Raw genomic sequence first — 52,610 nt, forward strand, 5'->3', positions numbered from 1 at the left:
TGATGTAGGCGGCGCCGATCACGGTCAGGCGGGTCAGGACATAGTCCAGATATTCCGCCGTCCGCTTGCCCGGCCGGATGCCCGGCAGGAACCCGCCGTACTTGCGCAGGTTCTCGGCCGTGTCCTCGGGGTTGAAGGTGATCGAGGTGTAGAAGAAGCAGAAGAAGACGATCAGGGCGGCATACAGCGCCATGAACAGCGGCTGGCCGTGCGTCAGCTGGGCGGCCACGGTCGGCAACCAGTCCAGCCAGGCCGGCAGGTTGGCGGTCGCGGCGAAGTTGGCCACGGTCGACGGCAGCAGCAGCAGCGACGAGGCGAAGATCGGCGGGATGACGCCGGCCGTGTTCACCTTCAGCGGCAGGAACGAGCGCTCCCCTCCCGCCATCCGGTTGCCTTCTTGGCGCTTGGGATACTGGATCAGCAGACGGCGCTGGGCCCGTTCCATGAACACGATGAAGACCACCACGGCGACGACCATCGCCAGGATGAAGAGCAGGGCGAACGCCGACAGCTGACCCTGTTGGGCCAGGCCAAGCAGACGGCCGATCGTGCCCGGCAGGACCGCGACGATGCCCGCGAAGATGATCAGCGAGATGCCGTTACCGACGCCGCGCGCCGTCACCTGCTCGCCCAGCCACATCAGGAACATGGTGCCGCCGGTCAACGAAACGACCGTCGTCGCGATGAAGAAAAGCCCCGGATTGTCCACCAGGCTTGCCTGGGCGTTCAGGCCGGCGGCGATGCCGAACGACTGCGCCAGGGCCAGGACCACGGTCAGATAGCGGGTGTACTGGTTCAGCTGCTTGCGGCCGCTTTCGCCGCCTTCCTTCTTCAGCTTCTCCCAGGGCGGATACACGCTGCCCATCAGCTGGACGATGATCGAGGCCGAGATGTAGGGCGTCACGTTCAGGGCAAACACCGCCATCCGCTCCACCGCGCCGCCCGAGAACATGTTGAACATGTCCAGGATGCCGCGCTGGCCGTCGGGATTGTTGAAGAACTGCAGGAAGGCTTCGGAGTTGATCCCCGGGATCGGCACATAGGTACCGATGCGATAGACCAGCAGTGCGCCCAGCGTGAAGAGCAGACGCTTGTGCAGCTCGGTCGCTTTCGCGAACGAGCCCATGTTCATATTGGCGGCGAGTTGTTCGGCGGCCGAAGCCATGTGTCGTTACCCCGACTGATCAGTACGCGGCCGATCGAAACGAATCCGGGGCCAACGTCCAGATAGGCGAAGGGCGGCCTCTTAGCGAGACCGCCCCCCGAGCTTTATTGTTACGCCTTGGAGGCGGTGCGGGTCGTGCGAGCCGAAATCTTGTTGGCGTCGCCACGCGGAGCCTTCGGTGCGGGGGCCTTGCCCTTGGCGGCGTTGCGCTTCTCGACGCGCGCGGCGGCCTTGGCTTCGGCTTCGATCCGCTGTTCGACGATCGAGCCGCCAGCGGCCTCGATGGCCTTCTTGGCGCCGGCCGTTGCCGACCAGACGACCAGGTTCAGCTTGGCCTTGATCTCGCCAGTGCCCAGCAGGCGCACGCCGTCCTTGGAACGACGGATCACGCCGGCGGCCACCAGGGCCTCGCCATTCAATTCCGACTTGGCGTCCAGCTTGCCCGCGTCGATCGCGTCCTGCAGACGCCACAGGTTCACTTCGGCCAGCTTCAGAGCGTTGGGATTGTTGAAGCCGCGCTTGGGCATCCGCATGTACAGCGGCATCTGCCCACCTTCGAAGCCGCCGATGGCGACGCCGGAACGCGACTTCTGACCCTTGACGCCGCGACCGGCGGTCTTGCCCTTGCCCGAACCCGGACCGCGGCCGACGCGCATGCGCTTCTTGTGGGCGCCTTCGTTGTCGCGGATTTCATTCAATTTCATGTGCCTGATCCTTTCGGGTTCTAGCGCCCGCTGCGAACAGCGGACTCGGCTTTGATTTTCATTTGGGGACGGACGGACCCGCCCCCGGAACGCGATGAAGGGCGGCCTATAGCCGCCCCCACCCTGTCACCGCAAGGGCGACACCCTCCCCCGTTGAGGAGAGGGCCATTTACAGGTTTACTTCTCGACGATCTCGGTCAGGTGGGCGACCTTGGCGATCATGCCACGGACCGAGGGGGTGTCTTCCAGCGTGGACTCGCGGCCCATGCGGTTCAGACCCAGGCCCACCAGGGTGGCGCGCTGGTCGTTCTTGCGGCGGATCGGCGAACCGGTCTGCTTGACGGTGACCGTCTTGGCTTCAGTCTTGGCCATTCTCAGGACTCCACGGCTTCGGGCGCGGCTTCCACAGCCGAGGCGCCGTCGTTGCGGCGGCCCATCAGGTCAGCGACCTTCTTGCCACGCTTGGAGGCGACCTGACGCGGCGAGGACTGGACCTTCAGCGCCTCGAACGTCGCGCGGATCATGTTGTAGGGGTTGGACGAACCCGTCGACTTGGCCACCACGTCGGCGACGCCGAGGGTTTCCAGGACGGCGCGCATCGGACCACCCGCGATCACGCCGGTGCCGGGAGGGGCAGCGCGCATCATGATCTTGCCAGCACCCCAACGGCCGTTGCCGTCATGGTGCAGGGTGCGGTTTTCGCGCAGGGGCACGCGGATCATCGTCTTCTTGGCTTCTTCGGTCGCCTTGCGGATGGCTTCCGGCACTTCGCGCGCCTTGCCGTGACCGAAACCGACGCGACCCTTGCCGTCACCGACGACCATCAGGGCTGCGAAGGAGAAGCGACGGCCGCCTTTGACGGTGGCCGCGACGCGGTTGATGTGCACCAGCTTCTCGACGATGTCCGAATCCGGACCGTCGACGGCGGGGGCGTTGCGGTTGTCGCGACGGTTGCGGTCGTTGCCGCCTTGTCCGCCACGTTGGGGTGCTTGGGCCATCTGTCGGTCCTTAGAAGTTCAGGCCGGCTTCACGCGCGGCATCCGCCAGCGCCTTCACCCGTCCGTGATAGATGTAGCCACCGCGATCGAAGACCACGTCCTTGATGCCCTTCTCGATGGCCCGCTCGGCGACCAGCTTGCCGATGGCGGCAGCGGCCTCCTTGTTGGAGCCCTTCGAGGTTCCGGCCTTGTCGCCTTCCAGCGAAGAGGCGGCGGCGACCGTGACGCCCTTGAGGTCGTCGATGATCTGGGCCGAGATGTTCTTGTCCGAACGGTGCACGGACAGGCGCAGGCGACCATTGCCCATCGCCTTGAGGCGGCGGCGGTTGCGCTCGGTGCGCTTCGCGGCTTTTTGCTTGAGGGTCGATGCCATGGCTTACTTCTTCTTGCCTTCCTTGCGACGCACCTTCTCGCCGGCATAACGGACGCCCTTGCCCTTGTAGGGCTCCGGCGGACGCAGCTTGCGGATGTTGGCCGCCAGTTCGCCGACGACCTGCTTGTCGGGGCCGGAGATCTTGATCTCGGTCTGCTTGGGCACCGCGAAGGTCACGCCGGCCGGAGCCTTGATGTCCACTTCGTGCGAGAAACCCAGTTGCAGCGACAAGTCGTTGCCCTTCATGGCGGCGCGGTAACCCACGCCGACCAGCTCAAGCGTGCGCTCGAACCCGTCGGTGACACCGACGACCATGTTGTCGACCAGGGTTCGCGACAGGCCCCACATCGCGCGGGCGCGCTGAGTGTCGGCACGGATGGCCAGGTTCAGTTCGCCGTCGTTCTGGGTCAGCTCGACCTCTTCGGCCAGGGTCCAGGACCGCTCGGCCTTGGGGCCTTTCACGGTGATGGTCTGGCCGTCGATGGTGACGGTGACGCCTTTCGGCACGGTGATGGGACGTTTTCCGATACGGGACATCTTTAGTAGACCCTGCAGAGGACTTCGCCGCCGACATTGGCGTCGCGGGCGGCGGCGTCGGACATGACGCCCTTCGAAGTCGAAAGGATCGAGATGCCCAGGCCGTTCTTGATCGGCTTCAGGTCGGAGATCGCGGAGTAGACGCGGCGGCCCGGCTTGGACACGCGGGCGATCTCGGCGATGACCGGCTGGCCGTCGAAATACTTGAGCTCGATCTCGAACTGCGGGAACTCGCCGGGGTTCTGAACCAGCGAATAGCCGCGGATGTAGCCCTCGTCCTGCAGCACGTCGAGGACGCGCTGGCGCAGGCGGGAGGCCGGGGTGAGCACTTTCGAACGCTTGCGCATCGCCGCGTTCTTCATGCGAGCGATCATGTCGCTCAGGGGATCGTTGATCATCATGTCTGTCGCTCCCCTTACCAGCTGGACTTCGTCAGGCCCGGGATCTGGCCCAGGTTGCCGAGTTCACGCAGCGCGATCCGGCTCATCTTCAGCTTGCGATAGAAGGCCCGCGGACGGCCCGTCACTTCGCAGCGGTTACGGATCCGGACGGCCGCCGAGTTGCGCGGCAGCTCGGCCAGCTTCAGGCGGGCGTCGAAACGCTCTTCCAGAGGCAGGCTCTCGTCGTTGGCGGTCGCCTTCAGGGCGGCCCGCTTGTCGGCGTATTTGGCGACGAGGGCTTTCACCATCTCGTTGCGGTTCACGGCGCTTTTCTTAGCCATTGTGCTTTTCCCTTCCCGCTCAGTTCTTCACGAACGGGAACTTGAACTCGGTCAGAAGCGCGCGCGCCTCGTCGTCGGTCCGAGCCGTGGTGCAGACGATGATGTCCATGCCCCACATCTGATCGATCTGGTCGTAGTTGATCTCTGGGAACACGATGTGTTCCTTCAGACCCATGGCGTAGTTGCCGCGTCCGTCGAACGACGTCGGCTTCAGGCCCCGGAAGTCCTTCACGCGCGGCAGGGCGATCGTGATCAGACGGTCCAGGAACTCGTACATCTGGTCGCCGCGCAGGGTGACCTTGCCGCCGATGACCATGCCCTCGCGCAGCTTGAAGCCGGCGATGGAGGTGCGCGCCTTGGTCGGGACCGCCTTCTGGCCGGCGATCTGCGTCAGATCCTTGAGGGCGGCGTTCGCCTTCTTGGAGTCCGCGACCGCTTCGCCGATGCCCATGTTCAGGACGATCTTGTCCAGCTTGGGCGTCTGCATCGGGTTGGTGTAGCCGAACTTCTCGGTCAGCACGCCCTTGATGCGGTCGTTGTAGTCGCCCTTCAGGCGGGGGGTGTATTTGGTATCGGCCATCAGATGACGTCTCCCGTCGTCTTGGCAAAGCGAACCTTCTTGTCGCCTTCCATGCGGAAGCCGACGCGCGACGCCTTGCCGTTGGCGTCGGCGATCGCGACGTTCGACAGGTGAAGCGAGGCTTCCTTGTTCTTGATACCGCCCTGGGGGTCGCCCTGGGACGGACGGGTGTGGCGCTGGACCATGTTGATCCCGGTCACCATCACGCGGTTCTCGGTCGGCAGGACCTTGGCGACTTCGCCGGTGCGGCCCTTGTCTTTTCCGGTCAGGACGACGACGCGGTCGCCCTTCTTGATCTTGGCGGCCATGGTTACAGGACCTCCGGGGCCAGCGAGATGATCTTCATGTGGTTCTTGGCGCGCAGTTCACGGGGAACCGGGCCGAAGATCCGCGTGCCGACCGGCTCGTTCTGCTTGTTGACGATGACCGCGGCCGACTTGTCGAAGCGGATGACCGAGCCGTCCTTGCGCTGGATGTCCTTGGCGGTGCGCACGACGATGGCGCGAACCACTTCACCCTTCTTCACGCGACCGCGCGGAATGGCTTCCTTGACCGAGGCGACGATCGTGTCACCCACCGAGGCGTAGCGGCGCTTCGCGCCACCCAACACCTTGATGCACATGACCCGGCGAGCGCCCGAGTTATCGGCCACCTCCAGGTTAGTTTGCATCTGGATCATATGATCAGATCCTTCTTGATTACGACGCCGAGGCCGAGGTGTCCTTGGACAGGACCTCCCAGCGCTTCAGCTTGGATTTCGGGGCGCACTCACGGATGCGGGCGACGTCGCCTTCCTTGAAGGCGTTCGCTTCGTCGTGGGCGTGGTACTTCTTGGACAGGCGCACGATCTTTTTCATGACCGGGTGCAGCAGCGTGCGTTGGACGACGACGACGACGGTCTTGTCGCCCTTGTCGGACACGACCACGCCTTCGAGAATACGTTTGGGCATGGGGTTTCCTTACGAAGCCGAACGCTTCTCACGCAGAAGCGTGGAGATGCGAGCGATGTCTTTGCGGACTTCACCGACGCGGTGAGTCTTTTCCATCTGACCGGTGGCGGCCTGGAAGCGCAGGTTGAACTGCTCCTTCTTGAGCGACAGCAGCTGGTCGCCCAGCTGGTCGTTCGTCTGGGAGCGAAGGTCGGCGATCTTGGTCATCAGGCAACGTGCTCCACGTGCGAGACACCGGCGTCCAGGCGGGTGACCACCTTGGTGCGGACCGGCAGCTTGGCGGCGCCCAGACGCAGCGCCTCGCGGGCCACGTCATCGGCGACGCCGTCGATTTCGAACAGGATCCGGCCCGGGTGGCAGCGCGCCGCCCAGTGATCCACCGCGCCCTTGCCCTTGCCCATGCGGACTTCGGCCGGCTTGCCCGAGACGGGAACGTCCGGGAACACACGGATCCAGACCCGGCCCTGACGCTTCATCTGGCGGGTGATCGCGCGGCGGGCCGCCTCGATCTGACGCGCGGTGATGCGTTCCGGCTCCAGCGTCTTCAGGCCATAGGACCCGAAGTTCAGCGAGAAGCCACCCTTGGCAGCGCCGTGGATGCGGCCCTTGAAGGCCTTGCGGTACTTGGTTTTCTTCGGTTGCAGCATCTCTTAGCCCTCACGGCCACGGCGACCGCCGCGGTCATCGCGGCGCGGGCCGCGTTCACGGCCTTCGTTGGACGACGGACCGGCGGCTTCCTGAGCCCAGCGCTTGTCCTGGGCCATCGGGTCGTGCTCGAGCACTTCGCCTTTGAACACCCAGACCTTCACACCGATGATGCCGTAGGTCGTCTTGGCCTCGATGAAGCCGTAGTCGATGTCGGCGCGCAGGGTGTGCAACGGCACGCGACCTTCGCGATACCATTCCATCCGCGCGATCTCGGCACCGCCCAGGCGGCCCGACACGTTGATGCGGACGCCCTTGGCGCCCAGGCGCATGGCCGACTGCATGGCGCGCTTCATGGCACGACGGAAGGCGATCCGGCGTTCCAGCTGCTGCGCGATGTTCTCGGCGATCAGCTGGGCATCGGTCTCGGGCTTGCGGACCTCGACGATGTTCAGGTGAACTTCGCCTTCGGTACGGGCCGAGATGTCCTTGCGCAGCTTCTCGATGTCCGCGCCCTTCTTGCCGATCACGACGCCCGGACGGGCGGCATAGATCGTCACGCGGCACTTCTTGTGCGGACGCTCGATGATGATGCGCGACACGCCGGCGGCGTTCAGGCGTTCCTTGAGCCAGGTGCGCAGCGCCAGGTCCTGGTGCAGCAGCCGGGCATAGGACGCGCCGTCGGCGAACCAACGGCTGTCCCAGGTGCGGTTCACGCCGAGGCGGAAACCGATCGGATTGATTTTCTGACCCATCAGGCGGCCTCGCCGGCTTCACGGACCACGATGGTGATCTCGCTGAACGGTTTCAGGATACGCGACGAGCGGCCACGAGCACGGCTCGCGAAACGCTTCATCACCAGGTTCTTGCCCACGAAGGCCTCGGCAACGATCAGGCTGTCGATGTCCAGGTTGTGGTTGTTCTCGGCGTTCGACACGGCGCTGTAGAGCACCTTGCGGACGTCGTCGGAGATACGCTTGCGGCTGAATTCCAGCTCGTTCAGGGCCTTCTGGACCGGCAGGCCACGGATGGACTGGGCGACCAGGTTCAGCTTCTGCGGGCTGATGCGGACGTTCGTCAGCTTGGCGCGCGCTTCGGTTTCGCCGACGCGGCGGGTGTTGTTGGTCTTGGGCATGTTACTTCCGCTTCGCCTTCTTGTCCGCGGCGTGGCCGGGGAACGAACGGGTGGGCGAGAACTCGCCCAGCTTCATGCCGACCATGTCCTCGTTCACGTGCACGGGGACGTGCTTGTGACCGTTGTGGACACCGAACGTCAGACCGACGAACTGCGGCAGGATGGTGGAGCGGCGCGACCAGGTCTTGATCACGTCCTTGCGGCCCGACGTCGAGACGGCGTCGGCCTTCTTGAGCAGATACCCGTCGACGAACGGGCCTTTCCAGGAGGAGCGAGCCATCTTTAGCGAGCCTTCTTGAGGTGGCGGCTACGGATGATGAAGCGATCCGTCGCCTTGTTCTTGCGGGTACGCGTGCCCTTGGTGTCCTTGCCCCACGGCGTGACCGGGGTCCGGCCGCCGGAGGTCTTGCCTTCACCACCGCCGTGCGGGTGGTCGACCGGGTTCATGGCGACGCCGCGAACGTGCGGGCGGAAGCCCATGTGACGAACGCGACCGGCCTTGCCGAGGTTCTGGTTCATGTGGTCGGCGTTTGAAACGGCGCCCACTGTGGCCATGCAGCCGTCCAGAACCATGCGCAGCTCGCCCGAGCCGAGGCGGATCTGGGCGTAACCCTGATCGCGACCCACCAGCTGGGCGTAGGCACCGGCCGAACGGGCCAGCTGAGCGCCCTTGCCCGGCTTCATTTCCACGCAGTGGATGATGGTGCCGACGGGGATGGAGCGCAGCGGCATGGCGTTGCCGGGCTTCACGTCCGTCTTTTCGCCGGCCACGATCGTGTCGCCCGCCTTCAGGCGTTGCGGCGCGACGATGTAGGCCTTTTCGCCGTCCTCATAGGTGATGAGGGCGATGAAGGCGGTGCGGTTGGGGTCGTACTCCAGCCGCTCGACGGTCGCCGTCTGGAACTTGCGACGCTTGAAGTCGATCTTGCGATACAGGCGCTTGGCGCCACCGCCGCGGAAGCGGACGGCGATGCGACCGCCCTGACCGCGTCCGCCCGACTTGGTCAGGCCTTCGGTCAGCGACTTCTCGGGACGGCCCTTGAAGAGCTCCGAGCGGTCGATCAGCACCAGGGCGCGACGGCCCGGCGATGTCGGATTGTAGGTTTTCAAGGCCATCGGTTCAGAGCCCCGTCGTGACGTCGATCGACTGGCCTTCGGCCAGCGTCACGATCGCTTTTTTGATGTCGACCCGACGGCCCATGATGCCGCGGAAGCGCTTGGTCTTGCCCTTCTGGACCAGGGTGTTGACCTTCAGGACGTTGACCTTGAACAGGCTTTCGACCGCAGCGGCGATCTCGTCCTTGGTCGAGGTGCCCGCGACGCGGAACACGACCTTGTTCTGCTCCGACAGGATCGTCGCCTTCTCGGTGATGATCGGCGACAGGATGGTGTCGTAGTGTTTGGCGGTTGGAGCGGCGGCCATTACGCGGCTTCCTTCTCGGCTTGCTCGCGACGCGAGAGCTTGTAGTCGGCATAGGTGGCCTCGATGGCCTCCACGGCGGACTTGGTCAGCACCAGCTTGTCGGCGCGCAGGATGTCATAGACGTTCAGGCCGGCGTTCGGCAGCACGTGGATCTGCGGGATGTTGCGCGACGCCAGGGCGAAGTTCGCATCCACTTCCGGACCCGCGATGATCAGCGTCCGGGTCCAGCCCAGCTTGCCGAAAGTCTCGCGCAGGGCGGAGGTCTTGGCTTCCTTGACGGTCAGGGCATCGACGATGACCAGATCACCGGTCTTGGCCTTGGACGACAGGGCGTGACGCAGGGCCAGGGCGCGGACCTTCTTGGGAAGGTCGAAGCCGTGATCGCGGACGATCGGGCCGAAGGCGCGCGAACCACCGACGAACTGCGGGGCACGACGCGAGCCGTGACGGGCGCCGCCGGTGCCCTTCTGCTTGTACATCTTCTTGCCGGTGCGAGAGTTCTCGTTCCGGGTCTGGACCTTGTGGGTGCCGGCACGGCGCTTGGCCAGCTGCCAGTTGACGTAGCGGGCCAGCAGATCGCCGCGGATGTCGGTGATGCCGAAAACGACATCCGACAGCTCGACGTCACCGGCGGCCTTGCCGTCGAGTTTGATGACCGAGAGTTTCATTACGCTTCACCGCCTTCGACGGTTTCGACCGCGGCCGGCTCTTCAGCGGGCGTTTCGGCCGGAGCGGCTGCAGCGCCACCCTTGGTCTTGAACGAGCCAGGGAACGGCAGGTCGGCGTGCGGCTTCTTGTGCGCGTCGCGGACCTTGACCCAGCTGCCTTCGTGGCCGGGGACAGCGCCCTTGACCAGGATCAGGCCGCGCTCGGCGTCCACGCGGACGATGGTCAGGTTCTGGGTGGTGATGGTCTCGACACCCAGGTGTCCGGCCATCTTCTTGCCCTTGAAGGTCTTGCCGGGGTCCTGACGGTTACCCGTCGAACCCAGCGAGCGGTGCGACACGGACACGCCGTGGGTCGCGCGCAGACCACCGAAGTTCCAGCGCTTCATACCGCCCTGGAAGCCCTTGCCGATCGTCTCGCCCTGGATGTCGACCTTCTGGCCGGCGACGAAGTGGTCGGCCGACAGGGTCGCGCCGACGTCGATCATGGCGTCGTCCGAAACATGGAACTCCATGACGACGTGCTTGGGCTCGACCTCTGCGTTCGCGAAGGTCGTGCGTTGAGCCTTGTTGGTGTTCTTTGCCTTCTTGGTCCCGGCGCCCAGCTGCAGGGCGACGTAGCCGTCCCGCTCCTGAGTGCGTTGACCGACGACCTGACAGTCGTCGAGCTGGAGCACAGTGACCGGAACGTGCGCGCCGTCTTCGGCGAACACGCGGGTCATGCCCAGCTTCTTGGCGATCACGCCCGTGCGCATATCGGATCCCGCCTTTGTTTCTTTAAATCTTGATCTCGACGTCCACGCCGGCGGACAGGTCGAGCTTCATGAGCGCGTCCACGGTCTGCGGAGTGGGGTCGACGATGTCGAGGACACGCTTGTGCGTGCGGATTTCAAACTGCTCGCGCGACTTCTTGTCGACGTGCGGCGAGCGGTTCACGGTGAACTTTTCGATCAGGGTCGGCAGCGGGATCGGACCACGAACGGTCGCGCCCGTGCGCTTGGCTGTGTTGACGATTTCGCGCGTCGAAAAGTCGAGGACGCGGTGATCGAAGGCCTTGAGCCTGATGCGGATGCTTTGATCCATATCGGTCGTATTTCCCAAGCAGGCGAACCTGCGTCCCTGTGAACCATTTCAAAGACCGGAGGCCTTCAGGCGAAAACGCCTTCAGAGTACGCACGTCCGCAAAAACGATCGGCCCACGCAGTCGCCCGCGAGAGCCGTTGAAGTCCTGGATCGCTACAAAGAACGGGCCGGGTCGTTCCTGCGAACCGCGTCTGCAACCCGAGAGCTGCACAGCCGGTCCAACAAGAGTTGGCGCTTATGACGATTGAGTCCGGTTTCGTCAACTCAAAAACCCTCTCCTTTTGGGAGAGGGCTTGAGCGCCCGGGAGCCGTGAGGCGATCGGTATTGCGCGAAAGGGTGAGGGGTTAAGGCGCATACCTGTGAGGGCAACACCCCTCACCCTTTCGGCTTGCGGATCGCTACGCTCTCCGAGCCTCAAGCCCTCTCCCGCTGGGAGAGGGAAACGAGAAAAAGACGGCCCGGGGGGTTCCACGCTCCCGGGCCGCCTCCTTACGGCATCCTGACTCGGGGGAGAGATCAGTTGCCGATGTGGACCCGTCCGCCGCCCATGACGGACTGGGAGACCGAACCGGTGACCCGGCCGACCGTCACGTCTCCACCCCCGACCAGGCTCGCTTCCAGGCTGGCGACCGTGCCGGTGACGGTGACGTTGCCCGATCCGGCGATGGAGGCTTCCAGCGGCCCGGAGTCGCCCTGAACCACGATATCGCCCGAGCCGCCGATGGAGGCCTCGACCGAGCGGGGCCGGCCGCCGCCGACGCGCACGTCACCAGAGCCACCGATGGCGGCTTCGACCGCGCCCGTGGCCTGGGTCACGATGATGGTGCCCGATCCGCCGATCGACGCGTCCAGATCTCCGGTCGCTCCTGCGGTTACCCGGCCCGAGCCGCCGATGGCCGCTTCAAGGCTACCCGAAGTCCCCGCGCGGATATTGCCGGAGCCGCCGACCGAGAGATCGGCGTGGCCGGACGTATTGGCCACGGTCCAGTCGCCGCAGCCGCCCGCGCCCAGCTCAATGGAGGTCGCCCCCCGCCCGATGGCCCCGAATATGGCGGAATCTTCCGTCGAGACGTTCACATTGCGCGGCGTGCGCACTACGATCAGCGGCGCGGCGGACAGATCGACCCGGCCGGTGCGGCGCACCTCGACCGAAGCGCCTTCGCCGGGCTGGCGCGCATCGGCGGGGCCGCTGCGGCAGTTGCGGATCGGGTTGCGGCCCAGACCGCCGTCGATGCGAACCTCATTGCCGGATCGGGTCACGGTCGGCATGGGCAGACCGCCCGAGCCGGGCTCGATCTCGACGGCGACATCGGTCCGGTCCTCGACGATCACCACCATGCGGGCGGCGGCGCGGCGCACGCGGACCTCGGGACCGTCGGCGGCGGATGCGGGGGCGGCGGCGACGAGCGTCGCTGCGATGGCGGCGGCGATGGCGAAGGCTGCGGTGATGGACTTGGTCATGATGGGCTCCTCCCTGGTGCTGAGGCGAAACTGATCCCGCGACCGGCCGAAGTCATTTTAACTCCACGTCATGACCTCGAATTAATCCGGCGCATAATGTCGATATGGCCGAGCCTCGCGCGTCTTTCTGTTGTCGTGCAGGATCGGAACATCCGATCAGGCGATCCAAACCGGAGGCTGACCCCATGCAATATGCTCTTCTGATCCACGAACCTGAGGCCGAGTCCTATCCGGACGGCGAGGCCAGCCCGTCCTGGCGCGCAATCCTGGACGCCCACACCCAGTATGGCATGCAGATGGGCCAGGCTGGCGTCTTCGTCGGTGGCGCTGGCCTGAAGTCGGTCGCCACGGCCACGACCGTCAAGGTCACGCCGTCCGGCCGCACGGTCCATGACGGCCCCTTCGCCGAGACGCGCGAACAACTGGGTGGCATCTATATGATCGATGTGCCGGACCTGGATGCCGCCATCGACTGGGCCAGAAAGCTGCCGATCGCGAAGAACGGCTCGGTCGAGATCAGGCCGATGCTGCCGCCCCCGCCCATGCCGGGCTGATCTTGAGCCTGCTGGACCAGACGTTTCGGCAGAGCGGCGGCCGGGTGATCTCCGCCCTGGCCGCCGCCTTCGGCGACATCGACCTGGCCGAGGAGGCGTTCGCCGAGGCCTGTGCCCGCGCGATCGAGACGTGGGGCGACACACCGCCCGCCGATCCCGCCGCCTGGCTGTATGCCGTCGCACGTCGCTGGGCGCTGGATCGCTATCGACGCCGCGCAACGGCCTCTGCCTACCGCCCCGACGACGCCGCGCCGGACCCCACCCCCGAGGACCACGTCATGGCGCTCTCAGAGCCCATACCCGACGAGCGGCTGCGGCTGATCTTCGTCTGCTGCCACCCGGCGGTCAGCCCGGACGCCCGCGCAGCACTGACGCTGCGCACCGTCTGCGGCCTGTCGACGACCGAAGTCGCCGCCGCCTTCCTGACGCCCGAGCCGACCCTGGCCCAGCGCCTGGTCCGCGCCAAGAGGAAGATCGCCGAGGCGGGCGTGCCCTTTGACGTCCCCTCCCCCGACCGCTGGCCTGAGCGGATGGACGCGGTCCTGTCGACCTTGGAAGTCGCTTATGGCCAGGCGCACGCAGACGCCGCGGGAGCCGGACCCCACGCCGACTTCGCCACGGAGATGCTGAACCTGACCGGCCTTCTGGCCCGGCTCACACCCGAAGACGCGGAGGCGCAAGCGCTGGCTGCCACCGTCCGCTACACGGAGGCCCGCCGCCCTGCTCGGCTGGCCCCGGACGGCACCATGGTGCCCCTGACCGAGCAGAACACCGCCGGCTGGAACGCATCCCTGATCGCCGAGGCCGGTCGCTTCGTCGCCCGATCCGCCGCCGTCTCCCATGCCCGGCGCACCGTGCCCGGACCCCGCGCGCTACAGGCCGCGATCCACGGTGCCCACGCCGACCGCGCCACCACCGGCCGTACCGACTGGGCCGCCATTCTGGGGCTCTACAATATGCTGCTGCTCCAGCGCGACGATCCGGTGATCCGCACCAACCGGGCGGTCGCTCTGGCCGAGGTCGAGGGCCCGGCCGCAGCACTGGACGCCCTGCTCTGCATCGACGCGCCTGGATGGCTGCCTCTACACGCCGCCCGCGCCGACATCTTCGCCCGCCTGGGCTGGGACAAGGATGCGCGGCTGGATTATGACGCCGCCCTCGCGCTGGGGCCGTCACCGGCAGAGGCGCTGTTTCTCAGGGCAAGGCGGGATCGTCTCGACGCGGCCGCCTAGCGACGGCAGGGCTGCGCTGCTAAGCCTTGCCGCATGAAGCTCATCGCCCCTGCCCTCGCCGTCCTGTCCGTCGCCGCCTGCGCCACCACGCCGATGACCGCGCCGACGCTCGACCCAACCGCCCATTCCACTCCGGCCGAATACGAGGCCGGTCAGGCCGCCTATCTGGCCTGGAACGGTCAGCGCCGTGGCTGGACCACCACTGCATCAGGCCTGCAGTACCGTCGCGAAGGCCGTGCCCACCCCGAGGGCCGTCAGCCCTCCGCCACCGATACGGTCAAGGTCCATTATGAGGGCACCTTCATCGACGGGCGAAAGTTCGACAGCTCGTATGACCGGGGCGAACCGGCGGAGTTCCCGCTGAACCGCGTCATCCGCGGCTGGACCGAAGGCGTGGCCCTGATGCACGTCGGTGACACCTTCTATTTCGCCATCCCCGCCAGCCTCGGCTACGGCGACCGCTGGGTCGGCGGCGACGAACTGCCGCCCAATTCGACCCTGCTGTTCAAGGTCGAACTGCTGGACGTGACGCCTGCATCTTGATCCGCCATCACGGCAACGCTTGACGGGGCGGTCGGACGGGCGTGATCTCCCGCCCGCCGAGCGGCGGGGCAGTCCCGGCGCCCCAGCCGGAAGCCCTTCATGAAGCGTCTCGCCCTTTCCGTGTGCCTTGCGACCTTGGTGCTCGCCTCGACCCCTGCCCTCGCTCAGGTCGACGGCTATGCCGGCCATCCTCAAACCCCGCAGGCCATCCCCGCCGTCGTCGATCAGGCCTGGCCCGGTGTCGTGCGGCTCGAGGTCGACGCCACGGACCTGAACCGCCGCATCTTCCAGGTGCGCGAGACCATCCCGGTTCAGAATGCCGGGCCGCTGACGCTGTTCTTCCCCGAATGGCTGCCGGGCGAGCACGGCCCGACCGGCCCGATCACCCAGCTGGGTGGCCTGATCTTCACCGCCAACGGACAGCGGGTGGAATGGGTGCGCGATACGCTGAACCCCTTCGCCTTCCACATCATCGTGCCCGCGGGGGCGACCGAGGTCGTGGCCACCTTCCAGCACTTGTCACCCACGACCGGCAGCCAGGGCCGCGTCACCATGACGGCCGAGATGCTGAATGTGCAGTGGGAGAAGATGCTGCTGTATCCGGCCGGTCGCTTCCACCGCAACATCACCGCCCAGGCGACACTGGCCCTGCCAGCGGGCTGGAAGTTCGGCACCGCCCTGGAGACCGAGACCACCGCCGGAGCGGTCACCACCTTCAAGCCCGTGCCGCTGGACGTGCTGATCGACAGCCCCCTGTTCGCCGGTGAGCATTTCCGTCAGATCGACCTGGATCCGGGCGGCCGCTCGCCCGTGCGGCTGAACCTGGTCGCCGATGCAGAGGAAAACCTGGCCGCGACGGACGAGCAGATCACCATCCTGCGCAACCTGATCCAGCAGGCCGACCGGCTGCACGGCGCGCGCCACTACGACCACTATGATTTCCTGGTCGCCATGACCGATCGCCTGGGCGGCATCGGGCTGGAGCATCACCGCTCGTCGGAGAACAGCGTCGATCCGGGCTTCTTCACCGACTGGGAGTCGAAACTCGGCGACCGCGATCTGCTGCCGCATGAATACGACCACTCGTGGGACGGCAAATACCGTCGCCCGGCGGGCCAGATGGTCCCCAACTACAACACGCCGATGCAGGACTCGCTGCTGTGGGTCTACGAGGGACAGAACCAGTTCTGGGGCAAGGTGCTGGCCGCCCGTTCGGGCCTGCATAGCCGCCAGCAGGCGCTGGACGCCCTGGCCCTGGACGCCGCCACCTATGACAGCACCGTCGGCCGCGAATGGCGCGCGATGCAGGACACAACCAACGACCCGATCATCCAGCAGCGCCGCCCGATCGGCTGGCGCGCCTGGCAGCGCAGCGAGGACTACTATGTCGAGGGTCAGCTGATCTGGCTGGACGCCGACACCCTGATCCGCGAGCGGACCAATGGCCGCAAGTCGCTGGATGACTTCGCCCGCGCCTTCTACGGCGTGAACGACGGGGCGTTCGACGAGAACCCCTACACCTTCGACGACGTGGTCGCGGCGCTGAACGGCGTGGTGGAGTACGACTGGGCAACCTTCCTGCGCACCCGCCTGGACGGCCATGGCCCGGGCGCGCCGCTGGATGGCCTGACGCGCGGCGGATACCGGTTGGTCTATACCGACACGCCCAGCGACTATCAGAAGACGCTGTATGCCGAATACGGCCGCAACGACTTCACCTATTCGCTCGGGTTCCAGACCAGCGCCACCAACCAGATCGGCGGCGTGATGTGGAACGGCCCCGCCTTCCAGCAGGGCCTGGCCAGCGGCATGCAGATCATCGCGATCAACGGCGAGGCGGCCTCGCCCTCACGTCTGGCCGAGGCCGTCACCGCGGCCAAGGGCACGGACCAGAAGATCGAGCTGATCGTCCAGGACGGCACCCACTTCCGCACCGTGACCTTCGACTATCACGACGGCCTGAAGTACCCGCACCTGGAGCGGATCGAGGGCACCCCCGATCGCCTGGGTGACCTCTACACGCCGCGCCGGCGCTAGGCCGGACGACGACCGGTCGAGCCGTCAGATCGGCTCGACCGGGTTCGTCGCCCATGCGGCGCGTATGCGGTCGATCAGGTTCGGGTTCGGATCGAACGTGGTGTCGCCGATGGCCGTCACCGGACAGGCGGGGGTCGCGCTGTTGCAGATGAAGGCGGCGTCGAAGGCGGCCAAGTCAGCGATGACAACGGGCTCGGTGCGCTGGCTCAGGCCGACCTCGGCAAGGCCCTGCGCGATCAAGGCCTGGGCCACGCCCGCCAGCATCGGAGCCTGGGGCCAGACCACCGTGTCGCCCCGGACAAAGCCGATGTTCCAGCTGCTACCCTCGGAGATCACGCCTTGCGCATCGGCGAACAGGGCATCGTCGAAACCGTCCGTCCGCGCCGATCGACGGGCCCGGATCAGGCCCATGCCGGACGTATGCTTGATGTGAGGAGCCTCGCGCCCATAGGTCTGGACTTGCAGACGCAGACTGTCAGCCAGCGGTGGCGGTGGGGGCGAGACCGAGGTCATCACTTTAGGCGCACCGACCCAGGACGGCGTCCGTGACCAGATGTCCGGCGCGAACAGACTGATCCGCACCCAGGCTTCGCGTCGATTCCCGACCGCGTTTCGCAGCAGCTCATGGAGGCGTGAACTGCCGACCGCTTCGCCGAACAGCTCGATGGACGACGCCTCCAGCCGTGCCAGATGCTGAGCCAGACCCCGCACGCCGCCGTCCTCGACACGGAAGGAGGTGTAGGCCCCGTAGTTGACCAGGGCGAGGTAGTGGAGATCGGCCTCGGTGGCGGGGAGACCGTCGATGAGGATGTCGCTCACCGACCCCTCTCCCAGCGGGAGAGGGCTTGAGGCCCGCAGAGCGGAGCGATGCGACATGGCCGAAAGGGTGAGGGGTTACGGTGCGAACCGTTGAGGGCATAACCCCTCACCCTTTCGCGCAAGGCCGATCGCCTGACGGCTCTCGGGCGCTCAAGCCCTCTCCCGCCGGGAGAGGGACTATTCCTCGCCGCCACCCTCGACCTCGGGTTCATCGCCGCCCGTCTCGGCCAGCCGTTCGACCGACACGACCCGTTCGCCTTCGCCGGTCTTGAAGATTGTCACCCCCTGCGAGGATCTTCCCACGATCCGGACCTGGCTGACCCGCGTGCGGATCATCTGGCCGTTGGAGGTGACCAGCAGCAGGTCATCGGTTTCCTCGACCGGGAAGGCGGCCGCCAGCTTCGTGCCCGCGCGCCCACCAAGGCCATGGGCCGTCAGCCCCTGCCCGCCCCGCCCCGTCCGACGGTATTCGTAGGCGGATGACCGCTTACCGAAACCGGTCTCGGTGACCGTCAGGATGAACTGTTCGGCCGCGCCCAGCTCGGCGATGCGCTCGACGGACAGGGCAGCGTCGCCGGAACCCTCCGCCTCATCGCTTTCGTCCGACGACGCATCGACCACAACGGTATCATCCTCGCCCTCGGTGGCTCGACGCATGGCGTTCGCGTGCTTCACATAGGCCGCGCGCTCGTCCGGCGTCGCATCGACGCGACCCAGGATGGCCATGGAAATGACCACGTCGTCGCCTTGCAGGCGCACGCCGCGCACCCCGGTCGAATCACGACCCTTGAAGACGCGGACGTCGTCGGCCTTGAAGCGGATGGCGCGGCCGCCGGAGGTGGTCAGAAGGACGTCGTCCTCGGCCGTGCACAGGGCGACGCCCACCATGTGGTCGCCGTCTTCCAGCTTCATCGCGATCTTGCCAGCACGGTTGACGGTGGCGAAGTCCGACAGCTTGTTGCGACGCACATCGCCCGAGCGGGTGGCGAACATGATGTCGTAGTCGCCCCAGGTCGTCTCGTCCTCCGGCAGGGGCAGGACGTTCATGATCGAATCGCCCGGCTCGATCGGCAGCAGGTTGACGAAGGCCTTGCCGCGCGAGGTCGGCGCGCCCAGCGGCAGCCTCCAGACCTTGAGCTTGTAGGCCTTGCCGTTGGTGGCGAAGAACAGCACGGGCGTGTGGGTCGAGGCCGAGAAGACGCCGACGACGGCGTCCTCGTCCTTCATCGTCATGCCGGACTTGCCCTTGCCCCCGCGATGCTGGGTCCGATAGGCGTTCAGGGCGACACGCTTGACGTAGCCGCCGTGGGTCACGGTCACGACCATGTCCTCGCGCGGGATCAGGTCCTCGTCTTCCAGCTCGAAGTCGCCCTCGCCGATGACGGTGCGACGCGGCACCGCGAACTGCTCGCGAACGTCCAGCAGGTCCTCGCGGATGATGGCGAGGATGTTCTTCCTGTCCGACAGGATGGTCAGGTGACCCTGGATCGTGTCGGCCAGCCCCCTCGCCTCGCCGAAGATGTCGTCGCGGCCCAGTCCCGTCAGGCGGCTGAGCGTCAGACCCAGGATGGCGCGGGCCTGTTCGTCGGTCAGCTTCAGGCTGTCGCCGTCGATCAGCACGCTGCGCGGGTCGGCGATCAGCTCGACCAGGGCGATCATGTCGCCGACGGGCCAGGCCTTGGCCTGCAGCCGTTCGCGCGCCTCGGCCGGGTCGGCGGACGAACGGATGATGTGGATGACCTCGTCGATATTGGCGACGGCGACGGCCAGACCGACCAGGACGTGGCCGCGGTCGCGGGCCTTGGCCAGTTCGAACTTGACGCGGCGGACCACGACCTCTTCCCGGAACTCCAGGAAGACCTCCAGCAGCTTGCGCAGCCCCATCTGCTCAGGGCGGCCATGGTTCAGGGCCAGCATGTTGACACCGAACGACGACTGCATGGCAGTGTAGCGCCAAAGCTGGTTCAGGATCACGTCGCCCGACGCATCGCGCTTCAGCTCGATGACGATCCGCATCCCGGCACGGTCGGATTCGTCGCGGACGTCGGAGATACCCTCCAGGCGCTTCTCGCGGACCATTTCGGCGATGCGCTCGATCAGGGTCTGCTTGTTGACCTGGAACGGCAGCTCGGTGACCACGATGGCCTCGCGGTCCTTTCGGATCGTCTCGACAGAGGCGACGCCGCGCACGACGACGGAGCCGCGGCCTTCACGCAGCGCGTTACGGGGCGCGGTGCGGCCCAGGATCTCGCCGCCGGTCGGGAAGTCGGGACCCGGCACGATATCCAGCAGAGCGTCGTCGCTGATCTCCGGGTCATCCAGCAGGGCCACGCAGGCATCGATGATCTCGCCGAGATTATGCGGCGGGATGTTGGTCGCCATGCCGACGGCGATGCCGCCTGCGCCATTGACCAGCAGGTTCGGGATCCGCGCCGGCAGGACGACGGGTTCCAGCTCCTTTTCGTCATAGTTCGGCTGGAAATCGACGGTGTCCTTGTCGATGTCGGTCAACAGGGCGCTGGCGGCCGGGGCCATCCGGGCCTCGGTGTATCGCATCGAGGCGGGCATATCGCCGTCGACCGAGCCGAAGTTCCCCTGGCCATCGATCAGCATCAGCCCCATCGAGAAGGGCTGGGCCATGCGGACCAGGGCCATATAGACGGACGCATCGCCGTGCGGGTGGAACCGGCCCAGAACGTCCCCGACCACACGGGCGCACTTCGAATAGCTGCGCTCCGGCGTCATGTTCAGGTCGTGCATCGAATACAGGATGCGACGATGCACCGGCTTCAGCCCGTCGCGCGCGTCCGGCAGCGCCCGGCTGACGATCACGCTCATCGCATAGTCGAGGTAGGAGCGTTTCAGCTCATCCTCGATCGAGATCACGGAGATGTCGCCGCCCGGGTCGAAAGGACCTCCCGAGGGAACAGGCAGGGGCGCGTCATTGTCGAAGCTGTCGTCAGTCAAGGAAATCTGGCTTTAAATGGCCGGAATCGGAACGTGATCCGCTAAGGTGAATTCTAGCACCCGGGGGTCGGCGAAGCAAAGATTCGCGGGCTTTTTCCGGGTTTCGACCCCATCCGTGAAAGGACGAAAACGATGCGCAAGGCTCTCTTCTCCCTCGCTCTGCTGACCCTGCCGCTGGGGGCCTGCGTCAGCGTCACGGCCAACGACTATGGCGACCATGTCATGGCGCGTGCGACACCGGGTGACTTCGGCGAGGCGACCCTGGTCAATGCCTCGGGCGCGCGCGTCGGGCGGGCTGTCTTGACGCAAGGAGCCACCGGCCTGCTGATCCGCATCGAGGCGACCGGGCTGACACCCGGCTGGCACGGGGTGCATATCCACGCCGTCGGACAGTGCACACCGGCTTTCACCGCCGCAGGGGCGCACGTGAACCACGGCATGCCCGCCAAGCCGCATGGTCTGCTGAACGCCGAAGGCCCGGACGACGGCGACCTGCCCAATATCTTCGCCGCCGCCGACGGCTCGGTCTCGGCCGAACTGTTCACCACCCGCGCCCGCATCGCCGATGAGGGTCCAGGCGAATGGCTGTGGGACGCCGACGGTTCTGCCATCGTGATCCACGCCAATATCGACGACCACACGTCTCAGCCCATTGGCGGCGCGGGCGACCGGGTCGCCTGCGGCGTCATGGCCGCCGGCTAGGAGCAAGCGCGTCAGGCCTTGGCGGCACCGGCGCGCAAGCCCCGCTCCGCCAGGGCCACGACCGCGACGCCGCCCATGGTCAGGGCGGACCCCGCCAGGATCTGGGGCGTCAGAACGTCGCCCAGGAACCCCCAGCCGATGGCGATCGACACCACCGGCGTGGCGAGGAAATAGGGCGTCACCCGCCCGGCCTCGCGCTTCTGGACCAGCCAGAAGACCATCGAAGTCGCGAAGACCGACGATACGATCCCGGCCCAGAGCAGGCAGGTCCAGATCAGCGGCGTCGCCGCGCGGACGGCCTCGACCTGTCCATTCTCGGTGAAGGCGGAGCCCAGGGCCAGGGTCGGCAGGGCGAACATGGCCAGCAGTCCCTGCATCTTCAGCGGAGGGATCGACGTCGTCCGCCGGGCGATCACGGTCGTGATGGCCCAGCAGGCGCTGGCCGCCCCGACGATCAGGATGGCGGGCCAGTCATGCAGGGCATGCGGATCGGCCGTCATCCAGACGATGCCGGCAAACGCCACCAGCAGGCCTGCCAGAGCCGCCATCGACAGCCGCTCGCCCAGCAGCAGGAAGGCGAACACAGCCGTAAACGGAATCCACAGCTGAGACGCCACCGACACCGGACTGACGTCCTCGGCCAGCGAGAAGCCCAGGTACAAGAGGCCGTAATGGAGCGGTCCGCCGATCACTACGATCAGCAGCAGGCTCTTCCAGTTCGGAAACGGCGGCCGCACGAACGGGATCAGACAGACCGAGGCGATGGCGAACCGGAGCGCGCCGACAAGCAACGGCGGCAGGACCTCGGTCGCCACCTTGGCCGCCGCGTTGTTCGCCCCCCAGATCACCACGATGGCGACGATCGCGCCGATCTCCATCAGGGTCAGCGGGCTGTGGGGCTTGTCTGGAATCACGGGCACGCGGTGCTCATCGCACGATCCGCCGCACGATGCGTGTCACACTGGGTGACGGGGCGTTTCGATCAGAACGGAATGTCGTCGTTCAGGTCGTAGCTCTCGCGCGGACCGCTGGGCTTGTTGGCCCCGCCGGTCGAGAAGCCCGACGAATAGTCGTCGTCGCCACCCCGACCGCCGCCGCCGCCCTGAGACGCACTGCCACCGTCGCGACCGCCCAGCAGCGTCAGTTGGCCGTTGAACCGTCCGACGATCACTTCGGTCGTGTATTTCTCGACGCCGTCCTTGTCGGTCCACTTGCGGGTCTGCAACTGCCCTTCGATGTAGACGGTAGTGCCCTTTTTCACATAGTTTTCAACGACCTTGACGATGTTGTCGTTGAAGATCGAGACCCGGTGCCACTCGGTCTTTTCCTTGCGCTCGCCCGAGGACTTGTCGCGCCAGGTCTCGGACGTCGCGATCGACAGGTTGGCGATCCGGTCGCCGTTCGGCATCGACCGAATTTCGGGGTCGCGCCCCAAATTGCCGACCAGGATGACCTTGTTGACGCTTCCCGCCATGAGCTTGCTTCTCTTTCTGAAATCTCGACCACCGGGCTTGGCCCAGGGCGGTCGTTAACATGTGTTCCGGTTTCGTTCTAGCCCGCCGGAGGCGTTGGCGGTGTCGCTTCCTCGACGATGGCGAGGCCGTTCGTCTCGCGCTCGATGGCCTGGGGCACGGCCAGACGGCCGTCGCCGGTCCGCGCCAGGGCGAAAAAGCGAATGCCGTCCAGCGACTTGCCATAGGACACGCCGCGTCCGTCCACGAAGATGAAACGGCCCTGATACGACCCGATCACCTCGCGCGTGTTTCCACCCATGCCCAGGAACCGGGCTCGCATTTCTTCCAGACGGGCGGCGCAGTATTCGATGGCGGGCTGATCGCGGGCCACGACATTGAACTGCGGGTCGTCGCTCTGAGGGTTCCCCAGGGCGTAGCAGACGCCTTTGTCATAAGGGGCCTTCAGCTTTTCGGCACACCCCGTCGCAGCGAGGGTCGACAGGATCAGGACCGGGAGGATCGCGCGCATCAGTTCAAGCTCGGAAACTGGCAGTTCCGGTCCTGGTCGGCCAGGATGCGGAACCGGGTGTTGTCGGTGGATTGTTCGACCCGGCGCGGGACCAGACGCAGGGTCAGCCCACCGTGCTGTCCGTACTGGGCGTCACCCGGGCGCACGCAGGTGCCGGCATAGAGCGCCTGCACACACTGACCCAGGCTCATGTCGGCCGAGATCTGGCGCCATTCCGACCCCGTGTAGCGCAGGCACGGCGCACCGGACGCGCGCTGAACCTGCGGCGCGCGCTGCGGTTGGGTGTCGGGCTTTTCGGGAAGGGTCGCGTCCGGGGCGTCGAACCCGTCGTTCAGGTCGGCGACCTCGGAGGTCGGAAGTTCCGGCGGTGGCGCGAACGACGCCGTCGGGGCCGCCGCCAGATTGCCGCTGGCATCCAACCCGACGTCCAGGCCGTCCGTCGCCAGACCATTGCGCTGGGCACAGTCGGCCAGCGTCGCCATGCCGACGAACTGACCGTCCACAAAGCAGCGCAGCTCACGGGTCGGCTCCAGCGATGGCGCATCGGCCAGATCGACCTGAAGCCCGGCCGGGCGATCGACGGGCGGAGCCTGGGTCTGATCTTTCTTGCCGCCGAACATCAGCGCCAGAACGATCGCGGCCAGGATCGCCACACCGGCGCCGATAGCCAGGATCACGCGATTGTCGTTCGGAAGCTGCATGGCGCGGGGCACTCGGGGACGGCGAAAGCGTGAGGGCTCAATAACCCCGCGCGCCCCCCATGCGTCAACCGCGAAGGCCGCCTGTCCTCAGGAACCGGTCAGTCGCGAAAGCGCGGCCTGGTAGTTGGAAATCTGATTGGTCAGATAGGCGGGCACCGGTCCGCCGGTCGCGGCGCTGGTGTCCTGCGGAGCCAGACCCCGATAGGCGTCGCGAATGGCCTTCAGGGCGCTCTGCAGCTTTTCGCCGGCCGCCTTGATCGCATCGGCGTTCGAAAGGCTCAGATTGGATGGCAGGCCCAGCCCAAACGTCTTCGTCTTCGTGTCGGCCGCCGCCAGCCCGATGTAGCCCGCCGACAGACCCAGCCCCAGCAGGGCGTCCCGTCCCGTCTCGCCAGAGGTCAGCACCGCGCCGGTCTTTCCGTCCTTGGCCGTGATGGACAGGCGTTGCAGTCCACCGGTCGTGGTGGTCGTCTCGCCGTCCTTGCCGGTCACCGCGCCGCCTTCCGATGCGATCGTGACCTTCAGCTTGCCGCCGGAGGCCACGCTGATCTTGCGGGCCAGGGTCGCCAGGGTGTCCTTGGCGTCGATGGTGACCGCCGTCGCCCGTCCCCCGCCCGCAGGGCTGATGTAGAAGCGATCGCCGACGCGCAGGGACGTCGCGGACGTCAGCAGCTTGGAATCCGACTGGTCGATCTCGCCCTGCGGCAGACCCAGCCGGTCCAGGACGCTGGCCCCGTTCCTGGCCACCGCCAGGGTCAGGGGCTTGGCCTGATCGCCGTCGCCGGACCAGGTGCGCGCGTATTCGACGGCCCCGGTCAGCGGATCGAGGCGGGTCAGGTAGGCCTGGGTCGGATCGGTGTCCTTGGCGTCCACCGCGCGGTCGGCGATGCCGGTGATCCAGACCTTTCCGTCCAGGACCTTGACGTCGGCGGCCGAATCCTCGCCCGCGCCGCCATACCAGCTCAACCGATCCGTCCCGGCAGCGGCGAGGTCGGTGGACAGGGCAGCGACGAACACATCCCGGCCGCCCGAGTTGGCATTGGTGGTGGTGCCGGCCGCCAGACCGCTGTCGCGGCTGGTGCCCGTCAGGATCACTCGCCCGTTCGAGACCGCCAGACCGGCGATCTCGCCCGAGATCACACCCAGGTCGCGCGTCGAGGCCAGGGTCGGCACGCCCGATGCGTCCAGGGTGAAGCGCCGGACCACCGCGCGGCCATTCTCGACCCCGGCGGTGTACAGGTTGGACCCATCGACGGTCACGGCGTCGACGCCGTCGTCCGCGCCCGTGCCGAACTGGGCCTGTCCGATCGCCTTGGAGACGATCCCGGCCGTGGGATAGGGCTCGCCCGCCTTGAAGGCCTGGACGTATCCGTCCCAGCCACCGACGGAGCTTGAGCCCGTCAGCGCCGACTTCGCCCGACCGCCGATGTAGACGACACCATCGGTGCCGAAGGCTACGCTGGTGGCCTCGTCCGCCGCCCGCGCGCCCCGGCGCTGCGTCCACTGCTCCTGCCCATCCTTGTCGAAGACGGTGACGAAGCTGTCGGCGACGGTCGCGACCTCCCCTGCCTTGCCGGCGTCGGTGGTCGATGTGTTCAGAGATCCGGTGACCGAGCCCGCGACGGCGACATTTCCATCGGCATCGACGGCCAGGGCGAACCCGCTGGCGCTCGAGGCAGCGCCCAGGGTGCGGGTCGCGACCAGCCGCCCGGCGGTGTCGTATTTCAACAGGGCCACGTCCTGGCTGCCCTTGATCGGCTGACTGTCGGAGCCGGACTCGACATCCGCCACCAGCCACAGCGCACCGTCCGGCCCCACCGCGCTCGCTCGCACCGTCTTGACCCCGTCGGGCAGCTTTTCCTGCGACAGGCGCCCTTCGACCCACTGGGTCTCGCCGATATTGCCACCGGTCGGCGCGGTCGCGGTTCCGCCGTCGCTCTGGAACTTCAGGATCTGGTTGATGGTCGTGGCGGCGGCGGTCGTCTTGGTGGTCGTCACGCCGTTGACCGTCGTTGTCGCGGTCTTGGCCGGTGCTCCGGCCGACTGCACGACATAGACGGCGTCGGACGTGTCCGGCGCGGTGAAGCCGACGGTTTCGGTCGAGGTGCCCCGGATCGCAAGGGCCCATTTGTCGGGGCCGGCCGGCAGGGTCACGGCCTTGCCGTTGACCGTCACGGTCTTGGGTTCGGCCTTGATCTGGTCGCGCCCGATCCGGGTCTGGAACCCGGCGGCTTCCAGCTTGCCGTTGATCAGGCTGGTGACTGCGTCCAGCGTGCGCGGCGTCGATCCCAGTTCCGACAGATCGATGGCGATGCTGGTGGTCGTGGTCGATTCACCGGCCGGCACCTTGATCGTGATGTTGAACCGCGTGTCGCCGGCGAAGGCGGCCACGGGCGTGTCCAGCGCGCCTTCATGGATCGGGCCCGTGATGGAGTTGGCGCTGTCGCGTGGCACGGCGGCCGTGGTCTTGGACACGCTGGTCGACGTCCCCTGCACCAGCCGCAGCGCCTCGAAATCGGCTTTCGGCAGATAGGCCCCGATCTCTTCGAGGCCGGCGGCGAACCGCTTCTGAACCAGCGCGAGTTCGGTGGACGACAGCCCCTTGGTCGAGGCCCGGTTGGCCAGCGCGTTCAGGGTGTCGAGGCCCTGATACAGGGCGAACAGCTTCTTGTAGTCGGCGGAGGCCCCCTTCACGTCCAGCAGGGCCGCATCCTCGTTGACGAACTTGCGCCCGCCCAGTGCCTGACGGACCAGCGCATCGGCCTTTGGCGCGGTCGCTTGGCCGGCCGAGGTCCATGGCGCGGTGGGCTGCGCCTTTTTGGTGATCAGGTTCGTCAGGGCGGCCGACTGCGAGGGGTCGTAACTTCCCCCATACAGTCCAAGCAGATAGCTGTTGTTGACGGCCACGCGAAACTCCTGGCGTCACTCTCGCAGAACGGACTCAACGGGCCATTAACGTCCGGGTCAGGAACGAAGGTCCGCGAATCGTGTTGTGATCCTGTCAGACAGGAGCAAGACAATGATGTTTCCGAAGTCGCTTTTTCAGTCCCTGCTCGCTCTGTACGGGTTCGGCGAGCGTTCCCAGATGACGCGCCAGCGTCCAGCCCCCGTCGTCATCGGCCACACCAGCCGACGTTACGGCTGACTTACTGGAACAGCGACAGGATCACCTGCGGGGCCTTGTTGGCGATGGACAGGGCCTGAGCCCCCAGTTGCTGCTGAACCTGCAGAGCCTGTAGCCGAGCGCTTTCCTTGGCCAGGTCCGCATCGACCAGATTGCCGATCCCGCTTTCCAGCGTGTCCGTGAGCTTGGTGACGAAGGTGCTGTGCGCAGAAATCTGCTTGGCCTGCGCCCCGATGTCACCCAGCGCCGAGTTCAGTGCCGTGATCGAGTTGTCCAGCTTGTTCAGGGCCGTCGTGGCCCCGGTGATGGTCAGCAGGCTGTCCGACAGACCCAGCGAGATGATCGAACCCGACAGGGTCAGGTTCTTGCCCGACAGGGTCACGAAGGACGTGGCGTCCGCATTGGCCAGGAACTTGATGCCATTGGTCAGGGCACCGTTCAGGATGTTGCCGCCGTCGAATGCGGCGTTCTCGACGGCGGACTTGATCGCCCGCAGCAGGGCTTTGAAGTCCGAATTCAGCAACGACCGCGACTGGGTGCTGAGCGACAGATCCTTGGCCGCGACGACCTTCTCCTTGAGCTGATTCAGCAGGTCCGAGACCGATTCGCCGGCCGACAGGGCGACGTCGGCGATCGAGGTGGCGCGGTCCAGGCTCTGCTTGACGGCGGACAGCGCACCGACATCGGCGCGCTGGCTCTGGGCGATGGCCCAGATGGCGGCGTTGTCCTTGGCCCCCTGGACCTTCAGGCCCGTGGACACGCGGTTCTGGACGCCGGTCAGGTTGTCGTTGGTGCGAGACAGGTTCTGCAGCGCGACGGCGGCTGCGGCATTGGTGTGAACGCTGTTGCTCATAGGTCTTCTAGCCCCGGGATGTTGGCTGCAAGCCTAGGGCGAGAACAGTGAGCGTATGGTTAACGTCGATTCACCACGGCGATTAACCGCGTCGGGCGATCCCGCGCGGTGTGGAAATCCTGGCCTGTCGCCTGAGGATCAGGCGTTGGTGTCGATCAGACCGCCCGCGACGTAGCCGCCGCTTTCGGACATCTTCAGCACCTGCTCGCGCGGGAACTGGCGGACCACCTTGCCGGTCTCGCTGTCCAGGGTCTTGTAGACGAAGGTGCCCTTGGTGGGGCCTTCCTCGATGATCAGGCGATACCGCGCGGCTCGGGTGGCCTCGTCCGCGGCGCGTCCCTGCTGGAAATCTCCGCCCGGCGTCGAGGGCGACGGGGCGGCGACGGCGGTGGGGACGACGGTCAGTTTGGCATTCGTGTCCATGGCTCCTCACGCCGGGGGAGGCCGGCGGCTCCTGGAAAGGCGGTCGGGCGGGGCACGATGCCCCGCCCTTCCGTCAGTTGCTTATCGGAACAGGCCGAGCAGGATCGAGGACGACTGGTTGGCGATCGACAGAGCCTGCACACCCAGCTGTTGCTTGGTTTGCAGCGACTGCAGTCGTGCGCTTTCCTTGGCCAGATCCGCATCGACCAGGTTGCCAACGCCATTTTCCAGCGCGTCCGACAGCTTGCCGACGAACGTCGCGTGGGTGTCGAGCGACTTGGCACCGGTGCCCAGGCGAGCCAGGGAAGCGGAAACCTTGTCGATCGAAGCATTGACCAGACCCAGGGCCGTGGTGGCCAGGGTCGAGGTGCCGATGGTGGTCGTGGCGGCCACGGTCACGTTGCCACCGCCCAGCGACAGAATCTCACCCTTGACGCGCAGGGTGGAGCCGGACGTGTTGGACAGGGCGCTGAAGCCCGTGGTGGCGGTCAGCAGGTTCACGCCGTTGAACGAGGCGTTGTTGACGACCGTGGTGATCTGATCGCGGATGGCCTTGAAGTCCTCGTTCAGGGCGCTGCGCGAGGCCGTCGACAGCGACTGGTCAGTCGCGGCCAGGGCCTTTTCTTTCAGCTGGCTCAGGAGGTCCGAGACAGATTCGCCGGCGGCGATGCCGACGTCGACGGCCGAAGAGCCACGCGCCAGGCTGTCCTTGACGGCACCCAGGGCGGAGATTTCCGAGCGCTGACCCTGGGCGATGGCCCAGACGGCGCCGTTGTCTTTGGCGGAGTTGACCTTCTTGCCCGTGTTGATGCGCGACTGGGTTGTGGCCAGTTCGGCATTCGTGGCTTGCAGGTTCTGAAGGGCGACGAGGGCGCCCGAGTTCGTGTTCACGCTGTTCAGCGCCATGACGAAAGTCCTTGTTTCAAGGTGTCCGACCGTCATTTTGACCGTCGGGAGCATTTTGCTCGGGCTTTCAGAAGCAATCGGCGGGCCACTGCGGTGGATTTGATGTCTGGGCCAACGCATTGAAAACGCTATGTTAGGTTGCCTTAACCACGCTTGGTCGTCGGCAGAATGTGCCGCTTCCGACTTGCAGCGGCAGGAAATGCCGGGTGCCCGGCAGTTTCTGCCGGGGCGGGTGCCGTGCGTCCGCCCCGGCAAATCTCGGCTGCCCTCAAAACAGGCGAAAGGGTCGGCGCGTCGGGTGCACGGCGTCCTCCGCCCCCCGCTCGGCCGTCAGCGTGTCCACCGCCATCCGGCGGGCCAGGTCGCAGTCGGCGATCTGGCGACCCCGCGTCAGATAGCCAACCTCGAGGTCGGCCAGGGTCGCGTCATCGGGCAGGCGGTACAGGTCGCAAGGTCGGCTCGCCATCTCCGGCAAGCTCAGGCGCGGCGGCGCAACCGATGAGGTCGGAAGCGATCCGGCACAGCTCGCGGTCATGGTCGCGCAGGCGATCAAAACGATCGGTCGAAAGCGGAAGTTCGGCGTCATCGGCGGTTCGGGCCTCCTGAATGGAATATGTGGTGGCGCGGTCCAGCGACCGGGTCGTCTTGAGGGCGGCGTCCAGGCGGGCGACCTGACCGGCCTGTCCTGCCGCCTCGGCCGAGCGGACGGCGGCCTCGGCGATGGCCTGGGTCGCCTCCGCTTCGGCCGTCTCGACCCGGCGTCGCGGCAGGTCGAACGGATCCCAGCGAAAGCCAAATCCGCCCAGGATCAGCCCCGTCACCACCACGGCAACGGCGACTGCCACCGTCCAGCCCTGCGGCGTCAGAGCCCTGAGCATCGACATCGGCCCCGAACCGCTCACGGAAACACCCGGCGATCGAGCTCGAAATGCGGGCCGTCGCGCAGTCGGGGCCAGTCGCCGCCCCAGACCACAGCGACGCCCTTGGCCACCGCCGTCGCCTTGATGTGCGCTGCGATCAGCGGATACAGCGGCCAGTCCCAGCGGATCTGTCCCTCCACCAAGGCCGCCAGATCGACGGCGTGGCCGGTGAGGTGACGCGAGTTCAGCGTTCGACTGGCCCCTGCCTTCAGCAGCGCGGCCTGCCGGGCCGGGCTGCGCAGTCCCTCGGTGACCATGAAATCGATCGGACTGGTCAGGATCGCGGCTTCGATCAATCCGACCAGTGACGGATGGACGCCCTTCAGCCGATCGCGAGATCGCACGGACAAACGAAAGCTCATCGCGCGCCTCCCTGCGTCAGGTGGATGCGTAGATTGGCCATCAGAACGACCAGTTGCTGGGCCGTCGGCGCGACCAGATACAGGACGAGGGTCAGGGCCAACAGGCTCATCAGCCCACTCGTCACGGCAGGAATCGCCTCGGGTTCGGTTCTGGCGATCGCATCCGCCAGCAGCCGCCACAGCGCGCAACTCGCCATGAACACATAGAGCCTGCGCCAGAGCCACTGGCCCTCAGCCAGGGGCGGCGTTTTGGGATCAGTCATCGGCGTCAGCCTCTTCGAAATGGGGTTGGGTCCAGACCCAGTCGGGTCCAGCCGAAAGGGCTCCCTCACGGCGCGTCATGCGGCGTGGCAGGTCCCAGGTCTCGGCGTCGAGCAGCTCGGGTTCCAGGGGGTCGAGCGTGTCTGAAGATCGCGCCATGACGCTCACCCCTCGGCCAGGATCAGGACAACACCGGCACCGCCGGGGCCGCCGGCACCGCCGGCAGTCGACCCAGCCCCCCCGCCGCCGCCGCCGCCACCGAAGCGGCCACCGATCCCTCCAGCGAAACCCGCGGCCGTGGCCGACGCCGCGCCGCCCGCTCCGCCTCCCCCCGCAAGGGACAGCCGGGGCGTGGCCGCGTCGCTGCCCGCCGGACCCGCCCCGGTACCGGCCAGACCGCCCGACGCGGACCTCAGCAAGGCGGCCCCGTCTCCGCCGGCCCCTGCGGTCCGCACGGTCCCGGTGGCATCCAGACCGCCCCCTGCACCGCCGCCGCCGGGCGAACCGGGTCCGGAAAGGCTCGCCCCCGACTGGGCCGAGACACCCGTGGCAGAGGCCCCTCCCCCGTTTGCCAGCGTCAACCCCAGTCCAGCCTGGCCGCCGGCTCCGCCCGAAGCGCCGGAGACGCCCGCGCTCCCGCCTTGAGCGCTCAGCAGGGTCACGCCCGCCGCCGACAGGAGGCTGGCCTGACCCGGTGCGCCCGACGCGCCCCCCGCGCCGACGACGATCGTCAGGCTCGCGGGCAGATCGGCCGTGCTCCAGCGGGCGGTGCTCACGCCGCCGCTGCCCCCGCCGCCGCCGCCCAACCGGTCGCCCGTGGTGGCGAAGGTTCCCGTGCCGCCCCCTCCCCCACCACCGACGACCGTGATCGTTAGCATCCGGGCCCAGGCGGCCGGTACATAGGTGCTGGCGCCGTCGAGCAGCACGGCCTCGGCGCGCAGAGCGCCGGCCGGAAAGGCGATGCGCCCATCGTCCGGGTCGATCCGCCAGGCCTCTCGCCAGGTCGCTCCATCGGCGCTGACCTTCAAACTCAGGTCATCGTCGCCGATCAGGCCCAGCTCCGCGCGGCCCGAATACCCCCGCTGGAACAGAACCGACATCACGTCGCCGGCGTCGTCCTTGTTCAGAACCAGCCGCAAGGCTCCGGTTCCGCCCTCGGCGACAGGTCGAGCCGTCAGCAGGGCGCTGTTGAGACGGGCCGTCAGGGGGTTTCCGGCATCGGCCGTCGCGTTCAGCCCTAGCAGGCTCAGACGCTGTATTGCGCCGCCCGCCAGCGTCGGAGCCGACCAGCCGACGCCGTCGCGGACGACCAGCTGGTTTTCATCCAGAACGATGACGATCATTCCGGGTTGAACCGCCACGCGCGTCCAGCCGCCGAACTCGGCCCGGACGAGATCGCCCGCGCTCCAGGTGGACCAGACGGCTCCGGTGCGTGAATCCGGCAGGATGTAAAGATCGCCGTCCGTGGCATCGCCGGGCTCGGCGGCGATCGTGCGACTGACCACGGCGGCCTGGATCAACCCGTCAAGCCGCGTCAGGGCTTCGTTGACAGTGACGTGTTTCTGAAGCTGGCCCGCAGCGACATAGGGCAGGTTAAGGCGGGCACTCTGGCTGGAAGGCATCGAAATCTCCGTTGAGGACGGAGATCAGTCTCGTTCAGCCCGGATACCGGGCGCGTTCAAAGGGTCATTAAACCGCGCGGGCGCTGTTTCGATTGGGCTTTTCCGCGCGAACGCGGACAAGGCTCGAGCCCGGAGCGAACATCGAAAAAAATGCGGGGAGACCAATGGAAGGGCTGGGAGGCCTCCCCGCGGACCGGTTCGCGGCTGTCAGGACCCTCGTCATCGCACTAGGCGATGCCGAAACGAGCCGGTCGAAAACAGCTACGACCGGATATTCGGTCCGGATGCAGTCAGAGCGGCAGCAACTCGCCGGTCGCGACGACGGGGCCGTCCGGCGTGTCGGCGGCGGGCGTGTGGCCCGGCGCTTCCAGAGAGATCGCCACGGCTTTGGCCTGTCCGGCTTCGTCGGCCAGAAGAGCCGTCAGGGTCCGGCGGCTGGTGGCCGATCCGTCGATGGCCCCGACCAACTGAACGCCGCCCTCGGGCTTGACCAGCCACAGGTGCGGCACGCCCGTCTCGCGACTGAGCGCCGTGGTGGGCGCGATGAACATCTTGCCGGTGGCGGTGTCATAGGCCAGGGCGACGACAGCGGCACCGCCTTCGGTCAAGGACACGGTGGCGACCCGGGTCACGCCGCCTTCAGGCGCAGCCTGGACGATCGGCGCGGGCTCCGGACGGGTCAAAAGGATCGCCACGCCCGCGACGCTGGCGGCCAGCAAGGCGGTCGAGGCCACGGCCCAGGTGCGCCAGAACGCGACCCGGCCGTTGTCATTGGCCGCGGGGGCGATGGAAGACTCCACGCGCGGCCAGACCCCGGCGGACGGCACCACGGGCGCGATGTCGGCGGCGAAGGCGGCCAAATGTTCGTTCCAGGCCTCCACCTCGGCTGCGAAGGCAGGGTCGGCCTGCTCGCGCGCTCGCGCGGCGCGTTCCTCGGCGGCGGGAAGGACACGCAGCGCCAGCTCTCCGGCCAGGGCACGGTCCTCGTCGGCGGGTTCGATGGGTGTATCGGTCATGTCTCGAGGCAGCTCCTCAGCCTCAACAGCCCCCGCCGGATCCAGCTCTTCATCGTGCCCAGCGGCACGTTCTCCTTGCTGGCGAGGGCATCATAGGTCACGCCTTCCAGAAAGGCCGTGCGGATCGCCGTGCGGACCTTGTCCTCCAGCGTCTCCAGACAGACGTTCAACCGCCCGACCTCGTCCGTCGTCTCGACCACATCGGATGCAAGCGGCGCGGCGTCGGCCAGATCGTGGGCGTCCTCGACCGGCACCGAGCGTCGCATCGGCGAGGCCGAGCGCAGCCGGTCGATCGAGCGGTTGCGCGCGATGGTCACCAGCCAGGTGATCGGACTGGCGCGCGTCGCGTCGAAGGTGGAGGCCTTCCTCCAGACTGTCAGATAGGTGTCCTGCAAGACGTCCTCGGCCAATTGGCGGTCAGCCAATATACGCAGGCACACCCCCAATAGCTTCGCAGAGGTCGCCTCATAGACGATTTTGAAGGCACCACGGTCCCCCTCGCCGGCCCGGCCAAGCGCCAGGGCCAGTTCGTCGCGCGTCAGCATCGCATTCATGGAACCGTCCGAAAGCCACAGGTTGGACGACTAGGGCCGTTTGGAGCGAGGGCGTCAAGCGCGGCGAAGGGCCTAGTCATGCAGATAGACGATACGTCGCTTCTTCGGATCGGCGCGCATCGCCGCGACATGGCGATCATGATCGCCAGAGGCCTTGGCCTCGCGCTCGTTGGCCTCGACCCAGTGCGTCGTCTCTATATCCTTCTGCAGCGCCTTGGCCGCCAGCAGGTGGCCGGGAAAGACGGTGTCCACGGCCCAGCCCAGCACCGGCACGGTGTCGGTTGCGTTATCGACGACCAGGAAGGACGCCATCTTGGCCAGCGTCGCGGGCGAGGCCTTGGCCTGCAGACCCAGTCCGATCAGCAAGGCACCCGCTCCTAGGCCGTAGGCCAGGCCGACGCCGGGAATCCAGGCCAGGATACCGTCCAGACCGATGCCGACCGGTCCCAGGCCGATGATCCGGTCGGACAGCTTCTTGACGCCCTCGACATGGGACCAGATTCTCTCGATATCCCCGATAGACCGTTTCGCCATTTCGCCCTCCAAAGCGAGTGGTCAACGCCCCACACCGACCCGCGTTCACCAACAAACGCAAGCGTCTTCATCGAAAGGCTCGCCGTGTCCCGCGCCCGACTGATCCTGACCGGCGCGACGCTGCTTCTGTTGGCACCGTCGATGGTGATCGGCGTGGCGGCCATGAGCGGGATCGGGCATCGCTGGGTCGATATCCTGGCCCAGTTCGTCGGCCCTGCGGCGTTCGCCTGTGCGCTGGTGGCGCTCGTGGCCTTGGCCCTGCGCCTCAGGGTGACGCTCGGGGCAGGCGCGCTGACGGGACTGGTCTTGCTGGCCGCCGGGTGGCCCCAGTGGTTTGCGCCCACAGGCTCGGCCGAGGACGGGGCACCCGTTTTCACGCTCTACTCGGCGAATGTATGGGTCAGGAACGGCGATGTGGACGCGGTCGCTCGATCCGTGAAGGCCTCAAATGCCGATATTGTCGTCCTGGTCGAGGTCGGCCGGCCTCTGATGGCGGGAATGGGCCGAGTCGTCGGTGACTACCCCTTCCAGATCATCGGCCCGGCGCATGATGGCAGCCGGGGGCCGTCGCGCTACGTGTTCGCCTCGCGGTTCCCGATCCGTTCGGTCGATGTCTTCGCCGAGCAGCTGGATGCGGCGGGCACGGTCGTCGACACGCCGCTCGGGCCCGTGACCATCGTCGGTGTCCATCTGACGCGGCCGTGGCCTTATCAGTTCCAGTGGGGCCAGATCATTCAGGCTCGCGGCCTGTCGAACTGGCGCGCCGCCCATCCCGGCCCGATGATCGTCGCCGGAGATTTCAACAGCGTCTCCAGCGCCCGCATCGGCCGCCAGATCCAGTCGGACACCGGCCTGATCCCGGCTCCCGGCTGGCCGGGGACCTGGCACAGCGCCCTGCCCTCGGCCGCGGCCATGACGATCGACCAGGTCTATCGCACCCCGGACCTGGCCCTGCTGGACCGTCGATTGGGTCGCCGCAACGGCTCCGACCACCGGCCGGTCGTGACCCGTTTCACCCGCGCCGTTCCGTCACCAGCCGACTGAGCCGTTCTTCGTGGCCGGTCGTGGGAAAATCCTCGGCGACCCACTCATCCTCGAAGGTCTTGAGGATCAGGCCCGTCTCAGGCCCCGGCTCGATGCCGAGCCTGGCCAGGTCGCGACCGCCTACGGGCATGCGGGGCAAAGGCCAGTCTGCGACCATGGTCAGAGCGGAGAGGTCGCCCCGCCCGCCGCGCTCGGCCAGCCCCCGCATCAGCCGATCCAGCACGGCCTGTCGTCCCACACGATAGCTCATGGCCCGCAGGGTCGCGTGCGGCGAGGCCGGGTCGAGGGGACCGGGCGCGGCATCGGCAAGCCGCGCCTCCATCGCGCGAGGTAGCCGCAACCGCTGTGCGGCGGCCGTTACCACCGGCGCATCATCCGGCATCAGGGCGGACAGGCGCAAAACGGGATCGTCGCTGATGTCGACCATGGCCTCGAACGCGGCGGACGACGCCGAGACCGGTACCAGTCGCTCCAGAACCCCCGCCATGCGCATCGCCGCCACGGCCGGCCGGGGGTCGGGTGCGGCCAGCAGCTTCAGCAGTTCCTTCGACACGCGCTCGGCCGAGAGGCGGGCCAGACCCTCCGCAGTTTCCGCGCAGGCCGCCAATCCCGCCGCATCCGGCTCCGCCCGGCCGTACCAGGCGTGGAAGCGGAAGAAGCGCAGGATGCGCAGATAGTCTTCCTCGATCCGCCGGATCGGATCGCCGACGAACACGACCCGCCCCGCCAGGGCATCCTCGACCCCCTGCCCCGTCGGATCCACAATCCGTCCACCCCGGTCCGCGTAAAGCGCGTTCAGACGAAAATCGCGTCGTCCGGCGTCCTCGGACCAGTCATCGGTGAAGGCCACCACCGCACGCCGCCCGTCCGTCTCGACATCACGGCGCAGGGTGGTGATTTCGTAAGGACGACGCTCCGACACCGCCGTCACCGTGCCATGCGCCAGCCCGGTCGGCACGACCTTCAACCCCGCCGACTGCAGCGCCGTCATGGTATCGTCTGGCTTCAGTCGTGTCGCGATGTCGATATCGTCGATTGGCTGCCCGACCAGGGCGTTTCTCACACAGCCGCCGACGAACCGCGCGCAGTCCGGCCCGCCCGCCGCTTCCAGCGCGTCCATCACGGCGTTGGTCGCGGAGGACGTCAGCCAGCCCTGCCTCTCCAGCCGGGCCGTCACGCCGCGTCCTCGGCCGCGGCCTCCGACAGATCGTCTTCGTCGCCATAAAGCCGGTGGCGCAAACCCCGGATGATCCCCGCCGTGGCCCCCCAGATGTAGCGTTCCTGCCAGGTCATCGACCAGTACCAGCGCCGCACGCCATCGGGCGCTTCCAGATGGTCGCGTCTGTGATTGGCCGGATCCATCAGGAAATCCCACGGCGTCCGGAAAATCTCGGCCACCTCGTCAGGCGAGGCCGACAGCACGGGCTCGGCGTCGATCCAGCCGACGACCGGCGTCACCAGATAGCCGGTGCCGGTCTCGTAAGGGTCCGACAGGCCCAGCACGCGAACCAGCGACGGGTCCAGATCCACCTCTTCGCGGGCTTCGCGCAAGGCCGCCTCCACCGCCGTCTCGCCGGCGTCCAGCCGACCGCCCGGGAAGGCGATCTGGCCCGTGTGCCGCGCCAGGCTGTCGGCGCGCCGCGTCAGCAGCACGGTTGCGCCATCACCGCTCGCCAGCACCGGGATCAGCACCGCCGCCGGCTTCAGCGGACCCTCGACCCAGCGGACGGCTCCGGGGTTGAGGTCGAAATCCGAGCGAGTGGCGCGCGCATCCGCCCGCCACTGATCCGACGGCGACAGGCCCTCGATCAATCGGGCTTTCAAGGAGGACAGGCTCATGCGACGCCGGATCCCGGCGGCCCAAGCGCGAACCAGGCTCCCCCTGACGAGACCATCAACTGCTCGTCACGAACCTCGGCCGCCTCGACCAGGTCATAGAAGACGGTCCGGGCGATCCGCGCCTCCAGCCCCCGCCGGACATGCAGGCGCGGCGCCGGCTCGCCTGTCACAGGATCGGTCTCGACTTCGATGGAGTGGTCCGGTCCTGCCCGCACGACATCACCGACGTCGGTGGTGAAGACCAGATCGCCGGCCACGCGCTCCATCGTCACGGCGCGGAACGGCAGGTCCTCAACGGTGATCTTCAGCTTTTCGCCCGGCGTGACCAGGTGATAGCCGTCTGGGTCCAGCCGCAAAATCGTCGAGAACAGCCGCACCAACTCAGCCCGCCCGATCGGTGAGCCCTCGTGCATCCAGGTCCCATCCGCGCGGATGACGATATCGATATCGCCGCAATGGTCCGGGTGCCACAGATGCACCGGAGGCAGGCCGCGACCCGGGGCCTGTTTGGCGGCCTCTGTCAGGCCCGCGAGGCCGGTCGCTGTCTCGGGTCCGCTCATCCTGCGAACTTAGGCCGCGTCGCCGCCCGGCGAAAGACGTCAGGCCGGAAGCGCCAGCCCCTGGGGCGCCGAGGCGCTCAGGGTCAGCCACAGCACCCGTCGTAAATCGACCGGTCCGGCCAGCTTCACGTCCGGCGCGACCTCGAACCCGAACCGCGAGAAGTACGGTAAGTCACCGACCAGCAGCACGCCCGCGACGCCCAGGCTCTGCGCCCGGCCCAGGCAGGCACCGACCAGATCCGCACCGAGACCTCGATCGCGCGCCTCGGCCGCCACCGCGATCGGCCCCAGGAAGACGGCTTCCACGCCGCCGACCGTAATCGCCCACAGCCGCACGGACCCGATCAGCCGCCCGTCCTCGCGTGCGACATAGCCGGCCGCCAGACGCGCGCTCTCGCGGATTCGTTCGGCCGTCTTGGCGAACCGGCCAGGCCCGAAGGCGTCGAGCACCAGCCGATCGACCTCGCCCGCGTCGGCAGGCGTTTCCGGGACGATCCGGAGTGCTGGAAGAGGGGCGAGGGACGCGGACATGGGGCGCGCACCTATGCTGTATGGCCCATCGGTTCAACCTCGCACCCGTCACGGGATGCGGTTCAACTCGCCTTCGAGAAGTCCGGAGCGCGCTTTTGGCTGAACGCCATGAAGGCCTCCATGGCCTCGGGGCTCGACATCTGTGAGCCGAACGCCTCGCCTTCGCGCAACATCAGCGACCACAGGGCCTCGGCATCGCGCATCAGACGCTTGGTCTTGCGGATCGAGTTGGGCGCGCGCGTGGCCAGCTTGGCAGCGATCCCGGCTGCGGTCGCATCGACGTCGGCGGCGGGCACCGCGCGGCTCGCGATGCCCCAGGCCAGGGCCGTTCGCCCGTCGATCGGCTCGCCCAGGGCGAACATCTCGAAGGCCCTTTGATGGCCGATCACCATGGGCAGCAGCATCGAGGACGCGGCCTCGGGCGCCAGGGCCAGGTTGATGAAGGGCACCGACAGCAGGGCATCCTCGGCCACCACCACCATGTCGCAGTGAAGCAGCAGCGTCAGGCCGATGCCTACAGCCCGTCCGCGAACGGCCGCGACGGCAGGCTTGTCGAGCTCGGCCAGAGACTTCAGGAAATGGAACACCGGCGCATCGACCACCTGACCGCCGCCCGACGAGCCGATAGCGATGAAGTCGGCGATGTCGTTGCCGGCCGAGAAGCTGTCGCCCTCAGCCCGGAACAGCAGGACCCGCACGGCGTCGTCGGTCCGGGCTCGCTGCGTTGCGTGGGCCAGGGCGGCGTACATGGCCTGGGTGATGGCGTTCTTCTTTTCCGGCCGGTTCAGGGTGACGCTCAGGACGCCGTCGGCCAACGCGGTCTGGATCAGGTCGCTCATTGTGCAGGCTCCGTTTCGAGAGTGGTCCACCAGTCGACGCCGTCCGCGTCGCGGTCGCGTCGGGCCTTGCCCTGCGCCTCCAGGTGATTGAGGTGCGCGATCGCCTCGCCGGTCGCCATGCCCAGCAGGCCGTCGCCGACCGGACGCGCGAACAGGGATGCGAAGACGTCGATGGCCCGGCTGGGCGTCCGCAACGTTCGCGCCAGCCTCTTCAGCGACACGGCATGACCGCGCTTCAGCGCCTCGATGCGGGGCAGGACCCCGGTGAAGGGTTCGCCGTGGCCCGGCAAAACCAGGGTCTCTGCAGGCAGCAGGTCGCCCAGCCGATCCAGCGAACTTAGCCAGTCGGACAGCGGATCGGCCAGCGGCTCCGTCGGCCAGACCGAGATGTTGGACGAGATGCGCGGCAGGATCTGATCCCCCGCGATGAGGACATCGTCGGATCGTCGCCACAGACAGACGTGCTCGGGGCTGTGTCCATTGCCGACCACGATCGACCAGTCCTGCCCGCCGATCGACACGGTGTCGCCGGCGCTCAGGCGACGATACCCGGCCGGCAAGGGGGCCACCCCTTTGGCGAACCGGCCATAGGTCTGACGATAGCGATCCAGCTGGTCCTCCGACCACCCGGCCGCCCTGAAGAACCGCACGCCGTCTTCGGGGGCCGGGCCGGTGTCGGCCGTCAGCATGCGGGCGGTCACATACTCCAGCTGCGACATCAGGAGCGGCGCGTCGAACCGCGCGCACAGCCAGCCGGCCAGACCGATGTGATCGGGATGCATATGGGTCCCGATGACCCGCGTCACCGGTCGACCACCCAGCGGCCCGGCCAGCGCCGCCTCCCAAGCCTCGATACTGTCCGGCGTCTGGATGCCGGTATCGACGATGACCCACCCGTCTCCGTCCTCGATCGCATAGACGTTGATATGGTTCAGCGCCATCGGCAGGGGCAACCGCATCCACAGCACCCCCGGCGCGGCCTGGAGGGCTTCACCGGGTCGAGGTGGATCGCCAAGCGGATAGGTCAGGCCACGCAGGCCGGTGCCCAGGGTCTCGGTCTCGCCCTCGTTCGTGATCACGCCGTCGGCCAAGTCCGTCTCCAATCGCAACGCGCCGAACATAGCCAGAGGCGCGCGGTTCCGTCCAGCGTTCCAAGAAGGCAAGCCGAAACTCCGCCGCATCCCGGTCTTGACCTTGTCCCGGTGCCCCGCCAAGGCTTTGCCCACAGGGAAATGCGGTCCAGGAGCCAGTACGTGTTCAAATCCTCCATCCTAGCGGCGCTTGGCGCCGCCATCATGCTGACCGGCCTCGCGCCGTTGTCGGCCAGTGCCCAGACGACCGGCAGCAATATTCCGGGCACTCCCAGCACAGCGAACCCGCTGACTGAAGGCTCGGCCGCCAACGACGTCGTCGATCGCAACGCGCGTCAGGAACGCCAGGCCCGGAATCGCGCGAACCCGCCGCCGCCCACCGCGGCCGAGAACCTCGCCGCCGCCCAGGCCCTGGCGACAGCCACCAGCACGCCCTGTCAGGTGACTTCGGCCGAGCTGCGCGGCGTGACCCCCGCTCAAGAAAAGCTGTACGAGGCCGTCTGTGCCACTGGCCCGGGCTTCGTCTTCATCTCCTCCACCCCGCCGGTCGCCGCCGACTGCATCCTGCTGGCCGGCCAGGCCGAGATCGAGCGCGCCCGCGATCCCGCCGCCGACGTCGGCACCCAGTGCGTCAACCCGGTCAACCTGGATGTCCTGCGCGTCGTCAGCGCCTACGCCACCGAAGCTGGCGTCGCCTGCACGCCGGATCAAGGCAGCTCGATCGGCCGCTCCAGCGCGGGCAACCTGATCTATGAAGTCGGCTGCAACGGGACCGACGGCTACTGGCTCGAACGCACGCCCCTGGGCTGGAAGAAGACCGAATGCCTCGAGGTCGTGGGCCAGAACGGTCGCTGCCGCTTCTCGACGGCCGCCGAACAGGTCGCCACGCTCAAGGGCCGCTTCGCCGGCGACGCCGATGCGGCCGCCTGCGAGCCGACCGAGGCCCGCTATATGGGAGCCAATGCCAACGGCAGCTTCTACGAAGCCAAATGCTCTGACGGCAAAGGCATCATTGTGCGCTTCGACACCGCCTATGCCGTGCAGCAGGTCTACGCCTGTGAAGTGGCCCAGCGGATCGGCGGCGGCTGCAAGTTGACGATCGTGCCCGAAGCTGCGGCTCCGCCCGCCGCGCAATAAGCCGAACGCCCCCTCGAGCGCTTGCTCGAGGGGGCGACGCTGCTTACCGTTCCGGCGATGCGTATCGCCACCTGGAACGTCAACTCCGTCAACGCCCGCCTGCCGACCGTCCTGGCTTGGCTGGAGGCGGCGAACCCCGACGTCGTCTGCTTCCAGGAGATCAAGACCGTCGATGAAAAGTTCCCGCGCGAGGCCTTCGAGAGCCTGGGCTACAACGTCGAGGTCCACGGCCAGAAGTCGTACAACGGCGTGGCGCTGCTCTCGAAATATCCGGTCTCCGACGTCCGGCGTGGCCTGCCCGGCTCGGACCTGCTGGCCGAAGGGCTTGATGACCAGTCTCGCTATATCGAAGCGCTGATCGAGGCCCCCCGGCCGGTCCGCGTCGGCGGCCTGTACCTACCCAACGGCAATCCGATCGGCACGGAGAAGTTCGAGTTCAAGCTGCGCTGGATGGCCCGTCTGAACGCTCACGCCCGTGACCTGCTGGCTCAGGAAGAGGCCTTCACCCTGTGCGGCGACTATAATGTGATCCCGACGCCGGACGACGCCAAGAACCCCGCCGCCTGGACCACCGACGCGCTGTTCCAGCCCGAAAGCCGCGCCGCCTTCCGCGCCCTGAAGGGCCTGGGCCTGTATGAGGCGGGCGAACTGGGCCAACAACCGCCCGGCACCTACACCTTCTGGGACTATCAGGCCGGAGCCTGGCAGCGCGATCACGGCATTCGCATCGACTTCCACCTGCTGTCGCCCCAGGCCGCGGACCGGTTCGTCGGCGTCGAGACCCATCGCGACGCCCGCGATATGGAAAAGCCGTCCGACCACGTCCCGGTCGTCGTCGAACTGGCCGACTGATGGACCAGGCCCGGGATGTCTGAGGCCCTGGATGTCTGAAGCCCTGCGCGTCATCTTGCTGGTCGCGCTTGCCGCCGCCGCCCTGACCACCGCCGCCCTGAGCCTCAACTGGTGGATGGAGCCCGAGCGCCGCCTGCGCCGCGCCATGCTGAAGTCGCTGGGTGCCCTGCCCGAGGTCGAGGCCATCTCGGCATCCGAGGGCCGCGGCGCCGGTCTGGATTTCGACGGCGGTCAGGTCGCGGTCCTTTGGGATCGCGGTGGCCATGGCCTGGTCTATGCCTTCGACGAGGTCGAGGGCGGAGAGCTGATCGTCGACGGCCACGTCGTCGCTCGCGTGCGCCGGGGCGAGGCGCGCAAGGCCCTGGACGTCATGGCCCCCGACGCCGAACAGGTCACCCTGCGCCTGCTGTTCGCCGATGCCCGCTATCCGGAGTTCGAACTGGCCCTGTGGAACGCCATGTCGCCCGGCCATACCGGCTCCCCGCCCGAGGCCATGCGCCTGGGCCGCCGCTGGCTGTCCCATCTGGAAGCCCTTCTGAAGTAGGTCTTCGGGGTTTCCCCTGGCCGGGGGAAGGACTAAACGACCCCCTCCGCTTTCTCCCGTTTCGCGTATTTCCCCGAAGGAGCCCCCAGTGGCCCGCCTTTTCGACGCCTATGTCATCGCCGACTGGACCGCCGCCGAAGGCAAGAAGCTGGGCGAGAACTCGGTCTGGATCGGCGTGGCCAAGCGCGACGTCCGCTTCCGCCTGTACACCGAGACCCACAACGTCGCGACGCGGGCCGAGGGCGAGGCGATGATCCGCTCGATCCTCGCCGACCACGCCAAGCGCGGTGATCGCGTGCTGCTGGGCTTCGACTTCTCGCTGGGCTACCCGGCCGGCACCGCCCAGCGGCTGGGTCTGAAGGACACGCCGGCCTGGTCCGCCCTGTGGAAGTTCATCGCGACGAACATCGTCGACAAGGCCGACAACACCAATAACCGCTACCAGATCGCCGCCAAGATGAACCGGCTGATGACGGATGAGGCCTGGCCCTTCTGGGGCGCGCCGGCCAAGCAGGCCCAGCGCTGGCTGACCACGACCAAACCCCCGGTCGGCTCTGGCGTGGATATCCCCGAATACCGGGCAACGGAACTGGCCATCAAGGGCGGCAAGCTGCAGCCCAAGTCGAACTGGCAGATGCATGGCGCGGGCGCCGTCGGTGGCCAGACCCTGGTCGGCATCCCCATGGTGCGTCGCCTGCTGGAAAGCCTGGGCTCTTCCTCCGCCGTCTGGCCCTTCGGCACCGGCTGGTGCCCGCTGGAGCCCGCCGACGTCGAGCCCCTGAGCGTCCTCGTCGCCGAAGTCTGGCCCTCCATGTGGCCCACGACCGTCGCTGCCGGAGAATTCAAGGACCAGGCCCAGGTCCGCACCACGGCCGAATCCCTGGCCCTGATGGACGAGCGCGGCGAGCTGTCGAAAGCCTTTGGTCCCAAGACGGGCACCGACGATGCCCTGATCGCCCAGGTTGAGGACGAGGAAGGCTGGATCCTGGGCGTCTGATCGGTCAGTCCGCGCGCAACGCGGCCGGGGCGACGACCACCTCGACCTTCCCGGTCGCGACGTCATAGACCATGCCCGACACGGTAACGACATGGCGGGTTCCTGTGCGGATCAGTGGTCGTTGACGACCGGGGCGGCGTTCGAAGGCGGGCGACAGAACGGGACCATCAGCAGGGCGATCAGGAAGATCCACGCCATCAGGCGGAAGACGTCATTGAACGCCAGCGTCAGCGACTGGCGCGCCACGACCCTGGCCAGTTCTCCCTGCGCCATCAGCATGGCCTGGGCCGCGTCGGTGGTGGTGCGGCCGATCTGGGCGGCCAGTTGGGCGATCAGCTCCGAGGCCGCGCCGGTCGGCTGACCGATCGCCTCCCCGAACCGCTGGGCGTGCAGACGCGCGTTGTCTCCCAGCCAGGTGTTGACCATGGCGATCCCGACCGCCCCGCCCAGGTTCCGCATCAGGTTGAACAGTCCCGAGGCATAGCGCAGGTCCGGCCCGGCGAAACCGGCCAAAGCGAACTGAACGCTGGGCACGATGCACAGCATGATCGAGAAGCCCCGCAGCACCTGGGGCCACAGGAAGTTCGCGAACCCCCATTCCGGCGTCAGGAACGACGTCAGATACAGGCTGGCGGCGAACAGCGTCAGGCCGACGGCAATGATTATCCGCTGGTCGATGCTCTGCGACGCGCGCGCGGCGATGATGACACTGAACAGCTGCGCACAGCCCGTGACGACGACCGTCGTGCCGATCTCGAGCGCGTTGTAGCCCCGCACCCGGCCCAGGAAGACCGGGATCAGATAGGTGGCGGCATAGATGCCGAAACCGATGGTCAGGTTGAACACACAGGCGAAGACGAACGTCGGCTTTTTGAATGGCGTCAGGCGAACGATCGGCCCGCCCGAGTTGAACGACCGCTCCAGAAACAGGACGAACCCGACCAGCGAGGCCCAGGCGGCGATGGCGATATGGGTGTTTTGGAACCAGTCGCTTCTTGGCCCTTCCTCCAGCACATATTCCAAACCGCCCAGGAACACGGCCATGGCGGCCAGATGCGAATAGTCGATGGTCTTCAGCATCGACAGGTTTGGCAGGTCCACCCGGATCAGGCGAAGCGCCAGGATCGTCACCAACGCGCCCGGGACGATGTTGACATAGAAGATCCACCGCCACCCGGCCGCTTCGGTGATCCAGCCGCCGACCGTCGGGCCAAGCGTCGGGGCCAGGACCGACACCATGCCCAGGATCGCCGGGATCATCGCCCGCTGCTTGCCCTCGAACAGGGCGAAGCCGGTGGCGAACACGGTCGGGATCATGGCCCCGCCGACGAAGCCCTGGATGACCCGAAACACGATCATGGATTCGATGTCCCAGGCCAGGCCGCACAGCGCGCTGGCCAGGGTGAACAGCCCGGCGGACAGGGCGAACAGCCACCGCGTCGACAGGGCCTGCGCCAGGAAGGCGGCGAACGGGATCATGATCAGCTCCGCGATCAGATAGCCGGTCTGGATCCAGCTGATCTCGTCCGGCCCCGCCGACAGGCCGGCTTGCACGTCGTTCAGCGATGCCGCGACGATCTGGATGTCGATCAGCGCCATGAATTGACCGAACGCCATCACGCCGAAGATCAGGAACTTTGTTGCGGTCGGCAGACCGACGGGGTTCGGCGCGGCGTGTGCGGTTGAACCCTCTGCCGTGATGTCGGTCATGCAATCGATCCCGGGGCCGCCCTTGCCAGACCGCCCGTCATAGGATTACATGCATCATATAAAGGAGGCCCGCAAGGCCATGCGCTACGATGCCGACCACAAGACGCGGACCCGCGAGCGGGTGCTGACGGTCGCCAAGCAGGCGATCCGCCGCGACGGCCTGGCCAATCTGGGCGTCGCGGCGGTGATGAAGGACGCCGGCCTGACGCACGGCGGGTTCTATGCTCACTTCGCCTCGCGCGACGCCCTGATCGATGCCGCGATCGAGGACATGCTTGTCGGAGCCAAGGCCCGGTTTCTGCGCGTCACCGATGGACTGGCCCCCACCATGGCTCTGGCGAGCTATCTCGATCTGTATCTGTCGCCCGATCATCGCGATTCCGGGACCTTCCTGTGCCCACTGCCGATCCTGGTGACGGATATGACCCGGCTGGAGCCCCGCATGCGTCAGGTCTACGCCCTGACGGCTGACCGGCTTGCCGGGCTGATGCGGCCGATGATCGAGGCGGCGAACCCCGGGCTGGCAAGCGACGAGGCGGTGCTCACCGCCCGCTCGGTGGTTTCCGAAATCGTCGGGGCCCTGTCGCTGGCGCGCGCCATGGGACCGACCGAACAGTCCGACGGCGTCCTGGCGGCCTCCCGCACTGCCCTGAAACGCCGCCTCGGTCTCCCCGCCGATCCGGCCGGAACCGTCCAATGACCGCCACGACGCCTGATGCCGCCGATGTTACGCAAGGGCGCAAATCGCGCCTGCCGTTCTCGAAACGCACGCTGTTGATGGTCAGCGGGGCCATCCTCGTGGTGGTGGCGGGGGCTGGCTTCATCCTGATGCCCCGCAACACCGTCACCACCGAAGCGGCCTATGTTCAGGCCGACGCCTCGTCCGTGGCCCCCCGCGTGCGCGGGCAGATCGCCCAGGTGCTGGTCGCCCACAACCAAAGCGTCCGGCGCGGCGACCCGCTGGTCCGCATCGACCCCGAGGAGTTCGACGCCCGCGTGGCGGCGGCGCAGGCTGAGTTGCAGGATGCCCAGGCCGAGGTACTGGCCGCCCGCGCGGCGCTTGTGTCCCTGGGCGCGGACGAGGCTCTGGCCGCCGCCGCCATCCGCTCGGCCCGGACCTCGATCGCGGCTGCGGATGCTCAGAACGTGCGGGCCCAGGCCGACCGTAATCGCTACGACGACCTTCTGGCGTCCGGCACCGTGGCGCGCCGCGATGCCGAGGAGCGCCGCGCCGCCGCCGTCAGCACGCAATCCAATGCCGACAAGACCCGCGCCGATCTGGACGTGACCCGAAATCAGGCCAGCGTCGTCAGCGCCCGTCGCGACGTGCTGGATGCGGGTCTGCTCCGCGCGGAGGCTTCCGTAGCCCGGGCACAGGCCGCGCTGGACCTGGCGCTGCAGGATCAGGCCAACACCATCGTGCGTGCCCCGATCGACGGAGTCGTCGCCAATCGTCAGGCCGAGCCTGGCGACTATGTCCAGGCCGGCACCCGACTGCTGACCCTGGTGCCGTCCACGGGCCTTTATGTCACCGCCAACTTCAAGGAAACGCAGACCGGCCGCATGCGCGTAGGTCAGCCGGTCGAGATCGAGGTCGACGCCCTGCCCGGCACGCGTCTGCACGGTGTCGTCGACAGTTTCGCCCCTGGGTCCGGATCGTCCTTCGCCCTGCTGCCGTTCGAGCCGGGAACCGGCAACTTCACCAAGGTCGTGCAGCGCGTGCCGGTCCGGATTCGCCTCGATCCCGGCCAGCCCACGCTCACCCGTCTGCGCTCCGGCCTGTCGACCACGGTGACGGTCCGGTTGCGCGAGTGAGCCTTACTGTCCTGAGCCGATCTGATCGAGTTTCGAGACCGCATCCTCCGGCAAGCGAAGGTCGGCGACGGCCAGGTTCTCGCGCAGATGCGCCACCGACGATGTGCCGGGGATCAGCAGGATGTTGGGCGAGCGTTGCAGCAGCCAGGCCAGGGCGACCTGCAGCGGACTGGCCCCGACGCTGTCGGCCACCTGCGACAGGGCTTCTGACTGTAGCGGGCTGAAGCCGCCCAACGGGAAGAACGGCACATAGGCGATGTTGTCGGCGGCGAGAGCATCGATCAGGGCGTCGTCCTCTCGGTGGGCCAGATTGTACTCGTTCTGAACGCAGACGATGTCGGTAATCCCTCGCCCCTGCGCCACCTGGGTTGCAGTGACGTTGCTCAGCCCGATGTGTCGCACCAGCCCCTGGGCTTTCAGCTCCGCCAGCGCGGTCAAAGGTGCCTCGATCGATCCCTCGCTGGTGCCGTGGCCGTTCGGATTGCCCATGATGCGCAGGTTGACGACGTCCATCTGCTCGCGACCCAGGTGGCGCAGATTGTCCCGAACGGCGGCCGCCAGATCATCGGCCGACATGGCCGGGTTCCAGGACGCGTCCTCGCCTCTCCGCGCGCCGATCTTCGTCACGATGACCAGATCGTCCGCATAGGGATGCAGGGCCTCGCGGATGATCCGGTTGGTGACGTGGGGGCCATAGAAGTCACTGGTGTCGATATGATCGACGCCGCTGGCCACCGCCTCGCGCAGCACCGCCAGCGCGGCGTCGGGATCCTTCGGCGGTCCGAATACGCCCGGCCCCGCCAGCTGCATCGCGCCATAGCCGATGCGCTTCACCGTCCGGTCGCCCAGTCGATAGGTACCGGCCGCGTTGATGTCGGTCATGGTGATGTCCCTTGTTTTCAGCCGATCAACGCGCGAGCGGCCGCGCGGGCCTCTTCGGTGATGACTGCCCCGGCCAGCATCCGTGCGATTTCTTCTCGCCGAGCCTCAGCGTCCAGCGTGTCGACCGTCGTCGTCGTGACACCGGCGGCATCGGCCTTGCGCACCTTCCAGTGGGCGTGTCCGCGCGCGGCGACCTGGGGGCTGTGGGTGACGACCAGGACCTGGGCACCGGTCGAGAGGCGTTTCAGACGCTGGCCCACGGCCTCCGCCACGGCGCCGCCGACGCCCTGGTCGACCTCGTCGAAGATCATCACTGGCTGACGCTGATCCTCGCGCCCGGCCAGAGCCGCCTTCATGGCCAGGGCGAAACGGGCCAGTTCGCCGCCAGACGCGATGGCGTCCAGCGGCCCGAAAGGCGTCCCGGCGTTGGTGGCGATCTCGAACCGTGCCGTCTCGACGCCCAGCGGCCCGCGGCGACCCTCGGCCACCGGCTCCAGCGCGACGCGGAAGCGCGCGCGGTCCAGCTTCAGCGGACCCAGCTCCTCCATCACCGCGCGGGCCAGACGGTCGGCGGCGGCCTCCCGCCCGGAACTCAGAAGCGAAGCCGCCACGTCATAATGCTCGCGCGCCACGGCCGCCTCGCGTGCGGCGGCCGTCATCGCCTCTGCCCCGTCCTCGATCAGCCGCAGTTGCTCGCGGAGCGACAGACGCAGGGCCGGCAGGGCGTGGACAGTCGTGTTCAGTTTCCGAGCGGCGGCCCGCAGGGCGAACAGCCGCTCCTCGGCCTTGTCCAGCCGGCCGGGTTCGAAGTCGAAGGCGTTGGCCGCGGCATCGACCTCGGCGATGGCCTCGGCGGCCTCCACCATGGTGCGATCGATGGCCTCGGCGGCGGACGTCAGACGCACCAGCACCGGATGGTCGGCCTCGACCCCAGCCTGTGTCGCCCGCTGCCGGGCATGCTCGACGGCACGCAAGGCGGCCGACAGCCGCTGACTGAGCTTGTCGCCACCCAGGTTGGTGCGCGCGTCGGCCAGGTCGGCGACGGCCTTTTCCGCCGCGCCCAGCACCGCGCGTTCGCCCGCCAGCTCGGTCTCCTCATCCTCGCGCGGATCGAGGTCATCGAGGTCGGCCAGGTTCAGGGTGATCTCTTCGGCACGGGCGGCGGCATCGGCGGCGGCGGCGCGCAGGCCTTCCAGCTTCGCCTCGGCCGCCTTCAGCCGATCGGATGCCGCCGCGACGCCGCCCAGTTGCGGCGCCAGACCGCCGTAGGCGTCGAGCAGGCCGCGATGGGTCTTCCAGTCCAGCAGGCCGACCGTCTCGTGCTGGCCGTGCACCTCGACCAGACGCGCGCCAATCTCGCGGAGCGCCGCGACCCCGGCCGGCTGATCGTTGACATAGGCCCGGCTGCGGCCGTCGGCGGACAGGACGCGGCGCAGGATCAGGTCCTCACCCGGCGTCACGTCGAACCCCTTGTCCTGGATCAGGGCGATCAGGTCGGCGTCGTCCGGCGCGGTAAACACGGCGGTGGCCACGGCCTGTTTGGCCCCCGACCTGACCAGCCCCGCCTCGCCTCGCCCGCCCAGCGCCAGACCCAGGGCATCCAGGATGATCGACTTGCCCGCGCCCGTCTCGCCGGTCAGCACGGTCAGGCCGTCCTGAACGTCCAGATCGAGGGCGTCGACCAGCACTACGTCGCGGATCGACAGGGTGGTCAGCATGGCGCGGTCAGCATGGGGCGAGGTCGATTCGGCATCGCGGTCAGTCTAGCCCAGAACAGGACGCGAACGACGCACTCAAGCAGGCCGATGCCGCGCGTCGAGCGAAAGCGCCACGGAAACCGCTTCAGCCCGGAATGATCCGCTGCAACCAGCTCTCCCGCGCGCCGGTCGGTGCCGCGCCCGGCTGCTGGCCCTGTTCGGTCAGCAGGCCGTAGGCCTCGGCGTACCAGGGGCTGCCGGGATAGTTGTAGCCGAGCACCGATCCGTTCCGCTCCGCCTCGTCCTTCAGACCCAGGCTCAGATAGACCTCGACCAGCCGGTACAGGGCTTCTGGCGTGTGCGAGGTGCGCTGATAGGCTTCGTTATCGATCACCGACTTGTAACGACCGATCGCGGCCAGCGGCTGGTTGGCACGCTGATAATAGCGGCCGATGGACATCTCCTTGCCCGCCAGCTGGTCGTTGACCATGTCGATCTTGACCGTGGCATCGGTGGCATAGGACGAACCCGGATAACGCCGTGCGACATCCTTCAGACCATCCAGGGCCTGCTGCGCCTGCGCCTGATCGCGACCCACGTCGACGATCTGCTCGAAGTGGCAGGTGGCCCGCATGTAGAAGGCGTAGGCTGCCGACGGGCTGCCCGGAAACAGCGAGATGAACCGGTCCGACGCCGCGATCGATTCCTCGTAATCACCGTTCTGGTAGTATGCGTAGACCTGCATCAGGATCGCGCGGCGCGACCATTCCGAATACGGGTGCTGACGCTCGACCTCCTGGAAATAGTCGATCGCGTCCGACCATCGATGCGACTGAAGGCGCGTGTAGCCGGTGTTGTACAGCAGCTCGACCGGGCGTTCCTCATAGGCCAGCCGAGGCCGGTTGGCGGCACCATTGCAGGACGCGAGCGTCAGCGTGACGGCCGCGGCCATCAGGATCAGGCCGCCGCGTCGCAGGGCGGACGAAGACCGGGAGAAAGTCGGCAAGACGAACCTCTTCACACGCCACCCGTACGACCGATCTGGTCATCCGGAAATCAAGACCGCGTTCCCTATCACCCCCCGGCGAGCCGCGCCATGCATCCCGGTGGACGCGATGACCGCTTGCTACGGCCCGGTGCGCTGCTAAAGAGCGCGCGAGACGGAACGCGCTTCATTGGCGATCCGATGACGGCGAAAGGATGACCGGATGAAGCTGCTCGCAGGCAACTCGAACCGGACGCTGTCCCAGGCCATCGCCGATCATCTGGACATGCCCCTGACAAAGGCCCAGGTGAAGCGGTTCGCCGACAACGAGGTCTTCGCCGTCATCGAGGAGAACGTGAGGGGCGAGGATGTCTTCGTCATCCAGTCGACCTCCTATCCCGCCAACGACAACCTGATGGAGCTTCTGATCTGCATCGACGCCCTGGTTCGGGCCTCGGCGCGACGGATCACGGCGGTCATGCCCTATTTCGGCTATGCCCGTCAGGACCGGAAAACCGGCGGTCGCACGCCGATTTCGGCCAAGCTTGTCGCCAACATGATCACGCGCGCGGGTGCCGACCGTGTCCTGACCATGGATCTGCACGCCGGTCAGATTCAGGGATTTTTCGACATCCCGACGGACAATCTGGTGGCCACGCCCGTGCTGGCCCTGGACGTGAAGGAAAACTACCAGCGCGGCAATCTCATGATCGTCTCGCCCGACGTCGGCGGTGTGGTCCGGGCCCGGTCGCTTGCCGAGCGCCTGAACGTCGACCTGGCTATCGTCGATAAGCGACGACCGCGCGCGGGCGAGAGCGAAGTCATGAACATTATCGGCGACGTTTCGGGCCGCGAATGCATCCTGTTCGACGACATCGTCGATTCGGGCGGCACCCTGGTCAACGCGGCCAAGGCGCTGATGGAGGCGGGTGCCACCAGCGTTTCGGCCTACATCAGCCACGGCGTGTTGTCCGGCCCGGCCGTCCAGCGCGTGACCGATGGCCCCCTGAAGGAGCTTGTCATCACCGATTCGATCGAACAGCCGTTCGAGGTCACGTCCTGCGCCAAGATCCGCACCGTGCCCGTCGCGCCCCTGATCGGCGAGGCTATCCGTCGGATCGCCAACGAAGAATCGGTGTCGAAACTCTTCGACTGATTGCGGGTTTGCCTCAAAACCGCCGAGAGCCTGCTATTGGGTCCGGCAGGGGTCGCTGCGGAGGATCATGATGGCACTGTTTTCGAGCCGTGGGGCGTCGGCCCTGGCGGCCTTGGCGATTGCCGCCACCCTGTCGTCCTGCGCGTCCAACAAGGCCGCCGAGGAAGCGGAAGCGACGCGTGTCGCAGCCGAAGTAGCCGCCGCGGCTGCTCTCGCCGCCCAACCCAAACCCATCGCCCTGAACAACAGCGTCATCCAGTCGGCGGCCATCTATCTGGGCTTCACCCGTGACATGGCGACCCTGCGCGGCGGCTTCGAGAGCTCGGAAGCCATTCTGGCCGCCATGCAGCGCGGTGCCGCCTATCAGCCGGACCAGA

General features: G+C 67.2%; 67 protein-coding genes (2 of these 67 cut by a window edge). 15 read left to right on the forward strand and 52 right to left on the reverse strand.

Features of this window, described 5'->3' with window-relative positions:
• From secY to AC1DW4_RS13465, 23 genes are all read right to left on the reverse strand, one after another.
• Window positions 1-1,165 carry the 5' portion of a preprotein translocase subunit SecY gene (gene secY / locus AC1DW4_RS13355; RefSeq protein ID WP_477017756.1) on the reverse strand. The gene continues 215 nt to the left of window position 1, outside the view, so the window shows 1,165 of its 1,380 coding nt (coding positions 1-1,165); the start codon lies at window positions 1,163-1,165; the stop codon falls past the left edge of the window.
• 110 nt (window positions 1,166-1,275) lie between these two features.
• The gene (gene rplO / locus AC1DW4_RS13360; RefSeq protein WP_477017757.1) at window positions 1,276-1,869 is read right to left on the reverse strand and encodes a 50S ribosomal protein L15; all 594 of its coding nucleotides are present in this window, start codon (window positions 1,867-1,869) and stop codon (window positions 1,276-1,278) included.
• Between the two features lie 177 nt (window positions 1,870-2,046).
• Window positions 2,047-2,241 (reverse strand): 50S ribosomal protein L30, encoded by a 195-nt coding sequence (gene rpmD / locus AC1DW4_RS13365; protein ID WP_477017758.1) that lies wholly within the window; start codon window positions 2,239-2,241, stop codon window positions 2,047-2,049.
• Between the two features lie 2 nt (window positions 2,242-2,243).
• Complete coding sequence (rpsE, locus tag AC1DW4_RS13370; RefSeq protein WP_477017759.1) at window positions 2,244-2,867, reverse strand: 30S ribosomal protein S5; 624 nt, start codon at window positions 2,865-2,867, stop codon at window positions 2,244-2,246.
• A 10-nt stretch (window positions 2,868-2,877) separates the two neighbouring features.
• On the reverse strand, window positions 2,878-3,240 hold the full coding sequence (rplR, locus tag AC1DW4_RS13375; RefSeq protein ID WP_477017760.1) for a 50S ribosomal protein L18: 363 nt from the start codon (window positions 3,238-3,240) through the stop codon (window positions 2,878-2,880).
• Between the two features lie 3 nt (window positions 3,241-3,243).
• On the reverse strand, window positions 3,244-3,777 hold the full coding sequence (gene rplF, locus AC1DW4_RS13380) for a 50S ribosomal protein L6 (RefSeq protein ID WP_477017761.1): 534 nt from the start codon (window positions 3,775-3,777) through the stop codon (window positions 3,244-3,246).
• A gap of 2 nt (window positions 3,778-3,779) precedes the next feature.
• Entirely contained in the window at window positions 3,780-4,178 is a 399-nt protein-coding gene (gene rpsH / locus AC1DW4_RS13385) for a 30S ribosomal protein S8 (RefSeq protein ID WP_013268934.1), read from the reverse strand.
• Window positions 4,179-4,192: 14 nt separating this feature from the next.
• Window positions 4,193-4,498 carry a 30S ribosomal protein S14 gene (gene rpsN, locus AC1DW4_RS13390; RefSeq protein ID WP_209322808.1) on the reverse strand — a complete coding sequence of 102 codons (306 nt, stop codon included), beginning with the start codon at window positions 4,496-4,498 and terminating at the stop codon, window positions 4,193-4,195.
• A 19-nt stretch (window positions 4,499-4,517) separates the two neighbouring features.
• Window positions 4,518-5,078, reverse strand: a complete 561-nt coding sequence (gene rplE / locus AC1DW4_RS13395; RefSeq protein WP_477017762.1) for a 50S ribosomal protein L5 — start codon at window positions 5,076-5,078, stop codon at window positions 4,518-4,520.
• Window positions 5,078-5,386: a 50S ribosomal protein L24 gene (gene rplX, locus AC1DW4_RS13400; RefSeq protein ID WP_477017763.1), complete on the reverse strand. Its 309-nt coding sequence runs from the start codon at window positions 5,384-5,386 to the stop codon at window positions 5,078-5,080. The genes rplE and rplX overlap by 1 nt, the downstream gene beginning before the upstream one ends.
• A gap of 2 nt (window positions 5,387-5,388) precedes the next feature.
• The gene (gene rplN, locus AC1DW4_RS13405) at window positions 5,389-5,757 is read right to left on the reverse strand and encodes a 50S ribosomal protein L14 (protein ID WP_077354965.1); all 369 of its coding nucleotides are present in this window, start codon (window positions 5,755-5,757) and stop codon (window positions 5,389-5,391) included.
• Window positions 5,758-5,776: 19 nt separating this feature from the next.
• On the reverse strand, window positions 5,777-6,028 hold the full coding sequence (gene rpsQ / locus AC1DW4_RS13410) for a 30S ribosomal protein S17 (RefSeq protein WP_477017764.1): 252 nt from the start codon (window positions 6,026-6,028) through the stop codon (window positions 5,777-5,779).
• A 9-nt stretch (window positions 6,029-6,037) separates the two neighbouring features.
• Window positions 6,038-6,235: a 50S ribosomal protein L29 gene (gene rpmC, locus AC1DW4_RS13415; protein WP_013268928.1), complete on the reverse strand. Its 198-nt coding sequence runs from the start codon at window positions 6,233-6,235 to the stop codon at window positions 6,038-6,040.
• On the reverse strand, window positions 6,235-6,675 hold the full coding sequence (gene rplP / locus AC1DW4_RS13420) for a 50S ribosomal protein L16 (protein WP_013268927.1): 441 nt from the start codon (window positions 6,673-6,675) through the stop codon (window positions 6,235-6,237). Before rplP ends, rpmC begins: the two co-directional genes overlap by 1 nt.
• A gap of 3 nt (window positions 6,676-6,678) precedes the next feature.
• The gene (rpsC, locus tag AC1DW4_RS13425; RefSeq protein ID WP_477017765.1) at window positions 6,679-7,428 is read right to left on the reverse strand and encodes a 30S ribosomal protein S3; all 750 of its coding nucleotides are present in this window, start codon (window positions 7,426-7,428) and stop codon (window positions 6,679-6,681) included.
• Window positions 7,428-7,808 (reverse strand): 50S ribosomal protein L22, encoded by a 381-nt coding sequence (gene rplV / locus AC1DW4_RS13430; protein WP_477017766.1) that lies wholly within the window; start codon window positions 7,806-7,808, stop codon window positions 7,428-7,430. Before rplV ends, rpsC begins: the two co-directional genes overlap by 1 nt.
• Before the next feature lies 1 nt (window position 7,809).
• A complete protein-coding gene (rpsS, locus tag AC1DW4_RS13435) occupies window positions 7,810-8,088 on the reverse strand; it encodes a 30S ribosomal protein S19 (RefSeq protein ID WP_013268924.1) in 279 nt (92 codons plus the stop codon).
• A 2-nt stretch (window positions 8,089-8,090) separates the two neighbouring features.
• On the reverse strand, window positions 8,091-8,924 hold the full coding sequence (gene rplB / locus AC1DW4_RS13440) for a 50S ribosomal protein L2 (protein WP_013268923.1): 834 nt from the start codon (window positions 8,922-8,924) through the stop codon (window positions 8,091-8,093).
• 4 nt (window positions 8,925-8,928) lie between these two features.
• Window positions 8,929-9,231 carry a 50S ribosomal protein L23 gene (locus AC1DW4_RS13445; RefSeq protein ID WP_013268922.1) on the reverse strand — a complete coding sequence of 101 codons (303 nt, stop codon included), beginning with the start codon at window positions 9,229-9,231 and terminating at the stop codon, window positions 8,929-8,931.
• Window positions 9,231-9,899, reverse strand: a complete 669-nt coding sequence (gene rplD, locus AC1DW4_RS13450) for a 50S ribosomal protein L4 (RefSeq protein WP_477017767.1) — start codon at window positions 9,897-9,899, stop codon at window positions 9,231-9,233. The genes AC1DW4_RS13445 and rplD overlap by 1 nt, the downstream gene beginning before the upstream one ends.
• Entirely contained in the window at window positions 9,899-10,651 is a 753-nt protein-coding gene (gene rplC, locus AC1DW4_RS13455; RefSeq protein ID WP_477017768.1) for a 50S ribosomal protein L3, read from the reverse strand. Before rplC ends, rplD begins: the two co-directional genes overlap by 1 nt.
• 22 nt (window positions 10,652-10,673) lie before the next feature.
• Window positions 10,674-10,979: a 30S ribosomal protein S10 gene (gene rpsJ / locus AC1DW4_RS13460; protein WP_003164367.1), complete on the reverse strand. Its 306-nt coding sequence runs from the start codon at window positions 10,977-10,979 to the stop codon at window positions 10,674-10,676.
• 517 nt (window positions 10,980-11,496) lie between these two features.
• Complete coding sequence (locus tag AC1DW4_RS13465) at window positions 11,497-12,441, reverse strand: GIN domain-containing protein (protein ID WP_477017769.1); 945 nt, start codon at window positions 12,439-12,441, stop codon at window positions 11,497-11,499.
• A gap of 185 nt (window positions 12,442-12,626) precedes the next feature.
• Between AC1DW4_RS13465 and AC1DW4_RS13470 the strand changes: the two genes are divergently transcribed.
• From AC1DW4_RS13470 to AC1DW4_RS13485, 4 genes are all read left to right on the forward strand, one after another.
• Window positions 12,627-12,995, forward strand: a complete 369-nt coding sequence (locus AC1DW4_RS13470; protein ID WP_477017770.1) for a YciI family protein — start codon at window positions 12,627-12,629, stop codon at window positions 12,993-12,995.
• Window positions 12,996-12,997: 2 nt separating this feature from the next.
• On the forward strand, window positions 12,998-14,227 hold the full coding sequence (locus AC1DW4_RS13475) for an RNA polymerase sigma factor (protein WP_477017771.1): 1,230 nt from the start codon (window positions 12,998-13,000) through the stop codon (window positions 14,225-14,227).
• A gap of 33 nt (window positions 14,228-14,260) precedes the next feature.
• A complete protein-coding gene (locus tag AC1DW4_RS13480) occupies window positions 14,261-14,770 on the forward strand; it encodes an FKBP-type peptidyl-prolyl cis-trans isomerase (protein ID WP_477017772.1) in 510 nt (169 codons plus the stop codon).
• 99 nt (window positions 14,771-14,869) lie between these two features.
• Complete coding sequence (locus AC1DW4_RS13485) at window positions 14,870-16,807, forward strand: M61 family metallopeptidase (protein ID WP_477017773.1); 1,938 nt, start codon at window positions 14,870-14,872, stop codon at window positions 16,805-16,807.
• A 24-nt stretch (window positions 16,808-16,831) separates the two neighbouring features.
• Here the strand turns inward: AC1DW4_RS13485 and AC1DW4_RS13490 are convergent, their stop codons facing one another.
• Together AC1DW4_RS13490 and gyrA are read right to left on the reverse strand one after the other, a co-directional pair.
• On the reverse strand, window positions 16,832-17,626 hold the full coding sequence (locus AC1DW4_RS13490; protein ID WP_477017774.1) for an aminotransferase class IV: 795 nt from the start codon (window positions 17,624-17,626) through the stop codon (window positions 16,832-16,834).
• Between the two features lie 177 nt (window positions 17,627-17,803).
• Window positions 17,804-20,560, reverse strand: a complete 2,757-nt coding sequence (gene gyrA, locus AC1DW4_RS13495; protein WP_477017872.1) for a DNA gyrase subunit A — start codon at window positions 20,558-20,560, stop codon at window positions 17,804-17,806.
• A gap of 165 nt (window positions 20,561-20,725) precedes the next feature.
• Here gyrA and AC1DW4_RS13500 point away from each other — a divergent pair, with 165 nt between their 5' ends.
• Window positions 20,726-21,295 (forward strand): superoxide dismutase family protein, encoded by a 570-nt coding sequence (locus tag AC1DW4_RS13500; protein WP_477017775.1) that lies wholly within the window; start codon window positions 20,726-20,728, stop codon window positions 21,293-21,295.
• A gap of 11 nt (window positions 21,296-21,306) precedes the next feature.
• Here AC1DW4_RS13500 and AC1DW4_RS13505 read toward each other — a convergent pair whose 3' ends face one another.
• From AC1DW4_RS13505 to AC1DW4_RS13525, 5 genes are all read right to left on the reverse strand, one after another.
• A complete protein-coding gene (locus AC1DW4_RS13505) occupies window positions 21,307-22,215 on the reverse strand; it encodes a DMT family transporter (RefSeq protein WP_477017776.1) in 909 nt (302 codons plus the stop codon).
• A 62-nt stretch (window positions 22,216-22,277) separates the two neighbouring features.
• Window positions 22,278-22,769: a single-stranded DNA-binding protein gene (ssb, locus tag AC1DW4_RS13510; RefSeq protein ID WP_477017777.1), complete on the reverse strand. Its 492-nt coding sequence runs from the start codon at window positions 22,767-22,769 to the stop codon at window positions 22,278-22,280.
• 77 nt (window positions 22,770-22,846) lie between these two features.
• A complete protein-coding gene (locus AC1DW4_RS13515; protein ID WP_477017778.1) occupies window positions 22,847-23,278 on the reverse strand; it encodes a hypothetical protein in 432 nt (143 codons plus the stop codon).
• Complete coding sequence (locus AC1DW4_RS13520) at window positions 23,278-23,979, reverse strand: hypothetical protein (RefSeq protein WP_477017779.1); 702 nt, start codon at window positions 23,977-23,979, stop codon at window positions 23,278-23,280. Before AC1DW4_RS13520 ends, AC1DW4_RS13515 begins: the two co-directional genes overlap by 1 nt.
• 87 nt (window positions 23,980-24,066) lie before the next feature.
• On the reverse strand, window positions 24,067-26,886 hold the full coding sequence (locus AC1DW4_RS13525) for an NHL repeat-containing protein (protein WP_477017780.1): 2,820 nt from the start codon (window positions 26,884-26,886) through the stop codon (window positions 24,067-24,069).
• A gap of 112 nt (window positions 26,887-26,998) precedes the next feature.
• Here AC1DW4_RS13525 and AC1DW4_RS13530 point away from each other — a divergent pair, with 112 nt between their 5' ends.
• Window positions 26,999-27,124, forward strand: a complete 126-nt coding sequence (locus AC1DW4_RS13530) for a hypothetical protein (protein WP_477017781.1) — start codon at window positions 26,999-27,001, stop codon at window positions 27,122-27,124.
• 1 nt (window position 27,125) lies between these two features.
• Here the strand turns inward: AC1DW4_RS13530 and AC1DW4_RS13535 are convergent, their stop codons facing one another.
• The 12 genes from AC1DW4_RS13535 to AC1DW4_RS13590 form a co-directional block, all read right to left on the reverse strand.
• Window positions 27,126-27,956, reverse strand: coding sequence for a flagellin (locus AC1DW4_RS13535; RefSeq protein WP_477017782.1), 831 nt, complete (start codon window positions 27,954-27,956; stop codon window positions 27,126-27,128).
• A gap of 138 nt (window positions 27,957-28,094) precedes the next feature.
• Complete coding sequence (locus AC1DW4_RS13540) at window positions 28,095-28,379, reverse strand: flagellar protein FlaG (protein WP_477017783.1); 285 nt, start codon at window positions 28,377-28,379, stop codon at window positions 28,095-28,097.
• Between the two features lie 81 nt (window positions 28,380-28,460).
• Window positions 28,461-29,285, reverse strand: a complete 825-nt coding sequence (locus AC1DW4_RS13545; protein WP_477017784.1) for a flagellin — start codon at window positions 29,283-29,285, stop codon at window positions 28,461-28,463.
• A gap of 268 nt (window positions 29,286-29,553) precedes the next feature.
• Window positions 29,554-29,751 carry a hypothetical protein gene (locus tag AC1DW4_RS13550; protein ID WP_477017785.1) on the reverse strand — a complete coding sequence of 66 codons (198 nt, stop codon included), beginning with the start codon at window positions 29,749-29,751 and terminating at the stop codon, window positions 29,554-29,556.
• The gene (locus tag AC1DW4_RS13555; RefSeq protein ID WP_477017786.1) at window positions 29,711-30,163 is read right to left on the reverse strand and encodes a hypothetical protein; all 453 of its coding nucleotides are present in this window, start codon (window positions 30,161-30,163) and stop codon (window positions 29,711-29,713) included. Before AC1DW4_RS13555 ends, AC1DW4_RS13550 begins: the two co-directional genes overlap by 41 nt.
• Window positions 30,164-30,183: 20 nt before the next feature.
• Window positions 30,184-30,567 (reverse strand): M15 family metallopeptidase, encoded by a 384-nt coding sequence (locus tag AC1DW4_RS13560; protein ID WP_477017787.1) that lies wholly within the window; start codon window positions 30,565-30,567, stop codon window positions 30,184-30,186.
• On the reverse strand, window positions 30,564-30,830 hold the full coding sequence (locus tag AC1DW4_RS13565) for a hypothetical protein (RefSeq protein ID WP_477017788.1): 267 nt from the start codon (window positions 30,828-30,830) through the stop codon (window positions 30,564-30,566). Before AC1DW4_RS13565 ends, AC1DW4_RS13560 begins: the two co-directional genes overlap by 4 nt.
• Window positions 30,823-30,987 (reverse strand): hypothetical protein, encoded by a 165-nt coding sequence (locus tag AC1DW4_RS13570; RefSeq protein ID WP_477017789.1) that lies wholly within the window; start codon window positions 30,985-30,987, stop codon window positions 30,823-30,825. Before AC1DW4_RS13570 ends, AC1DW4_RS13565 begins: the two co-directional genes overlap by 8 nt.
• 5 nt (window positions 30,988-30,992) lie before the next feature.
• Window positions 30,993-32,450 (reverse strand): DUF2793 domain-containing protein, encoded by a 1,458-nt coding sequence (locus tag AC1DW4_RS13575; RefSeq protein ID WP_477017790.1) that lies wholly within the window; start codon window positions 32,448-32,450, stop codon window positions 30,993-30,995.
• Window positions 32,451-32,740: 290 nt separating this feature from the next.
• Window positions 32,741-33,466, reverse strand: coding sequence for an anti-sigma factor (locus AC1DW4_RS13580; protein ID WP_477017791.1), 726 nt, complete (start codon window positions 33,464-33,466; stop codon window positions 32,741-32,743).
• Window positions 33,463-34,020, reverse strand: a complete 558-nt coding sequence (locus tag AC1DW4_RS13585) for a sigma-70 family RNA polymerase sigma factor (RefSeq protein ID WP_477017792.1) — start codon at window positions 34,018-34,020, stop codon at window positions 33,463-33,465. Before AC1DW4_RS13585 ends, AC1DW4_RS13580 begins: the two co-directional genes overlap by 4 nt.
• 72 nt (window positions 34,021-34,092) lie before the next feature.
• Entirely contained in the window at window positions 34,093-34,554 is a 462-nt protein-coding gene (locus tag AC1DW4_RS13590) for a DUF4112 domain-containing protein (protein ID WP_477017793.1), read from the reverse strand.
• An 84-nt stretch (window positions 34,555-34,638) separates the two neighbouring features.
• Between AC1DW4_RS13590 and AC1DW4_RS13595 the strand changes: the two genes are divergently transcribed.
• Window positions 34,639-35,598 carry an endonuclease/exonuclease/phosphatase family protein gene (locus tag AC1DW4_RS13595; protein WP_477017794.1) on the forward strand — a complete coding sequence of 320 codons (960 nt, stop codon included), beginning with the start codon at window positions 34,639-34,641 and terminating at the stop codon, window positions 35,596-35,598.
• Here AC1DW4_RS13595 and AC1DW4_RS13600 read toward each other — a convergent pair.
• The 6 genes from AC1DW4_RS13600 to AC1DW4_RS13625 all read right to left on the reverse strand — a co-directional run bounded on the left by AC1DW4_RS13600 (window position 35,567) and on the right by AC1DW4_RS13625 (window position 40,458).
• Window positions 35,567-36,775, reverse strand: a complete 1,209-nt coding sequence (locus AC1DW4_RS13600) for a CCA tRNA nucleotidyltransferase (RefSeq protein WP_477017795.1) — start codon at window positions 36,773-36,775, stop codon at window positions 35,567-35,569. The genes AC1DW4_RS13595 and AC1DW4_RS13600 overlap by 32 nt on opposite strands.
• Window positions 36,772-37,437 carry a CoA pyrophosphatase gene (locus tag AC1DW4_RS13605; RefSeq protein WP_477017796.1) on the reverse strand — a complete coding sequence of 222 codons (666 nt, stop codon included), beginning with the start codon at window positions 37,435-37,437 and terminating at the stop codon, window positions 36,772-36,774. Before AC1DW4_RS13605 ends, AC1DW4_RS13600 begins: the two co-directional genes overlap by 4 nt.
• Window positions 37,434-37,997 (reverse strand): DUF1285 domain-containing protein, encoded by a 564-nt coding sequence (locus tag AC1DW4_RS13610; RefSeq protein WP_477017797.1) that lies wholly within the window; start codon window positions 37,995-37,997, stop codon window positions 37,434-37,436. The genes AC1DW4_RS13605 and AC1DW4_RS13610 overlap by 4 nt, the downstream gene beginning before the upstream one ends.
• A gap of 39 nt (window positions 37,998-38,036) precedes the next feature.
• Entirely contained in the window at window positions 38,037-38,528 is a 492-nt protein-coding gene (locus AC1DW4_RS13615) for a GNAT family N-acetyltransferase (protein ID WP_477017798.1), read from the reverse strand.
• Window positions 38,529-38,590: 62 nt separating this feature from the next.
• Window positions 38,591-39,367 carry an enoyl-CoA hydratase gene (locus AC1DW4_RS13620; protein WP_477017799.1) on the reverse strand — a complete coding sequence of 259 codons (777 nt, stop codon included), beginning with the start codon at window positions 39,365-39,367 and terminating at the stop codon, window positions 38,591-38,593.
• Window positions 39,364-40,458: an MBL fold metallo-hydrolase gene (locus AC1DW4_RS13625; protein WP_477017800.1), complete on the reverse strand. Its 1,095-nt coding sequence runs from the start codon at window positions 40,456-40,458 to the stop codon at window positions 39,364-39,366. Before AC1DW4_RS13625 ends, AC1DW4_RS13620 begins: the two co-directional genes overlap by 4 nt.
• Before the next feature lie 162 nt (window positions 40,459-40,620).
• Here AC1DW4_RS13625 and AC1DW4_RS13630 point away from each other — a divergent pair, with 162 nt between their 5' ends.
• The 4 genes from AC1DW4_RS13630 to AC1DW4_RS13645 all read left to right on the forward strand — a co-directional run bounded on the left by AC1DW4_RS13630 (window position 40,621) and on the right by AC1DW4_RS13645 (window position 43,988).
• Entirely contained in the window at window positions 40,621-41,595 is a 975-nt protein-coding gene (locus AC1DW4_RS13630; RefSeq protein ID WP_477017801.1) for a hypothetical protein, read from the forward strand.
• A gap of 57 nt (window positions 41,596-41,652) precedes the next feature.
• Window positions 41,653-42,447, forward strand: coding sequence for an exodeoxyribonuclease III (gene xth / locus AC1DW4_RS13635; RefSeq protein WP_477017802.1), 795 nt, complete (start codon window positions 41,653-41,655; stop codon window positions 42,445-42,447).
• Between the two features lie 31 nt (window positions 42,448-42,478).
• Window positions 42,479-42,991, forward strand: a complete 513-nt coding sequence (locus AC1DW4_RS13640; RefSeq protein WP_477017803.1) for a hypothetical protein — start codon at window positions 42,479-42,481, stop codon at window positions 42,989-42,991.
• Window positions 42,992-43,079: 88 nt separating this feature from the next.
• Window positions 43,080-43,988, forward strand: coding sequence for a cobalamin biosynthesis protein CbiG (locus AC1DW4_RS13645; RefSeq protein ID WP_477017804.1), 909 nt, complete (start codon window positions 43,080-43,082; stop codon window positions 43,986-43,988).
• A gap of 111 nt (window positions 43,989-44,099) precedes the next feature.
• Here the strand turns inward: AC1DW4_RS13645 and AC1DW4_RS13650 are convergent, their stop codons facing one another.
• On the reverse strand, window positions 44,100-45,698 hold the full coding sequence (locus tag AC1DW4_RS13650; RefSeq protein WP_477017805.1) for a DHA2 family efflux MFS transporter permease subunit: 1,599 nt from the start codon (window positions 45,696-45,698) through the stop codon (window positions 44,100-44,102).
• A 79-nt stretch (window positions 45,699-45,777) separates the two neighbouring features.
• Here AC1DW4_RS13650 and AC1DW4_RS13655 point away from each other — a divergent pair, with 79 nt between their 5' ends.
• Window positions 45,778-46,398, forward strand: coding sequence for a TetR/AcrR family transcriptional regulator (locus tag AC1DW4_RS13655; protein WP_477017806.1), 621 nt, complete (start codon window positions 45,778-45,780; stop codon window positions 46,396-46,398).
• Window positions 46,395-47,513, forward strand: a complete 1,119-nt coding sequence (locus AC1DW4_RS13660) for an HlyD family secretion protein (RefSeq protein WP_477017807.1) — start codon at window positions 46,395-46,397, stop codon at window positions 47,511-47,513. The genes AC1DW4_RS13655 and AC1DW4_RS13660 overlap by 4 nt, the downstream gene beginning before the upstream one ends.
• Before the next feature lie 3 nt (window positions 47,514-47,516).
• On the opposite strand, the gene AC1DW4_RS13665 is transcribed toward AC1DW4_RS13660, so the two are convergent.
• The 3 genes from AC1DW4_RS13665 to AC1DW4_RS13675 all read right to left on the reverse strand — a co-directional run bounded on the left by AC1DW4_RS13665 (window position 47,517) and on the right by AC1DW4_RS13675 (window position 51,044).
• Entirely contained in the window at window positions 47,517-48,395 is an 879-nt protein-coding gene (locus tag AC1DW4_RS13665) for an aldo/keto reductase family oxidoreductase (RefSeq protein ID WP_477017808.1), read from the reverse strand.
• 17 nt (window positions 48,396-48,412) lie between these two features.
• On the reverse strand, window positions 48,413-50,113 hold the full coding sequence (recN, locus tag AC1DW4_RS13670; protein WP_477017809.1) for a DNA repair protein RecN: 1,701 nt from the start codon (window positions 50,111-50,113) through the stop codon (window positions 48,413-48,415).
• Between the two features lie 124 nt (window positions 50,114-50,237).
• Window positions 50,238-51,044 (reverse strand): outer membrane protein assembly factor BamD, encoded by an 807-nt coding sequence (locus tag AC1DW4_RS13675; protein WP_477017873.1) that lies wholly within the window; start codon window positions 51,042-51,044, stop codon window positions 50,238-50,240.
• Between the two features lie 256 nt (window positions 51,045-51,300).
• On the opposite strand from AC1DW4_RS13675, the gene AC1DW4_RS13680 reads away from it, so the two are divergent.
• On the forward strand, window positions 51,301-52,233 hold the full coding sequence (locus AC1DW4_RS13680; protein ID WP_477017810.1) for a ribose-phosphate pyrophosphokinase: 933 nt from the start codon (window positions 51,301-51,303) through the stop codon (window positions 52,231-52,233).
• Between the two features lie 67 nt (window positions 52,234-52,300).
• Window positions 52,301-52,610 carry the beginning of a hypothetical protein gene (locus AC1DW4_RS13685; protein ID WP_477017811.1) on the forward strand. 929 nt of this gene lie beyond the right edge of the window, so 310 of the gene's 1,239 nt are visible here — the first part of the coding sequence; its start codon is at window positions 52,301-52,303; the stop codon falls past the right edge of the window.

The sequence above is a fragment of the Brevundimonas sp. P2_A6 genome, from assembly GCF_056404975.1.

What these genes read in the sequence shown, in the direction of transcription:
- rplO (WP_477017757.1), bottom strand. Translation starts at nt 1,869, where the DNA reads ATGAAATTGAATGAAATCCGCGACAACGAAGGCGCCCACAAGAAGCGC.
- rpmD (WP_477017758.1), bottom strand. Translation starts at nt 2,241, where the DNA reads ATGGCCAAGACTGAAGCCAAGACGGTCACCGTCAAGCAGACCGGTTCG.
- rpsE (WP_477017759.1), bottom strand. Translation starts at nt 2,867, where the DNA reads ATGGCCCAAGCACCCCAACGTGGCGGACAAGGCGGCAACGACCGCAAC.
- rplR (WP_477017760.1), bottom strand. Translation starts at nt 3,240, where the DNA reads ATGGCATCGACCCTCAAGCAAAAAGCCGCGAAGCGCACCGAGCGCAAC.
- rplF (WP_477017761.1), bottom strand. Translation starts at nt 3,777, where the DNA reads ATGTCCCGTATCGGAAAACGTCCCATCACCGTGCCGAAAGGCGTCACC.
- rpsH (WP_013268934.1), bottom strand. Translation starts at nt 4,178, where the DNA reads ATGATGATCAACGATCCCCTGAGCGACATGATCGCTCGCATGAAGAAC.
- rpsN (WP_209322808.1), bottom strand. Translation starts at nt 4,498, where the DNA reads ATGGCTAAGAAAAGCGCCGTGAACCGCAACGAGATGGTGAAAGCCCTC.
- rplE (WP_477017762.1), bottom strand. Translation starts at nt 5,078, where the DNA reads ATGGCCGATACCAAATACACCCCCCGCCTGAAGGGCGACTACAACGAC.
- rplX (WP_477017763.1), bottom strand. Translation starts at nt 5,386, where the DNA reads ATGGCCGCCAAGATCAAGAAGGGCGACCGCGTCGTCGTCCTGACCGGA.
- rplN (WP_077354965.1), bottom strand. Translation starts at nt 5,757, where the DNA reads ATGATCCAGATGCAAACTAACCTGGAGGTGGCCGATAACTCGGGCGCT.
- rpsQ (WP_477017764.1), bottom strand. Translation starts at nt 6,028, where the DNA reads ATGCCCAAACGTATTCTCGAAGGCGTGGTCGTGTCCGACAAGGGCGAC.
- rpmC (WP_013268928.1), bottom strand. Translation starts at nt 6,235, where the DNA reads ATGACCAAGATCGCCGACCTTCGCTCCCAGACGAACGACCAGCTGGGC.
- rplP (WP_013268927.1), bottom strand. Translation starts at nt 6,675, where the DNA reads ATGCTGCAACCGAAGAAAACCAAGTACCGCAAGGCCTTCAAGGGCCGC.
- rpsC (WP_477017765.1), bottom strand. Translation starts at nt 7,428, where the DNA reads ATGGGTCAGAAAATCAATCCGATCGGTTTCCGCCTCGGCGTGAACCGC.
- rplV (WP_477017766.1), bottom strand. Translation starts at nt 7,808, where the DNA reads ATGCCCAAGACCAACAACACCCGCCGCGTCGGCGAAACCGAAGCGCGC.
- rpsS (WP_013268924.1), bottom strand. Translation starts at nt 8,088, where the DNA reads ATGGCTCGCTCCTCCTGGAAAGGCCCGTTCGTCGACGGGTATCTGCTC.
- rplB (WP_013268923.1), bottom strand. Translation starts at nt 8,924, where the DNA reads ATGGCCTTGAAAACCTACAATCCGACATCGCCGGGCCGTCGCGCCCTG.
- AC1DW4_RS13445 (WP_013268922.1), bottom strand. Translation starts at nt 9,231, where the DNA reads ATGGCCGCCGCTCCAACCGCCAAACACTACGACACCATCCTGTCGCCG.
- rplD (WP_477017767.1), bottom strand. Translation starts at nt 9,899, where the DNA reads ATGAAACTCTCGGTCATCAAACTCGACGGCAAGGCCGCCGGTGACGTC.
- rplC (WP_477017768.1), bottom strand. Translation starts at nt 10,651, where the DNA reads ATGCGCACGGGCGTGATCGCCAAGAAGCTGGGCATGACCCGCGTGTTC.
- rpsJ (WP_003164367.1), bottom strand. Translation starts at nt 10,979, where the DNA reads ATGGATCAAAGCATCCGCATCAGGCTCAAGGCCTTCGATCACCGCGTC.
- AC1DW4_RS13465 (WP_477017769.1), bottom strand. Translation starts at nt 12,441, where the DNA reads ATGACCAAGTCCATCACCGCAGCCTTCGCCATCGCCGCCGCCATCGCA.
- AC1DW4_RS13470 (WP_477017770.1), top strand. Translation starts at nt 12,627, where the DNA reads ATGCAATATGCTCTTCTGATCCACGAACCTGAGGCCGAGTCCTATCCG.
- AC1DW4_RS13480 (WP_477017772.1), top strand. Translation starts at nt 14,261, where the DNA reads ATGAAGCTCATCGCCCCTGCCCTCGCCGTCCTGTCCGTCGCCGCCTGC.
- AC1DW4_RS13485 (WP_477017773.1), top strand. Translation starts at nt 14,870, where the DNA reads ATGAAGCGTCTCGCCCTTTCCGTGTGCCTTGCGACCTTGGTGCTCGCC.
- AC1DW4_RS13500 (WP_477017775.1), top strand. Translation starts at nt 20,726, where the DNA reads ATGCGCAAGGCTCTCTTCTCCCTCGCTCTGCTGACCCTGCCGCTGGGG.
- ssb (WP_477017777.1), bottom strand. Translation starts at nt 22,769, where the DNA reads ATGGCGGGAAGCGTCAACAAGGTCATCCTGGTCGGCAATTTGGGGCGC.
- AC1DW4_RS13515 (WP_477017778.1), bottom strand. Translation starts at nt 23,278, where the DNA reads ATGCGCGCGATCCTCCCGGTCCTGATCCTGTCGACCCTCGCTGCGACG.
- AC1DW4_RS13520 (WP_477017779.1), bottom strand. Translation starts at nt 23,979, where the DNA reads ATGCAGCTTCCGAACGACAATCGCGTGATCCTGGCTATCGGCGCCGGT.
- AC1DW4_RS13530 (WP_477017781.1), top strand. Translation starts at nt 26,999, where the DNA reads ATGATGTTTCCGAAGTCGCTTTTTCAGTCCCTGCTCGCTCTGTACGGG.
- AC1DW4_RS13535 (WP_477017782.1), bottom strand. Translation starts at nt 27,956, where the DNA reads ATGAGCAACAGCGTTCACACCAATGCCGCAGCCGCCGTCGCGCTGCAG.
- AC1DW4_RS13540 (WP_477017783.1), bottom strand. Translation starts at nt 28,379, where the DNA reads ATGGACACGAATGCCAAACTGACCGTCGTCCCCACCGCCGTCGCCGCC.
- AC1DW4_RS13545 (WP_477017784.1), bottom strand. Translation starts at nt 29,285, where the DNA reads ATGGCGCTGAACAGCGTGAACACGAACTCGGGCGCCCTCGTCGCCCTT.
- AC1DW4_RS13550 (WP_477017785.1), bottom strand. Translation starts at nt 29,751, where the DNA reads ATGGCGAGCCGACCTTGCGACCTGTACCGCCTGCCCGATGACGCGACC.
- AC1DW4_RS13555 (WP_477017786.1), bottom strand. Translation starts at nt 30,163, where the DNA reads ATGCTCAGGGCTCTGACGCCGCAGGGCTGGACGGTGGCAGTCGCCGTT.
- AC1DW4_RS13560 (WP_477017787.1), bottom strand. Translation starts at nt 30,567, where the DNA reads ATGAGCTTTCGTTTGTCCGTGCGATCTCGCGATCGGCTGAAGGGCGTC.
- AC1DW4_RS13565 (WP_477017788.1), bottom strand. Translation starts at nt 30,830, where the DNA reads ATGACTGATCCCAAAACGCCGCCCCTGGCTGAGGGCCAGTGGCTCTGG.
- AC1DW4_RS13570 (WP_477017789.1), bottom strand. Translation starts at nt 30,987, where the DNA reads ATGGCGCGATCTTCAGACACGCTCGACCCCCTGGAACCCGAGCTGCTC.
- AC1DW4_RS13575 (WP_477017790.1), bottom strand. Translation starts at nt 32,450, where the DNA reads ATGCCTTCCAGCCAGAGTGCCCGCCTTAACCTGCCCTATGTCGCTGCG.
- AC1DW4_RS13580 (WP_477017791.1), bottom strand. Translation starts at nt 33,466, where the DNA reads ATGACCGATACACCCATCGAACCCGCCGACGAGGACCGTGCCCTGGCC.
- AC1DW4_RS13585 (WP_477017792.1), bottom strand. Translation starts at nt 34,020, where the DNA reads ATGAATGCGATGCTGACGCGCGACGAACTGGCCCTGGCGCTTGGCCGG.
- AC1DW4_RS13590 (WP_477017793.1), bottom strand. Translation starts at nt 34,554, where the DNA reads ATGGCGAAACGGTCTATCGGGGATATCGAGAGAATCTGGTCCCATGTC.
- AC1DW4_RS13605 (WP_477017796.1), bottom strand. Translation starts at nt 37,437, where the DNA reads ATGAGCCTGTCCTCCTTGAAAGCCCGATTGATCGAGGGCCTGTCGCCG.
- AC1DW4_RS13610 (WP_477017797.1), bottom strand. Translation starts at nt 37,997, where the DNA reads ATGAGCGGACCCGAGACAGCGACCGGCCTCGCGGGCCTGACAGAGGCC.
- AC1DW4_RS13615 (WP_477017798.1), bottom strand. Translation starts at nt 38,528, where the DNA reads ATGTCCGCGTCCCTCGCCCCTCTTCCAGCACTCCGGATCGTCCCGGAA.
- AC1DW4_RS13620 (WP_477017799.1), bottom strand. Translation starts at nt 39,367, where the DNA reads ATGAGCGACCTGATCCAGACCGCGTTGGCCGACGGCGTCCTGAGCGTC.
- xth (WP_477017802.1), top strand. Translation starts at nt 41,653, where the DNA reads ATGCGTATCGCCACCTGGAACGTCAACTCCGTCAACGCCCGCCTGCCG.
- AC1DW4_RS13640 (WP_477017803.1), top strand. Translation starts at nt 42,479, where the DNA reads ATGTCTGAAGCCCTGCGCGTCATCTTGCTGGTCGCGCTTGCCGCCGCC.
- AC1DW4_RS13650 (WP_477017805.1), bottom strand. Translation starts at nt 45,698, where the DNA reads ATGACCGACATCACGGCAGAGGGTTCAACCGCACACGCCGCGCCGAAC.
- AC1DW4_RS13655 (WP_477017806.1), top strand. Translation starts at nt 45,778, where the DNA reads ATGCGCTACGATGCCGACCACAAGACGCGGACCCGCGAGCGGGTGCTG.
- AC1DW4_RS13660 (WP_477017807.1), top strand. Translation starts at nt 46,395, where the DNA reads ATGACCGCCACGACGCCTGATGCCGCCGATGTTACGCAAGGGCGCAAA.
- AC1DW4_RS13665 (WP_477017808.1), bottom strand. Translation starts at nt 48,395, where the DNA reads ATGACCGACATCAACGCGGCCGGTACCTATCGACTGGGCGACCGGACG.
- recN (WP_477017809.1), bottom strand. Translation starts at nt 50,113, where the DNA reads ATGCTGACCACCCTGTCGATCCGCGACGTAGTGCTGGTCGACGCCCTC.
- AC1DW4_RS13675 (WP_477017873.1), bottom strand. Translation starts at nt 51,044, where the DNA reads ATGGCCGCGGCCGTCACGCTGACGCTCGCGTCCTGCAATGGTGCCGCC.
- AC1DW4_RS13680 (WP_477017810.1), top strand. Translation starts at nt 51,301, where the DNA reads ATGAAGCTGCTCGCAGGCAACTCGAACCGGACGCTGTCCCAGGCCATC.